Consider the following 56,150-nt stretch of genomic DNA (forward strand, 5'->3'; position numbering starts at 1 on the left):
GGCGGCGGCGGGCGCGGCGGGCGCGGCCACGGCGGCCGGCGCGGCGGCCATGCCACCCTGCTCCGCACCGCGCGAACCACTTCCCGCCTCGGTCCCGGTGCCCGGGTCACGCGGCACCGGCGGCACCGCAGCGGCCGGGCGGAACGCCAACATGCGCAGCACGGCCATTTCAAAGCCGGCGCGCGGGCTGGGCGCCAGGTGCAGGTCGCGGCGGCCACTGAGTGCCATCTGGTACCAGAGCTGCACCACTTCCGGGCGCAGGCGCTGGGCGAAGGCGGCGGCATCGATGCCTTCGCCATCGGCCTGGGCGCCGGGCACCAGCTGCTGCACCTGGATGCGGTGCAGGGCTTCGGCCAGCGCTTCCAGCACACCGCTCCAGTCGGGCGAGAATTCGGCCAGCGCGGCCACTACCTGCAGCAGGCGCACGCCATCGCCGTCGGCCAGGGCCTCGAGCATGGCCGCCACCTGGGTGCGGTCAACGGTGCCCAGCATGGTGCGCACCACGTCTTCGCGGAGCGCGCCACCGGCATAGGCGATGGCCTGGTCGAGCAGCGACAGGCCATCACGCAGGCTGCCGTCGGCGGCCTTGGCCAGCTGCACGATCGCAGTCGGGTCCGATTCGATTTCTTCGGCGGCCAGGATGCGGGTCATCTGGCCCTGGATCTGGTCCTCGTCAAGCCGCTTGAGGTTGAACTGCAGGCAGCGCGACAGCACCGTGACCGGCAGCTTCTGCGGGTCGGTGGTGGCCAGCAGGAACTTCACGTGTTCCGGCGGTTCTTCCAGCGTCTTCAGCAGCGCATTGAACGCCGCCTTGGACAGCATGTGCACTTCGTCGATCAGGTAGACCTTGTACTTGCCGCGCGAGGGCATGTACTGGGCGTTCTCGATCACCTCGCGGACATCATCCACGCCGGTGTTGGACGCGGCATCGATCTCCAGCAGGTCGATATAGCGCCCGGAATCGATATCCAGGCAGGCCGGGCACTGGCCACAGGGATCGGCGCTGGTGCCCTGCTCGCAATTCAGCGATTTGGCGAAAATGCGCGCGATGGTGGTCTTGCCAACCCCTCGGGTGCCGGTAAACAGGAATGCATGGTGCACCCGGCCGCTGTCCAGCGCATTGCTGAGCGCACGGACCACGTGTTCCTGGCCTACCAGCTCGGCAAAACGCTTCGGACGCCACTTGCGGGCAAGGACGAGATAGGACATCAGGCCACCGTCTTCATCGGGACGTCCATTGTGCCACGCCTGTCCAGCCCCCCAGCCGGGTGATCGTGGCGCTTGTGCCAATCGCATTCCCCGGCTAGAATCTGCGCCCCTGCAGCGTCAATGCAGCAGGTCCGGAGAGGTGTCCGAGTGGTTGAAGGAGCACGCCTGGAAAGTGTGTAAGCGTCTAAACCGCGCTTCGGGGGTTCGAATCCCCCTCTCTCCGCCAGACAAACGCAAAAGGCCGCCCAATGGGCGGCCTTTTGCGTTTGCCCGGCGGAGAGTCGGTGGACGAGAAGCCATCCGCCCAGCACCGCGAAGCCACGCATGGCGTGGCTCTACAATGGGGTACCCCTTCAGATCCCCTACCCCCATGTCCGACTGCTGCGGCTGCGGAAAAATCGTCGATGTCGCCGCCCTTCAGGCGAAGCAGCGCCGCGTCCTGCGCATCGTCCTGGCGATCAATCTCGCTACCTTCGTGATGATGGCGGCCGCGGCCTGGTGGAGCCATTCCTCCTCCCTGCTCTCCGGCAGCCTGGACAACCTGGGTGACGCACTGACCTACGCGATCAGCCTGGCCGTGGTCGGCGCATCGATGCAGGCCAAGGCACGCGTGGCGTTGTTGAAAGGACTGCTGATTCTCGGCGCGGCCATTGCCGTAGCCGTGCAGATCGGTTGGCGGCTCACCCACCCGGCCGTGCCGCTGTTTGAAGGCATGGGCATTGCCGGTGCGCTGAACCTCGCCGCCAACGGCGTGTGCCTGTGGTTGCTGAATCCGTTCCGCAACGGCGACGTCAACATGGCCTCGGCGTGGGAGTGCTCGCGCAATGACATTTTCGAGGGTGTGGCGGTGCTGCTGGCCGCGCTCGCGGTGTGGGCGTTCGGCGCGGGTTGGCCGGACCTGCTGATTGCTGCCGCCTTGCTGGTGATGTTCCTCCGCTCGGCGTTGCGGGTGCTGCGTTCGGCCTGGCGGGAGATGCGGGTTCAGGGCTGAACCCGCCGCCCCCTTCCGCCGTTACGCGCTCGACACCTTCATCAGCACCAGCCCACTCACGATCAGCACCGCCGCGGCAATGCGCATCGCGCTCACCTGTTCGCCCAGGAACACGATGCCGACGATGAACGCACCGACCGCGCCAATGCCGGTCCAGATCGTGTAGGCGGTGCCCAGCGGCAGCGTGCGCATGGCCAGGGCGAGCAGCCAGAAGCTGGCAGCCATGGCGGCGAAGGTGATGAGCGACGGGGTGAGCCGGGTGAAGCCCTCGGATTGCTTCATCGAGAACGCCCAGACGATTTCCAGAACACCGGCTACGAGCAAATATATCCAGGCCATGTGGCCCTCCTTATGGGGCCAGGTCGTCCTGGTCATTGTTGCCCGATATGGGGGAGGCCGTTCCTCCTGGGGTGCGCGCAGCGGGGCAGAGCCCCGCTCTACGGTGAGGGCGATTCTAGGGGATGGCGCGCAGGATGGGGGCCGAAGGCGTGTTGGGGGTTACGAGGTGGTCAGGGTGGGTCGGGGACACGCGCAGCGTGTCGCTACTCGGGAGGTTCTGCGCCAAGTGCCGAATCCGACTAACAGTCGGATCTACCGCGCTTGCGGATCTACCGCGCTTGGCTGCGCCGCGCTATACTGGGTGACTGCACTTCGGTGCAACGTCTCTATGGCGGCCCCGTCGGCCCCTCGCGACGCTAGGTCGAAAATCCCGCCAGGGCCGGAAGGCAGCAACGGTATCGATCGACGCGGGCGCCGAGGTCAGCCGGCGGGGCCGTCACCCGTTTGGGCGGTCCATTCCACGTCTGGGTGATCAGGCCGTGGGCCTGGGAGCCGTTGGCTCGGCCAACGCCACGCACTCGCCCGGCATCGCGACCCGATGCCCCCGCTGCCGCAGCGCTTCGCCGTCGGCCTCGCTCGCATAGTGGTAGAGCATCATCCGCGCCTGCAGTTCGGCGCTGTACTCGCGTTCGAGATCGTCCACGCCGGTGTGCGACGGGTTGCCGTGCAGGCCGCAGTCGTGCGCGATCAGTTCGTTGTCGCCGGCGTAGCGCGCCAACATTTCCGGGATCGGGCGGGTGTCGCCGCTCCACACCAGCGCGCCCTGCAGGCGCAGGCCGTAGGCGGTTTCGGGCCAGTGGTGGCGGACCGGGAACACTTCCAGGCGCACGCCGTCATGCCAGAACGCCTCGCCCACCACGATCAGCTGGAAGGCATCCCAGAAGTTGGCGCCACCTTCGGCCAGCACGTTGGGGTAATCGGCCACGCGCCGGTGCAGCAGCGGCACCACGGTGGCGGGTACGTACAGCCGGATGCGGCCGCGCCGCTGCGACGAGAAGTAGGCATCCACGAACAGCCGCTCGAAGCCGGCCACGTGGTCCAGGTGCACATGGGTGACGAACAGCGCCTCCGGCATGCGCCCGTACTGGGCGAGGTAAGCGGTAAGCCCCTCGCCGCCGCAGTCGATGGTCAGCCATGGCTCGCCACCGCGCTCGATCACCGCCATCGGCGAACCCAGCTGCACGGCCGACGCGTTGCCGACCCCCATGAAGCGCAGTGCCCAGTCCATCAGTAGCCCCGGTTCCAGGCCAGGTCGTAGGCCCGGCGCAGGCGCGCGAAGTCCTTCTCGACCTCGTCGTGGCTGCGCTCGCCGCGCAGCTTCACCAGCGACCGGTGCAGACGCTTGAGGTTGCGTTCGCGCCAGGCGGTGGCCGGGATGCGCTGCACGCCACGGTCGAAATCGATCAACCAGCCGTGGCCGTTGGCATCAAACAGGATGTTGTGGGCATTGAGATCGGCATGGTCCAGCCCGGCGCGGTGGAAACGCGCGATCAGCCGGCCGGTCTCTTCCCAGGGCGCGCCCCGCCCGGCCACCAGTGCGCGGTCGGCCAGCGAACGCACGCCTTCCAGGCGTTCCATCAGGATCGCCGCGCGGTAGCGCATGCCTTCGCGCATGTAGAACGCGGCGATCGGGCGCGGCACCGGCAACTTCAACGCGCGCAGGGCGCGCATCAGCCGGAACTCGGCGAAGCTGCGGGTGCGGTTGGCGCCCCGCCACAGGTACTGGTCGTGGCTCAGCTTGGCCGCCATGCCGCCGCGCAGGTACTGGCGCAGCACGCAATGGCCGAACGGCGCATCGACGAACCAGGCCCCGCCCCGTCCACCATCGCCGACCGGGCGCGCCCGGTCGCCCCAGTGGCCCGGGGAGAACAGGCTCATCTCGGCTTGCCGCAGCCGTTCGCGGTCGAACAGAATGGCACCCATGCCGCGTCCATCGCGGCAGGGCGTCAGCGCTTCAGTGGCGTCGAATGCGACCATTCCTTCGAGTCTAACAACACCATGGCATCAGCGTCCTCTTCCTTGTGTCTTTTGCGTTTGTCCGCGCTGGGCGATGTCACCCACGTGGTGCCGCTGGTGCGCACCCTGCAGCAGGCACGGCCGGGGACCGAGCTGCACTGGATCATCGACAAGGCCGGGCACAAGCTGCTGGACGGCCTGCCGGGCGTGGTGTTCCATGCTTACGACAAGAAAACCGGCCTGGCCGGCATGCGTGCCCTGCGCGCGTCGCTGCCGCCGGGCCGCTTCGAGGCGCTGCTGCAGATGCAGGTGGCCTTCCGCGCCAATGTGCTGTCGGCGTTCGTTCCCGCGGTGCGCCGGATCGGCTACGACAAGGCGCGCTCCAAGGACCTGCACGGTCTTTTCATCAACGAACGCATCCCCGACCGCCCCGGCATCCACGTGCTGGATGCGATCGGCAGCTTCTGCGAACCGTTGGGGATCCGCCAGACCGAGGTCAGCTGGGACCTGGCGATCCCGCCGGCGGCGGTGGAATGGGCGCAGGCGCAATGGCAGGACGATGGCCGGCCGGTGCTGATGATTTCGCCCTGCTCCAGCCACGTACGCCGCAACTGGTATGCCGACCGCTACGCGGCAGTGGCCAACCATGCGGTTGCACGCGGCTGGCGGGTGGTGCTGTGCGGCGGCCGCAGCGAACTGGAGCGCGGCATGGCCGACGCCATCCAGGCCCAGCTCACCACCCCGGCGCTGGACCTGGTGGGCAAGGACACCCTCAAGCAGCTGCCGGCCCTGCTGGCCCGCGCGGCGCTGGTGATGACCCCGGATTCGGGCCCGATGCACATCGCCAACGCGATGGGCACCAAGGTGCTGGGCCTGCACGCGGCCAGCAACCCGCACCGCAGCGGCCCCTATTCGGACCGCCGCTACTGCGTGGACCGCTATGACGATGCGGCGCGGAAGTTCCTGGGCAAGCCGGCCAGCGAACTCAACTGGGGCACCAAGATCGAGTTCGATGACGTGATGCAGCTGATCACGGTCGACGACGGCATTGCCGCCTTCGAACGCTACGTGGCCGATCAGCCGCGTCCGCTGTAATCCTTGTAGGACTTCTCTTCGACGTAGACCGAGCCCAGCGCCAGGTTGATGTCCTTCTTGATCCGGGCGCGGGTGTCGTTCTTCTGGTAGACGCTGCGCGCCAGGGCGACGAACGCCTCATCGAACTCAGCGGCCTGGTCCTTCAGCCGGATGTTGTCCTCGATATCCCAGAGCTGCTCATTGATGTCTTTCAGCTCCATGCGCAGCTTGGCGATATCCGTGCCGCCGGCCGGGTGCGCCATCCAGGTCTTCTCCAGCGCACTCAGCTCGGCCCGGATGTTGGCCAGCTTGCCCGGATCACTGATCCGCTCGGACTTGATCTGCAGGATCGAGATCTTGTCCAGCAGCTCGCCAAACGAGACGGGAACCTGGATTTCTGCGCTCATGGGGTCTCACCACTATTCTGTTGACCCCAGTTTAGCCGCAGAGCCACCACCTGCGTGGCTGCCGTCGATCCGGACCGCGCCCAGCCACGCATGGCGTGGCTCTACACGGCGTCCGACGCCTTGGCAGATGTCTTCGTTCCCTCATCCAATCGAAGAGGCAAGCCCCTCTGTTGAGGGGCTGCCCCGACAGGGGCGGGGGAGAGGAAGCATCGCGGGGGCAACGGCGCGCAGCGCCGTTGCAATCCCCCCCTCTCCGCCAGACACGCAAAAAAGGCCACCCAAAGGGCGGCCTTTTTTGCGTGTCTGGCGGAGAGGGGGGGATTCGAACCCCCGAGGCGCTATAAACGCCTGCCTGATTTCGAGTCAGGTACATTCAACCGCTCTGCCACCTCTCCAGATGGTCCCCGGCGAACCGGGGAGCGAATAATACGGTCAGGAGCCGCCGACGGCAAGCCATTCCCGCGCTTCCGATGAATTTCTTCTGTATCGATGCCTTGCCGGATGTCCGCAGGGCCGCGATCATGCCGTTATCCCTCAGCAATGACACTCCTGGCCTGCGCACCTCCATGATCGAATTCGGACACCTGACCCACCCTGGCCTGCGCCGTGATCTCAATGAGGACACCTACTACGGGGACGGGGAGCTGGCACTGTGGCTGGTGGCCGATGGCATGGGCGGGCACGCCTGTGGCGAAGTGGCCAGCGCGCTGGCGCGCGAGACCATCGTGCGCGAGATCCGCCAGGGCGCCACGCTGGCGCACGCGATCCGGGTGGCCGATGAGGAAATCATCCGCACCTCGCGCCGCCGCAACGACAGCCTGCCGATGGGCACCACCGTGGTGGCCGCCCGGGTCCAGGGCAACCGCTATGAAGTGGCCTGGGTCGGCGACAGCCGCGCCTACCTGTGGCGCGACGGCAAGCTGGCACAGCTCAGCCAGGACCACAGCGTGGTGCAGGAAATGGTGGCGCAGGGCAACCTGACGGCCGAGGAGGCGCGCGCGCACCCGCACCGCAACGTGGTGACCCAGGCACTGGGGGTGACCGATCCGGCCCACCTGAACGTGGCCACCACCGCCGGCGAGCTGCGCCCGGGCATGCAGCTGCTGCTGTGCAGCGACGGGCTGACCGAGGAAGTGGAAGACACCGGCATCGCCCGCACCCTGGCCTACGACGACGCCAGCGCGCAGGAGTGCGTGGATACGCTGGTGGCCGCCGCGCTGGATGGGGGCGGGTCGGACAACATCACGGTGATTCTGGTGCGTTGCCACTGATGGCAGCCGTCACGACCAACGGTCGTGACCTACCGGGATGCCCGTCACGACCAACGGTCGTGACCTACCGGGATACGCGTATGACCAGCGGTCGTGACATACCCGCATTCGACGGTCCGTGCCCGGGGTAGATCACGACCGTTGGTCGTGATGCCTCTACGCGACGGCCTCTTCCACCTTCGGGCCATCCCAGATGGCATGCCCGGCTTTCTTGCGCAGCTTGGCCAGGCGCGCTTCGTGCGCCTCCCGTTCCGAGGCCGTTGCCACCACGCGCGGGCGCGGCAACAGGCGGCTGGTATCGAAGGCCTGCGCGTGCGCCGTGCCCGGGCGGACGTCATCGGCTGAACCAAAGCCGATTTCCTCCTGGCCGGAGGTCAGTGCGATGTACACATCGCCCAGGATCTGCGCATCGAGCAGGCCGCCGTGCAGCTGGCGGTGCGCGTTGTCCACGCCCAGCCGCTTGCACAGCGCATCCAGCGAGTTGCGCTGGCCCGGATAGCGCTCGCGCGCCATCTTCAGCGTATCGATCACCGTGCAGCGGTCGGTGATCTTGCCGTACTGGTCGCCCAGCAACGACAGCTCGTAATCCAGGAAGCCCAGGTCGAACGCGGCGTTGTGGATGATCAGCTCGGCGCCGTCGATGTAGGCCAGGAATTCTCCGGCCACCTGCGCGAACACCGGCTTGTCGGCCAGGAACTCCAGGGTCAGCCCGGTGACTTCCTGCGCGCCCTGTTCGAACTCGCAGTCCGGCTTGAGGTACTGGTGGAAATTGTTGCCGCTCGGGCGGCGTTCCAGCAGTTCCACGCAGCCGATTTCGACGATGCGGTTGCCCTTGCGCCATTCCAGGCCGGTGGTTTCGGTATCGAGGATGATCTGGCGCATGGGCTTAGTGTACCGGGCCGGCGGCACGGATCCGGATCGCGGCGTCGCGCGCCAGCGTATCCACCCGCTCGTTGTCCGGGTCACCGGAATGGCCCTTCACCCAGCGCCAGTCGATGCTGTGCTTCTGGGTAGCCGCATGCAGCCGCTCCCACAGGTCGCGGTTCTTGACCGGGTCGCCACCGGCGGTCTTCCAGTTCTTGCGGATCCAGCCCGGCAGCCACTGGGTCAGGCCCTGGCGCACGTACTGCGAATCGGTGAACAGCACGATCTCGCACGGTTCGGTCAGTGCTTCCAGCCCGGAGATGGCGGCCATCAGCTCCATCCGGTTGTTGGTGGTGTGCGCTTCGCCACCGCTCAGCTCGCGCTCGTGGCCCTTGTAGCGCATCAACGCGGCCCAGCCGCCGGGACCGGGATTGCCGAGGCAGGAACCGTCGGTGTGGATTTCAATGGTTTTCAATACAACTCCAGATCAGGTCGCCACGGTGCCGTGCCAACGGCGTACCGGCAGTGGCGTAGGTCCTGGCAGGGCCAGGGTGCGTTTTTCGGCGGTGAACAGGCAGGCCGCGCGCAGGGCGGCGATGCTGCCGCGCTCGGGCGCGCGGCTGTGCCACATCGGGCCCAGCCAGGCCAGGTCGTCGCAGGCCAGCCCGGCCCGCTCCAGGGTGTGGCGCAGCCGCTGCGGGGTGCGCACCAGCAACCCGTGCCGGCGCCACTGGCTGCGGAATGGGCTGAACGGATTGAGCGTGGACAGCCACAGCCGCCCGCCGGGCATCAGGACCCGCTCGCATTCGGCGATCAGCTGCTCGGCGTCGCGGGCGGTCACGTGCTGCAGCACGATGGCGTTGAGGCTCTCGGTCTGGAACGGCAGCGGCAGCGAGCAGGTAACGTCGCCGGTGTAGCCGCCCGCGCTGCGGTGCAGGCGCACGCCCTGCCCCGGCAGCGCGGCATCTTCCAGCCAGGCCGGGGTCGGCGCGATCCACAACCAGGGGTTCAGCGGGTGCGAGGCCAGCACCGGCTCCAGGGCCTTGCGCTCCAGCTCACGCAGCGCCTGCGCCGGTTCAGTATCAAACCAGGATGCGACGGAAGCTTGACGGGGGCTCGGCGCGGCGGGCATGGTCCAATTCTATGCGACTGACTGCCCTACCCGCATTCGCGGACAACTACATCTGGGCGCTGGTCGCCGACGACGGCCGCGCGATCGTGGTCGACCCCGGCCAGGCGGCCCCCGTGGTGGCCGCCGCAGCGCAGCAGAACTGGCGCCCGCACACGATCCTGCTCACTCACCACCACGACGACCACATCGGCGGCGTGGCGGAGCTGCAGGCCCGGTTTGCGGGGCTGGAGGTGATCGCCCCACACGATCCGCGCATTCCCGGCGCCACCCGCCGGGTAGGGGAAGGTGAACGCATTCAGGCACTGGGGCTCGAGATCGACGTAGTATCCGTGCCCGGACACACCCTGACGCACATCGCATTTCACAGCGCTGAACATCTTTTCAGCGGAGATGCGCTGTTCAGCTTGGGCTGTGGCCGGATGTTCGAAGGTACGCCACCCCAGCTTCTGGCTTCCCTGCACAAGCTGGCGTCCCTGCCGCCGCACCTGTTGTTGTGCTGCGGCCATGAATACACCGTGTCAAATGCCGTCTTCGCGCGGCATGTCGACCCCGCCAACGCCGCGCTCGCGCGACGCCATGAGGAGGCACTGGCCATGCGCCGCGATGAACGCCCTACGCTGCCCGTTACGTTGGCAAGCGAGCTGGAATGCAACCCGTTCCTGCGAACCGATACCCCCGCTGTCCGCGCTGCCGTCAGCCGGCACCTCGGTCGTCCCGTCACCGATGAAGTCGATGTCCTGGCAGGTCTGCGGGGCTGGAAAGACGGATTCCGAACATGAGTCGGCGATGGTTGCCGCTCGCGGCAGGCCTGGCGATCGCCATCGCCGGCACCGCGGGCGCCCAGTCGTTGAGTGCGGGGATGTCGCAGAACGTGGCCGGTTTGTCGCAGTTGCCGTTGGACGGCACTGCCCTGCCCCCCGCTTCGGTCCGCAATGGCCAGGACATCTTCGCCAGTTTCCGCGATGGCCTGGCCGAACCGACCTGCGACGTCGAGGCCACCAGCCCACGCTGGCAGAAGCAGTTCGCCCATGCGCCCTCGCGCCTGGCCAACCAGGATGACGATGCACTGGTGCTGTTCGGCTATGTGGTCGAAGAGCTGCGCGCTGCCAACCTGCCCACTGAGTTCGCGCTGATTCCGTTCGTGGAAAGTGGTTACCGGCCCAACGCGCGCAATGGTGCCGGCCCGGCCGGGCTGTGGCAGTTCATCGCCTCCACCGCCAGGAACCACCGCGTGCAGATGACCAGCGGCTACGACGGCCGGCTGTCGGCGGCCGATTCCACCCAGGCCGCGGTGCGCTACCTCAAGACCCTGCATGGGATGTTCGGCGGCGACTGGCGCCTGGCCACCATGGCCTACAACGCTGGCGAATACCGCGTGCTGCAGTCGCTGCGCAAGGCCGGCATGAACGCGCAGAACGCGCGCCCTGCCGAGCTGCCGGGGCTGTCGCCGGTGACCTACGCGTACGTGGAGAAGCTGCACGCGCTGGCCTGCGTGCTGGAAAACGCTGAAACCACGCCGGCGGTGATGGCATCGCTGGACCGCACCGTGCCGGTGCTGAAGGGCCACACCCTGCCAGCCGGCACCAGCGTGCAGCAGTGGGCCGTACAGCGCTCGCTGGACCCGGCGCGCATCGCCCGGCTCAATCCGGCCCTGGCCAGCGGCAAAGGCCGCCCCAGCGGCCAGGTGACCGTGCTGGCCCCGGCCACCCACGCGCCGGTGGACCCTTCGGTGATGCTGGCCCAGGCTGACGCGCCCGTGCCGGACACGGTCAGCCCGCGTACGCAGACCCAGGTCGCCAGCCGCGCCGTTGCCAGCGCGGACCGCCCCAAGGCGCGCCGCCACACCGTACGCAACGGCGAGTCTGCGTGGACGATTGCCAAGCGCTACGGGATGCCACTCAAGGCGCTGCTGTCGCTGAACAACCTCAGCGGCAGCAGCGTGCTCAAGCCCGGTGCGGTGTTGCGCGTCGAGGATTGAGGCGGACAAGGCGCAACAAAAAAAAGGCCCGGCATTGCCGGGCCTTTTTCGTAGGCGGACGCCAGCCAACCCTTAGAGGTTGGCTTCTTCGACCTGCACCTTGTAGTGCTTGCGCATGGCCTGGATGAAGGCCTTGGCCGAGGCCATGCCGTCTACCTGGTCCAGCTGGTCCTTGAACTGCTGCTTCTGCTCGGCCGGGACCTCAGCCAGGTTCGGCGGGGTCACCTTGTTGACCGCGAACACCACGTAGCGGTCCTGCACGGCGACCTTGCCATAGCTCGGCTTGCCTTCGGCCGGGGCCGGGGCGGCGAACACGGCGCGGTTGATCTCCGGGGTCGGCACCGGCTGGGTGCGCGGCAGGCCCGGCAGCGGGCTGAGCTGCAGCTTCTCTTCGGCGGCCAGCGCCTGCAGGGTCTGCCCGGCGTTGAGCTTGGCCAGCAGCGCATCAGCGGCCTTGGCCGAGACCTGGCGGTTGCGGTCGGCGCGGATCGCGGCGATCACGCCGTCGCGGGCCTTGTCCAGCGGCAATGCCTGTTCCGGGCTGTGGTCGGTCACGCGGATCATCACGCTGTGGTCGGGCGTGATCGCGATCGGGTCGCTCACGGTGCCGTCCTGCACCAGCACATCGGAGAACGCCGCGCGCAGCACTGCCGGGTTGGCGGCAATGCCACTGGCGGTGTCGCGGGTGAACGGGCCGAGGGTCTGCACCTTCAGCTTCAGCGCATCGGCCGCGCCCTGCAGCGAGGTCGGGTTCTTGTAGACCTGGTCGACCAGGCGGCCGCTCAGTTCGGAGAACGCGCCTTCGTTGTCGGCCTTGAGCTGTTCGGCGGCGAGCTGGTCGCGGACCTCCTCGAACGGACGCTGCTGGCCACCACGGACCTCGCGCAGCTGCAGCACGTGGTAACCGAACTCGGTCTTGACCGGTGCGCTCACCTCGCCTGCCTTCATGCCAAACAGCGCGTCTTCGAACGGCTTGACCATGGAATCGCGTTCCACCCAGCCCAGGTCACCACCGGTGGCCTTGGAGCCAGTGTCGTCCGAGTTGGCCTTGGCCAGCGCGGCGAAATCCGCACCCGGCGCCTTGGCCTGCGCGGCCAGTGCGGCGGCCTTTTGTTCAGCGGCCTTGAGCTTGGCCGGGTCGCTGCCATCGGCGGCGATCAGGATGTGCGATGCAAGACGGGCTTCAGGCGTGGAGAAGCGCGCCTTCTCGTCGGCGTAGCGCTTGCGCAGGGTGGCTTCATCGGCGGCGGCCGCCGGCGGCAGTGCGGCCGCGTTGATTTCCACGAACTCCAGCGACACGGTTTCCGGCTGGCGGAAATCCTTCGGGTGGCTGTCGTACCACTGCTTGATCTGTGCGTCGGTCACTTCTGCCGCATCGGCCGGCAGCTCCGGCAGCGCGGCGATTTCCACGTCACGCGTTTCGCCCAGCAGCTTCATCAGCCGCTCGGCCTCCACGCTGGTGACAAAACCTGATTCCTGCAGCGCCTGCGGAATGATCGACTGCTGCAGGCTCTCGCGCACCAGCGTTTCGAACTGCGCCGGGGTGCGCGGCGGGTTGCCGGTGGTCAGCGCCAGGCGGTACTGGTCCTGGTTGAACTTGCCATCGGGGCCGATGAAGCCCGGGATGGAGGCGATGGTTTCGCGCACGGCGGCGTCGCCGATGACGATGCCGGACTGTTCGCCGGCCAGGCGCACGACCTTCTCATCGATCATCTGGTCGAGCACGGCGCGCTTGTTCTCGGCGCTTTCGAATTGGCGCGGGTCGAAGTTCTCGCCCTGCTGCTGGCGGGCCTGCTGGCGCGCCTGCTCGAAACGGGTACGGAATTCTTCCGCACTGATTTCATGGTGCTGCCAGAGGAAGGACATCGGCCACCACGACGGCGCCGAGCGCCACCAGGTCGGCGGCGCTGCCACCTTGGCCACGTTCTGCGCGCCGACACCACCCAGGTAGCTGGAGTCGATCACGAACAGGAACGGAATCATCAGCAGCCCCAGGATCACGGTAACGATCCAGCCCGAGGTCTTGTCGCGAAGTTTCTGCAGCATGGGAGAAATCAAGGCCCGATTGGCGAATCCGGCAGTGTACCCCGCTTCGCGCCACTCCCCAACAGGGGCGCCCGGCACCCGGGCATCGCAGCAAAAAGAAAAGCCCCTGGTTTGCACCAGGGGCCTTCAAGAATTGGCGGAGCGGACGGGACTCGAACCCGCGACCTCCGGCGTGACAGGCCAGCATTCTAACCAGCTGAACTACCGCTCCGCGCTTGAAACTTTGCAGGCGCTCATTATATCCGAAGATATTCAGAAAACCCACCCCGAAGTACTGCTTTTCGAGGATTTTTTGTAACTGGCGGAGCGGACGGGACTCGAACCCGCGACCTCCGGCGTGACAGGCCAGCATTCTAACCAGCTGAACTACCGCTCCGCACTTAACCTTTCAGTCGACTAACAGTCGACTCTACAACTTCATTACAGAAAACAAGGCCCCCGATTGCTCAGGGGCCTCGTTGAAACTGGCGGAGCGGACGGGACTCGAACCCGCGACCTCCGGCGTGACAGGCCAGCATTCTAACCAGCTGAACTACCGCTCCACATTTCAAACTTTTACTGGCGGTGCATGGTGGGTGCTGAGGGTTTCGAACCCCCGACCCTCTCCGTGTAAAGGAGACGCTCTACCGCTGAGCTAAGCACCCCAGCAAGCCGCTTAGTTTACGGCATCCTTCAGGGCTTTGCCAGCCTTGAACGACGGATTCTTCGACGCAGCGATCTTGATGGTGTCGCCGGTCTTCGGGTTGCGGCCGGTACGGGCGGCGCGGTCGCGCACCTGGAACGTACCGAAGCCCACCAGGGTCACCGCATCACCGCCCTTCAGGGCCTTGGTGACAGCAGCGATGACGGCATCGACAGCGCGTTGCGACTCGGCCTTGGTCAGGTCAGCGGATTCGGCAACGGCGTCGATCAATTCGGTCTTGTTCATTCTGTACAGCTCCTTTGGCGGGGATTCCGCATGTTCGACAGTGAAGCATCCGGCCCGCTACGTGGCCGGACGCCAGTGAAGTTCTCGATTCGCACCCGTCAGCGTCTGCTGACTTGCGAGTGGTGCTTTTATACCAGCGCACCCCTACCCGCGCAAGCTGAAAAGCCAATAACGACGCGGGTTTCGGGCATTTCCCATGCGCGCGTCAGTGCTTGACGCGCGTTGTGGATGGTGTCTTGCTCTTGCCCCGCACTGTGACGCGTTGCCCATCCTTCTTCGGCTTGGGCGCGGTCAGCGGCGTTTCCAGGGCCAGGTCCAGCACCTCTTCAATCCACTTCACCGGAATGATCTTCAGGTCGCGGGTGACGTTGGCCGGAATGTCGGCCAGGTCCTTGCGGTTCTCTTCAGGGATGATCACGGTGGTGATGCCACCGCGCAGCGCCGCCAGCAGTTTTTCCTTCAAGCCACCGATGGCGGTGACGCGACCACGCAGGGTGATCTCGCCGGTCATCGCCACTTCGGCGCGGATCGGCACCTTGGTCAGCATCGACACCAACGAGGTCACCATCGCGATGCCGGCGCTGGGGCCGTCCTTCGGGGTGGCGCCATCGGGCACGTGCACGTGCACGTCATGCTTCTGCAGGAACTCGGCGTCGATGCCCAGCCGCTCGGCGCGCGAACGCACCACCGACAACGCGGCCGAGGCCGATTCCTTCATGACATTGCCCAGCTGGCCGGTCAGGATCAGCGCGCCCTTACCGGGGACCAGGGTGGATTCGATCTGAAGCAGGTCGCCGCCCACTTCGGTCCAGGCCAGGCCGGTGACCAGGCCGATCTCGTTCTGCTCTTCGGCGCGGCCGAAGTCGAAGCGGCGCACGCCCAGGTACTTCTCCAGGTTCCGGCCGTTGACCACCACCAGTGCCTTCTTTTTCGCCGCGGCCTTCTTGCCGGCCTTGGCCGGCTTGGCCAGCACCGCCGGACCGCCCAGCGCGATTTCCTTCACCACCTTGCGGCAGATCTTGGCTACTTCGCGCTCGAGGTTGCGCACGCCCGATTCGCGGGTGTAGTAACGCACCACGTCCTGGATGGCGTCGGCCTCGATTTCCAGCTCCTCCGGCTTCAGGCCGTTTGCCTTGAGCTGCTTGGGCACCAGGTAGCGCATGGCGATGTTGAGCTTCTCATCCTCGGTGTAGCCGGGGATGCGGATCACTTCCATGCGGTCCAGCAGCGGGCCGGGGATGTTGAGCGAGTTCGAGGTCGCCACGAACATCACTTCGGACAGGTCCAGGTCCACTTCCAGGTAGTGGTCGTTGAAGGCGTTGTTCTGTTCCGGGTCGAGCACTTCCAGCAGCGCCGAAGACGGGTCGCCACGGAAGTCCATCGACATCTTGTCGATCTCGTCCAGCACGAACAGCGCGTTCTTGCTGCCCACCTTGTTGAGGTTCTGCACGATGCGGCCCGGCATGGAGCCGACGTAGGTGCGACGGTGGCCACGGATCTCGGCCTCGTCGCGCACGCCGCCCAGGCTCATGCGCACGAACTTGCGGTTGGTGGCCTTGGCGATGGACTGCCCCAGCGAGGTCTTGCCCACGCCCGGCGGCCCGACCAGGCACAGGATCGGGCCCTTCATCTGCTTCACGCGCGACTGCACCGCCAGGTATTCCAGGATGCGGTCCTTGACCTTGTCCAGGCCGAAGTGGTCGGCATCCAGGGTGTCCTGGGCAACCTTGAGGTCCTTGCGCACCTTGGTGCGCTTCTTCCACGGCACGCCCAGCAGCCAATCCAGGTAATTGCGCACCACGGCCGCTTCGGCCGACATCGGCGACATCTGCTTGAGCTTGTTGAGCTCGGCCTTGGCCTTGGTTTCCACCGGCTTGGGCATGCCCGCTTCGGCGATCTTGCGCGCCAGCTCTTCCAGCTCGCCCGGCGCATCATCGAGGTCGCCCAGTTCCTTCTGGATGGCCTTCATCTGCTCGTTGAGGTAGTACTCGCGCTGGCTCTTTTCCATCTGCGACTTGACCCGGCCGCGGATGCGCTTTTCCATCTGCTGCACGTCGATCTCGCCGTCGACCAGGCCCACCAGCATTTCCAGGCGGTCGCCGACCTGCAGGGTTTCCAGCAGGCGCTGCTTGTCGGCCAGGCGCACGCTGATGTGCGCGGCGATGGTATCGGCCAGGCGCGCCGGTTCATCGATGCCGGCCAGGGTCTGCAGCAGCTCCGGCGGCAGCTTGCGGTTGGTCTTGACGTACTGTTCGAACAGCGACATCAGCGAACGGGCGATCGCCTCGACCTCACGCGGCTCGCGCGCGTCGTCCGATTCGATTTCCTCGGCCACGCCGTGCAGCGAACCGTCGCGCTCGGTGACCTGGGTGACGTTGACGCGCGACAGGCCTTCCACCAGCACCTTGATGGTGCCGTCGGGCAGCTTCAGCAGCTGCAGCACCTGGGCCAGGGTGCCGACCTGATAGAGATCGGCGGCGGTGGGGTCGTCGGTCTCGGCCGACTTCTGCGCCAGCAGCAGGATGCGCTTGTCCGCCTCCATCGCCTGCTCCAGCGCATGCATGGATTTGTCGCGGCCGACGAACAGCGGAATGACCATGTGCGGGAACACCACCACGTCGCGCAGCGGTAGTACCGGCAGGTCGAGAGTCTCAGTTGGGGAACGGGCCATGTGGGCTCCAGTTGAGCAGTGGGGATGGCCTCCGGGCAGCGTCACCCGGATACAAAAAAGCCGATGGCCCCGTTATGGGGCCATCGGCGTCCAGATGCAAGATGCCCTGAAAAAATCCCATCAATTCAAATGCTTGATGGATTATTCAGCGCCAGCGGCCTTCTGTTCAGGAGCCGGCGGAGTCTGGTAGATCAGGTAGGGCTCGGACTTGTGTTCGATCACAGATTCGTCCACCACCACCTTGCTGACGTTTTCTGCCGAAGGCAGGTCGTACATGGTGTCCAGCAGGACCGATTCGACGATGGTACGCAGGCCGCGGGCACCGGTCTTGCGCTTGAGCGCCTTGCGGGCAATGGCCGACAGGGCGTCCGGCCGGAACTCCAGCTCCACGTGCTCCATCTCGAACAGCTTCTTGAACTGCTTGGTGATGGCGTTCTTCGGCTCGGTCAGGATCCTGACCAGGGCCGCTTCGTCCAGCTCTTCCAGGGTCGCCACGACCGGCAGGCGGCCGACGAATTCCGGGATCAGGCCGAACTTGATCAGGTCTTCCGGCTCGACTTCGGCCAGCACCTTGCCCACTTCCTGCTTGCGCTCGGAGCTCTTGACCTTGGCACCGAACCCGATGCCGCCCGAATCGTTGGAGCGGGCCTGGATCACCTTGTCCAGCCCGGCGAACGCGCCGCCGCAGATGAACAGGATGTTCTTGGTGTCCACCTGCAGGAATTCCTGCTGCGGGTGCTTGCGGCCGCCCTGCGGCGGAACGCTGGCCACGGTGCCTTCGATCAGCTTCAGCAGCGCCTGCTGCACGCCTTCGCCGGACACGTCACGGGTGATCGACGGGTTCTCGCTCTTGCGCGAGATCTTGTCGATTTCATCGATGTAGACGATGCCCTGCTGCGCCTTTTCGACGTCGTAATCGCACTTCTGCAACAGCTTCTGGATGATGTTTTCCACGTCCTCGCCCACGTAACCGGCTTCGGTCAGCGTGGTGGCGTCGGCCATGGTGAACGGCACGTTGAGCAGGCGGGCCAGGGTTTCGGCCAGCAGGGTCTTGCCCGAACCGGTCGGACCGACCAGCAGGATGTTGGACTTGGCCAGTTCGACTTCGTCGTTCTTCTGGCGGCTCTCGATGCGCTTGTAATGGTTGTACACGGCCACGGCCAGCGTGCGCTTGGCCCGGTTCTGGCCAATCACGTACTGATCCAGGACTTCGAGGATCTCGCGCGGCTTGGGCAGCGAACTGCGCGCCGACTGCGCCTTTTCCTCGAGCTCTTCACGGATGATGTCGTTGCACAGCTCCACGCATTCATCGCAGATGAACACGCTCGGCCCAGCAATCAGCTTGCGCACCTCGTGCTGGCTCTTTCCGCAGAAGGAGCAGTAGAGGATCTTGCCGGTTTCCGTGGAACGACCTTGGCGGTCTTCGCTCATGCTTCGCTTACCCAGTTACCCCACCCGCTGAACGGGGGTTCGATTCGAGAATAGCACAGGGTCGGGAGGACGCCAGTCCAGCCCGACCCTGCGGAAACAGGCCGGTTTCCCGGCCTGGCGGCACATCAGGCCGGGGTGATCGACTCTTCCGGACGGCGCTCAAGCACCTGGTCGACCAGGCCGTAAGCCACCGCATCGGCCGCGCTCTTGAAGTTGTCGCGCTCGGTATCGCGCGCGATGGTCTCCAGCGACTGGCCGGTGTGCTTGGCCAGCACTTCGTTCAGGCGCGAACGCAGGGTCAGGATCTCACGGGCGTGGATGTCGATATCCGTGGCCTGGCCCTGGAAGCCGCCCAGCGGCTGGTGGATCATCACGCGCGAATTCGGCAGCGCGTAACGCTTGCCGGCCGCGCCGGAAGCCAGCAGCAGCGCGCCCATCGAGGCGGCCTGGCCGACACAGATGGTGCTCACGTCCGGCTTGATGTACTGCATGGTGTCGTAGATCGCCATGCCGGCGGTGACCACGCCACCGGGCGAGTTGATGTAGATGCTGATGTCCTTTTCCGGATTGTCCGCTTCCAGGAACAGCAGCTGCGCCACCACCACGTTGGCCATGTGATCGTCGATCGGGCCCACGAGGAAGATCAGGCGCTCCTTCAACAGGCGCGAATAGATGTCATAGGCGCGCTCGCCGCGGCTGGTCTGTTCGACCACCATCGGAACCATGTTCAGGGCTGTGGTTCGGTTGTCCATTGTGAGGCACCTATTTTGGGGGGAACGACCCCGCGCCGGGGCGCGGGGCGTAAAACGCGGGCCGCTTACTGGCGGATCGCGTCCTGGAACGACAACTGCTCTTCCGTGTGCTGGGCGCGCTCGGCGATCCAGTCGATCACCTGCTCTTCCATCACGCGGTTCTGCAGCCCACTCATCAGCTGGGGGTCGTTGCGGTACATCTCAATGACCTGCTCCGGCTCTTCATAGGTCGAGGCGATCAGGCGCATGGTTTCGTTCAGGCGCTTGGGGTCCAGGCGCAGGTCGTTGCGGCGGGCCACTTCACCGACCAGCAGGCCGACCAGCACGCGCTTGGCGGCCGCGTCCTTGAAGCCTTCATGGGCGTCGGCCGGGATTTCGCCCGGGTTGCGGCCGCTGCGGCGGATCTGCTCGACCTGCTGGGCCAGCATGGCGCGGGCTTCGTTGTCGACCAGGCGCGGCGGCATTTCGACCGAGGCGTAGGCGGCGATCAGCTGCTCGCCCACTTCACGGCGCAGGCGGTTCATCAGGGCACCCTTGAGCTCGCGCTCCAGGTTGGCGCGGATGTCCTTGCGGAACTGCTCCACGTCACCGCCCTTCACGCCGAAGCTCTTGATGAACTCGGCATCCACCTCCGGCAGCACCGGTGCGGACACGTCCACCGCCTTGACGGTGACCTTGACCTGCTTGCCAGCCAGCGCCGGCACGCGCCAGTCGGCCGGGAACTCGACGTCCAGGGTCTTTTCTTCACCCTTGGCCAGGCCGACCAGGCCCTGTTCGATCTGCTCGAACATCATGCCCTGGCCCACCACCACGCTGCCCTTTTCGGTGCCTTCGGCCGGCAGGCGCTCATCGCCGGCCTGCGACCAGGTTTCCAGCGCCACCAGATCGCCCTCCTGGGCGCCACGGTCCACCGGGCTCCAGCTGCGGCGCTGTTCGCGCAGGTTGGTGATCATCTGGTCGATGTCGGCGTCGTTGATCTCGGCGGTGTGGCGCACGACGGTCAGCTTGCTGACGTCGACGTCGCCGAAGTCCGGTACCAGCTCGACGGTGGCCACGAAGGAGAACTCACCTGCGTCGCCCTTGTCGATGCGCGGCGCGCCGGCAATGCGCAGTTCGTGCTCGCGGATGGCGGCATCGAAGGTCTCACGCAGCAGGCCGTCAACGGCTTCGCTGCGAACCTGCTGGCCGAAGCGCTGCTCGATCACCTTGGCCGGCACCTTGCCCGGGCGGAAGCCCTTGATGCGCGCGGTGCGGGCGATTTCGCCCAGGCGGCCGCTGATGTGGGTCTGCAGGCGGTCTTCCGGCAGCGAGAAGGTCAGGCGGCGTTCCAGATTGCCGGTGGATTCGATCGAAGCTTGCATGTTGACTCCTGCCAACCGGTGGCGACGCCCCCGGCACGATGTGATTGGATGAAACGGGTTGAGAACGCGGGGTCGTGGACGCGCCTGCCCGCCGCAGCCCTGTAGTTTGGCCGATAACGGCCAGCGCCGCCAGCAGGGTGCCGGGAACGTCATTCCGGGGCGTGTTCAGGGGAGTCCCCTGCCCTGTCAGCTGGTGCGAAAGGGGGGACTCGAACCCCCACGTCTTTTCAGACACTGGAACCTAAATCCAGGGCGTCTACCAATTCCGCCACTTTCGCGCTGGTGCGCATTGTACGTGAAGACCGGAAGCAGGTCGCCGGTAGGGACACGCCATGCGTGTTCGCGCGATACCGGATCGCGCGCAAGAAAAAAGCCACCCGGCGGACCGGATGGCTTTCGTCTTGGTGGGCTGTCAAGGATTCGAACCTTGGACCTATTGATTAAGAGTCAACTGCTCTACCAACTGAGCTAACAGCCCGAAAATCGGGAGGCGAATTATGACGCAATGCCGCACGGGGTTGCAAGGGGTTTCTGCGGAAATCGTTCAGACGCGGACGACCGGGGCGGGCACCGCGTAGGGACACGCCATGCGTGTCCGCGCGATACCGGATCGCAGGCAAGAAAAAAGCCACCCGGCGGACCGGATGGCTTCTGTCTTGGTGGGCTGTCAAGGATTCGAACCTTGGACCTATTGATTAAGAGTCAACTGCTCTACCAACTGAGCTAACAGCCCTGAAATCCCAGGCGCATAGTGTAGCGTTTGCGCCTTTTTTTGCAACCCCGATCCACTTCTGGTGAAACGGGTCTTTCAAATCAGTGGGGTGGCTGAGGGGATTCGAACCCCCGACCACCGGAATCACAATCCGGTACTCTAACCAACTGAGCTACAGCCACCACTGAAACCTGTTTATTCGTTTGAAACATCCTGACGCTTGCACCGATGGTGCGCCCGACAGGAATCGAACCTGTAACCGCCGGCTTAGAAGGCCGGTGCTCTATCCAGTTGAGCTACGGGCGCCCGGACCGGATTGTCGCATTCCCATCCCGTTTTGAGCAGCGGGATGTGGTCGGGGTAGAGGGATTCGAACCCCCGACATCCTGCTCCCAAAGCAGGCGCGCTACCAGACTGCGCTATACCCCGGTGGTTTGATCCCTCGAGGTTCCCCCCGAAAGAGTCGGCTATTGTGGGAATCTGCGAGGCATCTGTCAACGGTTTTCACAAGGTTTTTCACATTCGTGATCGGGCGCTATGCTTTCTGCAGCGGCCGGACGGCCCTACCCCTACCCTTCAAGGAGATTGGCAATGCGCAGCGGCAACCCCGCACTTTCGGAGTCGACGTTCCTCGACCTGGCCAGCGGCTCGGTGGTGACCTCGCCCGACCAGGTGATGACCATCAACGGCACGGTCAACAAGACCGGCATCCTGCTGTTGCTGACCGTGCTCACTGCTGCCTTCGCCTGGAGCCAGACCATCGGCGCCGACGGCCAGATCGCCCCGGGCGCGATGATCTATGCCATCGGCGGCGCCATCGGTGGGCTGATCCTGGCCCTGGTGACGGTGTTCAAGAAGGAATGGTCACCGGTCACCGCGCCCATGTACGCGCTGGTGGAAGGCTTCTTCCTGGGCGCGATCTCGGCGGTGTTCGAAGCGCGCTTCCCGGGCATCGTGTTCCAGGCCGTGCTGCTCACCTTCGGCACCCTGTTTGCCCTGCTGGCGGCCTACCGCAGCGGCCTGATCAAGGTCACCGAGAACTTCAAGCTGGGCGTGGTCGCAGCCACTGGCGGCATCGCGCTGCTGTACCTGGCCTCGTTCGTGCTCAGCTTCTTCAACATCAACGTGCCGGTGATCCATGAAGCCAGCTGGCTGGGCATCGCCTTCAGCCTGTTCGTGGTGGTGGTGGCTGCGCTGAACCTGGTGCTGGACTTCGACTTCATCGAAACCGGCGCCGCCGCGCGCGCGCCGAAGTACATGGAGTGGTACGGCGCGTTCGGGCTGATGGTCACCCTGGTGTGGCTGTATGTGGAATTCCTGCGGTTGCTGTCGAAGTTGCAGCAGCGTTGAGGCGTAGCATCAACGCGGGTAGAGCCGACTGTTAGTCGGCTGCTGTTCGACCGCACGTAAACGCAACGAAAAAGGGCACCCGATGGGGTGCCCTTTTTTTTGGAGCAGCCGACTGACAGTGCAGCCGACTAACAGTCGGCTCTACCGTCGGCTCTACCGTCGGCTCTACCGTCGGCTCTACCGCTGCCCGGTTACAGGCGGCTGGCGATGGCCTGGGCGAAGCCCATGGTGTTGCCGGTGCCGCCGAGGTCGCCGGTCAGCGAGTCCTTGGCTTCCAGCGTGGCCACGATGGCCTTGCGCAGGCGCTCGGCGTTTTCAGTCTGGCCGACATGGTCCAGCATCTGCGCGGCCGCCAGCAGCAGCGCGCACGGATTGGCCTTGCCCTGGCCGGCGATGTCCGGGGCGGTGCCGTGCACGGCTTCGAAGATCGCCGCGTTCTCACCGATGTTGGCACCCGGGGCCAGGCCCAGGCCGCCGACGAGGCCGGCGCACAGGTCGGAGATGATGTCGCCGAACAGGTTGGTGGTGACGATCACGTCGAACTGCTCCGGACGCATCACCAGCTGCATGCAGCAGTTGTCGACGATCATTTCCTGGAACTCGATGTCCGGGTACTTGGCCGCCACTTCGCGCGCCACGGCCAGGAACAGGCCCGAGGTCGACTTGATGATGTTGGCCTTGTGCACGGCGGTGACCTTCTTGCGGCCGGTGCTGCGGGCCAGCTCGAAGGCGTAGCGCACGATGCGCTCGGAGCCCTTGCGGGTGATGCGGGTGCCGGAGAACGCGGTTTCACCGTCGGCCGAGACTTCCTGGCCTTCGGCCAGGTAGGCGCCTTCGGTGTTCTCACGCACGGTGACCAGGTCCACGCCGTCGCCGAAGCGTGACTTGGTGTTCGGGAACGACACCGCCGGACGCACGTTGGCGTACAGGTCGAAGTGGCGACGCAGGCTGACGTTGATCGAGGTGAAGCCACCACCGACCGGCGTGGTCAGCGGGCTCTTCAGGGCGATCTTGTTGCGTGCGATCGATTCCAGGGTGGAGGCCGGCATCAGGTCGCCGTGCTTTTCCAGTGCGACCAGGCCAGCGTCGGCATCTTCGTACTCAAAGCCGGTGTCCAGCTTGCCGAGCACGAACAGGGTGGCGTCCATGATCTCCGGGCCGATGCCGTCACCGCGGATGACCGTGATTTTCTGCGTCATTTGATCTGTTTCCGAACCGAGGGGGAGCGCCGTGGGTCCGGGGTCCGGAGCGTCGGCGCAAGGGAAGTTTCACCCGCAATTATGCCCCAGCCAGCCCCCGGACCCCAAATAGACCAAGGTAGCGCCGGCGTTGGCCAGCCCACCGATCGCCTGGGCCCGTACCGACCAACGGTCGGTAGCTACCGGGCCTGCGGCCCCATGGCCACGCGGGCGATCCGTACCGACCAACGGTCGGTACCTACCGCGCCGTGACGCGCCGGGGTAGCGCCCGACCGTTGGTCGGGCGGCGCCATGCATCAATGTTCGTGGACGGCCGGGGCTGCAGCGCCGCCTTCCAGCTGGTCCAAAAAGTCCACGGCCCGGCGCAGATGCGGGATCACGATCGAACCGCCCACCACCAAACCGACCGAGAAGGTTTCGAAGAACTCTTCGCGGGTCACCCCGGCGTCCTTGCACTGGGCCACGTGGTAGCTGATGCAGTCGTCGCAGCGCAGCACCATCGAGGCGACCAGGCCCAGCAGCTCCTTGGTCTTCACATCCAGCGCGCCGGCCTGGTAGGTCTGGGTGTCGAGCGCGAAGAAGCGCCGCACCACCTGGTTGGGTTCGCCCAGGATGCGCTGGTTCATGCGCTGGCGGAACTCGGTGAACTCGGCGATCCGGTCCTTGCTGCCGTCGTCCGCAGCGCTCATGCGCCTTCCCCGTTCAGCAGCGGCTCAAGCTTTCCTTCGCGGTGCAGGGCCATCATGTCGTCGTACCCGCCCACATGGACTTCACCGACGAAGATCTGCGGCACGCTGGTGCGGCGGGTCTTGGCCATCATCTTCTCGCGCTCGACCGGGTCCAGGTCAATGCGGACCTCGGTCCAGCTCTGGCCCTTGCTCTTCAGGAAGTTTTTGGCCGCCACGCAGTACGGACAGACGGCAGTCGAATAGATGGTGATGGGCGGCGTCCCACCCGGGTTGGAAGCGACATCTTGGCTCACGGGAAACTCCACGGCAGAACGAGTGTCTGTATATGGTAGCCCTGCGCTGGATTTTCCATGTCATCACCGCAACACTGCGGATCACCCGCAGCCCCAGGAGTTCCTGTTTGCGCCCTTTGCTGCTCTCTGCCGCGTTGACCCTGGCCTTGGCCGCCCCCTTGGCGTCGGCCCAGGACAGCAAGCTGCCGGACATCGGCTCGTCGGCCGGTGAACTGCTGACCCCGGCGCGCCAGGCCGAGTACGGCGGGATGATGCTGCGCGAGCTGCGCAACTACGGCTTCCTGCTGGATGACCCGCTGGTGGACGACTGGCTGCAGACCATGGGCGCGCGGCTGGGCTCCAACAGCGCCCAGCCGCGCCAGTCCTACACGTTCTTCATGCTCCGGGACCGGCAGATCAACGCCTTCGCCACCCTGGGCGGCTACGTGGGGGTCAACGCCGGAATGGTGCTGACCGCAGAACGCGAGGACGAGGTGGCTGCGGTGCTGTCCCACGAAATCGCCCACGTCACCCAGCAGCACGTGCTGCGCGGGGTGGAACGGGCCCAGCGCGACCAGATCCCGATCCTGCTGGGCATGCTGGCGGCGGTGGTGGCTGCGCAGCAGGCTGGCGGCAACTCCTCCGGCGATGCCACCATGGCCGCGATCACCTCCGGCATGGGGCTGATGCAGCAACGCCAGATCAACTACACCCGCAGCAACGAATCGGAGGCCGACCGCCTGGGCATCCGCACCCTGGCCCGCAGCGGCTACGACGTGGATGCGATGGCCGGCTTCTTCGAACGCATGTCCGCCTCGATGCGCGGCAATGCCGGCGGCTATTCGGTACCGGATTTCCTGCAGACCCACCCGGTCAACACCACCCGCATCAGCGAAGCCAAGGCCCGCGCCGAGCAGATGAAGAAGGACACCGTGCTGCTCACTACCGAAGTGCCCGGCGGCGTGCGCCAGGAACGGGTGGACCCGGCCGACCCGGCGCTGTCCGACCCGCTGGTCCGGCGCACCAACCCGCTGCTGCCTTCCTCGATGCAGATCTCGGTGAATTCGCTGAGCCGCGGCGGCACCGGCCAGTTCGAGTGGGCGCGCGAGCGCCTGCGCGTGCTCAGCGCCGATACCCCTGGCGAGCTGGCCACCGAGTACCAGAACCTGCAGCGCGCGCAGAAGAGCGGCCTCAACGACGCCCAGCGCTATGGGCTGGCCCTGGCACGCCTGCGCAACAGCGGTGCGGCCGAGGCCCGGCGCGACCTCACCGAACTGCTCAAGGACCACCCGGACAACCTGTGGGTGGCACTGGCGCTGGCCGAGTCCGAGTCGCGCTCGGGCCAGCCGGCCCAGGCCAACGCCCGCTTCGACGCGCTGCTGCGCCAGCACCCCGGCAGCCGCCCGGTGGCGCTGACCTACGCCGAGATCCTGAACGAACAGGGCGGGCGCGAAGCCGGCCAGCGCGCGCAGGCGATGCTGCGCCCGCTGTTGTCGCAAAGCGGCAACGATCCGGTGTTCCAGCAGCGCTATGCCCGCGCCAGCGAGCTGGCCGGCGACACCCTGCGCGCCAGCGAGGCCTACGCCGAGGCCGCGTTCCTGAACGGCCGGCCGGAGCAGGCGTTGATGCAGCTGCAGGCGCTCAAGAAGCAGCCCGCACTGGATTACGTGGGCCGGGCCCGGGTGGATGCGCGGATCGAAAGCATCACCCCCACCGTGCTGGAGATGCGCCGACAGGGCATCAACGACCCGGAGCTGGAACGGCGCTGAACCGCGCCCGGATGACCGTGGGATGGCAATGCCCTCATGGCCGTCACAAACATGTCATGAAACCGTAGTCTACTGGGCTCAATCCCGGTCTGATGAGCAATACGGTGGGCACGTGCAGAAACGCATCCTGATCGTCGATGACGAACCCGCGATCCGCGAAATGGTCGCCTTTGCCCTGCGCAAGGGTGATTACGACCCGATCCACGCCGGTGACGCCCGCGAAGCGCAGACGGCCATCGCCGACCGCGTACCGGACCTGATCCTGCTGGATTGGATGTTGCCGGGCACCAGCGGGCTGGACCTGGCCCGGCGCTGGCGCAAGGAGGCCCTCACCCGCGAGGTGCCGATCATCATGCTCACCGCGCGCGGCGAAGAGAACGACCGCGTCGGCGGGCTCGAAGCCGGGGTGGATGACTACGTGGTCAAACCGTTCTCGGCCCGCGAACTGCTGGCCCGAATCCGCGCCGTGATGCGGCGGGCGCGCGACGACGACGAGGACGGCAGCGTGGCGGTGGGCAGCATCCGCATCGACGGTGCCGCGCACCGGGTGTTCGCCGGCGACCAGCCGGTGCCGATCGGCCCGACCGAGTACCGCCTGCTGCACTTCTTCATGACCCACCCCGAGCGCGTATACACCCGTGCCCAGTTGCTGGACCATGTGTGGGGCGGCAGCGTATATGTGGAGGAGCGCACCATCGATGTGCACATCCGCCGGCTGCGCAAGACGCTGGAACCGTTCGGCGCTGAAAACATGGTGCAGACCGTGCGCGGTGCAGGCTACCGGTTCTCGACCTCGACCTGATTTTTTCCTGGGACCGCAATGCCGCGCCACATCCGCTCCGCCTGGTTGAAAACCCTTGCCACCCTCGCCGTGCTGCTGCTTGCCGCCGGCCTGGTGGGCCTCGCCACCGGGCATGTGTGGATGTGCATCGCACTGGCCTCCATTGGTGCGCTGGCCTGGCACTACTGGCGGCTGCGCAAGGTGCTGCGCCGGCTCACCGCGCGCCAGCGCTGGGACATGAGCGGCGGCAACGGGGTCTGGAACGAACTGGACCGGCTGCTGTACCGCAACCAGCTGGAAATGCGCACGCGCAAGCGGCGCCTGCTGGACATGCTGCGCAGCTACCGCGCGGCTGCCGCCGCGTTGCCGGATGCGGTGGTGGTGGTGGACCGCAACAGCCAGCGCGTGCAGTGGTTCAACGAATCGGCCACCACGCTGCTCGGCCTGCACCATCCCGGTGACCTGGGCGAGGCCCTGGTCGCGCGCCTGCAGCCGATGCCGCTGGCGCACTGGCTGGCCGGCGGCCGCAATGCCGAACCGATCCTGGACGTACCCTCCCCGGTCGATCCGGCGATCCGGCTCAACCTGCGCCTGATTCCCTATTCGCCGGACTACTGGCTGCTGATCGCGCGCGATGTGAGCAAGCTGCTGCGGCTGGAGCAGGTGCGCCGCGATTTCGTGGCCAACGTCTCGCATGAGCTGCGCACGCCGCTGACGGTGGTGCACGGCTACCTGGACATGATGGAGCCGGAGGATTTCCCCGGCACCGGGCCGATGCTGGAGGAAATGCGCAGGCAGTCGCAGCGCATGGCCCAGCTGGTCGAGGACCTGCTGACCCTGTCGCGGCTGGAATCGCAGGAACACACCGAAGAAGAAACCGTGGCGATGGCGCCGATGCTGGCCACGCTGCGCCGCGAAGCCGAGGCGCACAGCCAGGGCCGCCACCAGATCAGCGTGATCGACAGCGCCGGGGTGGACCTGCAGGGCTCCAACAAGGAACTGCACAGCGCCTTCTCCAACCTGGTCACCAACGCGGTGCGCTACACCCCGGCCGGCGGCCGGGTCGAGGTGGAGCTGGCCCGCGAAGGCCACGGCGTGGTGCTGGCGGTACGCGATACCGGCTATGGTATTCCCGCCACCCACCTGCCGCGCCTGACCGAGCGCTTCTACCGCGTTTCCAGCAGCCGCTCGCGCGAAAGCGGTGGCACCGGGCTGGGCCTGTCGATCGTCAAGCACATCCTGGGCCTGCACCACGCGCGCCTGGAGATCCAGAGCGAGGTCGGCAAGGGCAGCGTGTTCTCGTGCCACTTCGATGCCGACCACGTGCGCGAGCGCACCGACGTGGCCACCCTTTCCTCTGCAGAAGACTCCTCCGCATGAGCACCCTCGTTCCCATCGCCATGCCGGCGGAAACCGATCCACTGCGCGACCCGGCCCTGTACATCAACCGCGAGCTGTCGCAGCTGGATTTCAACTTCCGCGTGCTGGCCCAGGCGATGGACCCGCAGGTGCCGGTGCTGGAGCGGCTGCGCTTCATGTGCATCTCCTGCACCAACCTGGACGAGTTCTTCGAGATCCGCGCCGCCGCGGTGCGCCACGCGCAGGAATTCGGCCTGCCGCCGGCGCCGGATGGCATGGCGCCGCAGACCATCCTCAACGCCATCCATGACCGCGCCGCGGAGCTGGTGGACCAGCAGTACCGCTGCTGGAACGACACGCTGCGCCCGGCGCTGCACGAGGCCGGCATCGACGTGCTGGGCCGGCACTCCTGGAACCACCGCCAGAAGCGCTGGCTGCGCGCCTACTTCCGCAACGAGATCATGCCGGTGCTGTCGCCGCTGGGCCTGGATCCGTCGCACCCGTTCCCGAAGATCCTCAACAAATCGCTGAACATCGTGGTGGTGCTCAAGGGCACCGATGCGTTCGGCCGCGCCGGCCACCTGGCCATCGTGCGCGCGCCGCGCTCGCTGCCGCGCATCATCCAGCTGCCGCAGACCCTGGGCGGGCCGCAGACCTTCGTGTTCCTGTCCTCGGTGCTGTCCACCTTCGTCGGCGAGCTGTTCCCGGGCATGGAAGTCCAGGGTGCCTACCAGTTCCGGGTGACCCGTAATTCCGAGCTGGTGGTGGACGAGGAAGAGGTGGAGAACCTGGCGCTGGCGCTGCGCGATGAGCTGGTCGATCGCGGCTACCGGCCGGCGGTGCGGCTGGAAATCGCCCAGGACTGTCCGCGCGACATCGTGCGCACGCTGCTGCAGAACTTCGGCCTGACCGAGAACGCGGTGTACCGCATCGACGGCCCGGTCAACCTCAACCGTGTCATCCAGCTGTACGACCTGCTGGCCCGACCGGAACTCAAATACCCGCCGATGAGCCCGCGCACGCTGCGCGACAGCGACGGCATCTTCGAGGTGGTGGCACGCAAGGACGTGCTGCTGCACCACCCCTTCGACGCCTTCACCGCCGTGCTCGACCTGATCAAGCAGGCCGCGGTGGACCCGAACGTGCTGGCGATCAAGCAGACGCTGTACCGCACCGGCAAGGATTCGCTGATCGTCGATGCGCTGATCCAGGCCGCACGCAACGGCAAGGACGTCACCGTGGTGGTGGAGCTGCGCGCGCGCTTCGACGAGGAAGCCAACCTGGGCCTGGCCGACCGCCTGCAGGAAGCCGGCGTGCAGGTGGTGTACGGCGTGGTGGGCTACAAGACCCACGCCAAGATGCTGCTGATCGTGCGCCGCGAGGGCCGCAAGCTGCGCCGTTACGTGCACCTGGGCACCGGCAACTACCACAGCGGCACCGCGCGGGCATACACCGACCTGAGCCTGATCACCGCCGATGCCGATATCGGCAACGACGTGCACCTGCTGTTCCAGCAGCTGTCCGGGCTGGCCCCGCGCACGCGCCTGAAGCGCCTGCTGCAGTCGCCGTTCACCCTGCACGACGGGCTGCTGCAGCGGATCGAGCGCGAGATGCACCTGGCGCAGAACGGCCGCCCGGGGCGGATCATCGCCAAGATGAATGCCCTCAACGAACCGCAGGTGGTGCGTGCGCTGTATGCCGCATCGCAGGCCGGGGTGCAGATCGACCTGATCGTGCGCGGGGCGTGCACGCTGCGCCCGGGCGTACCGGGGGTCTCGGACAACATCCGGGTCCGTTCCATCGTCGGCCGTTTCCTGGAACACAGCCGCGTCTACTGGTTCGGCAACGACGGCGCGTCCGAGCTGTACTGCGCCAGCGCCGACTGGCTGGAGCGCAACCTGCTGCGCCGTGTGGAGACCTGCTTCCCGATCCTGGACCCGGAGCTGGCCCGCAAGGTGTACCGCGATGTGCTGCAGAACTACCTGGACGACAACCTCAACGCCTGGGAACTGCACGCCGACGGCGAGTACCGCAAATGCAGCCCCGGCCCCGACCAGCCCCCGCACTCGGCGCAGATGGCGTTGATGCAAGGGTTGTAGATCGAAGATCTACAACCCGGGTAGATCCCGACCGTTGGTCGGGATTCGTACGGTGCGACCTCCGGTCGCATAATGTGAAGGCCGTGCGGTGACGCCGCGACCCACCCTTCGGCTACCATTCGCAAATGCCGCATACCTCCACGACTCCGCCCGCCCTGCAGGATGGCGACCTGCTCGCCGCCGTCGACCTCGGTTCGAACAGTTTCCACATGGTCATCGCGCGCTACACGCTCGGGCAGCTGCGCGTGGTCGACCGCTTGCGCGAGACCGTGCGCATGGCCGATGGCCTGGATGGCAAGGGCGGCCTGTCGGCCGACGCGCGCCAGCGCGCGCTGGAGTGCCTGGCCCGGTTCGGCCAGCGCATCCGTGGCATTCCTTCGGTACGCGTGCGCGCGTTGGCTACCAACACCGTGCGCCAGCTGCGCTCGCCGCAGGCGTTCCTGATGCCGGCCGAAACCGCGCTGGGGCATGCCATCGAAGTGGTCAGCGGGCGCGAAGAGGCCCGCCTGATCTACCTGGGCGTGGCCCATGCGCAGCCGCCCAAGCCGGACCAGCGCCGGCTGGTGATCGACATCGGCGGCGGCTCCACCGAATTCATCATCGGCCAGGGCATGCAGACCCTGGAGCGCGAAAGCCTGCAGGCCGGCTGCATCGCCAGCACCCGGCGCTTCTTCCCGGGCGGCAAGCTGAGCAAACGGCGCTGGAAGGATGCGCTGACCGAGATCGGCGCCGAGTTCCAGCAGTTCGCCACCAAGTACCGCGCGCTGGGCTGGCACGAAGCGCTGGGCTCGTCGGGCACGCACAAGGCGATCAGCGAAATCTGCGCCACCATGAAGCTGAGCAAGGGCGCGATCACCGCCGAAGCGCTGCCGCAGCTGCGCGATGAGCTGCTCAAGGCCAAGCGCATCGAGGACATCAACCTGCCCGGGCTGTCGCCGGACCGCAGGCCGATCATCGCCGGCGGCATCCTGGTACTGGAGGCGGCGTTCCAGGCGCTGGGCCTGCAGAAGCTGCTGGTCAGCAAGGCGGCGATGCGCGAAGGCATCCTGTACGACATCCTCGGCCGCGCCAGCGAGAACGACCTGCGCGACGAATCGGTGGACGCGCTGACCCTGCGCTACGGCATCGATACCGTGCAGGCCGATCGCGTGCAGCGCACCGCGCTGGACCTGTTCGCCCAGGTCGAAGGCAGCTGGAACCTGGACCCGGACGACGCGCGCATGCTCGGCTGGGCAGCGCGCCTGCACGAGCTGGGCCTGATGATCGCCCACAGCGGCTACCACGTGCATGGCAGCTACGTGCTGGAGAACTCGGACATCGCCGGCTTCTCGCGCCAGGAACAGCAGCTGTTGGCCGCGCTGGTGCGCAGCCACCGCCGCAACGTCTCCAAATCCGCGTTCGATGCCCTGCCCGAACGCCTGCTGCTGCCGGCCCGGCGCATGACCGCCCTGCTCCGGCTGGCGGTGCTGCTCAACCGTGCCCATGAAGACACCCCCGTGCCGGCGCTGGAGCTCAGCGCGGACGACAGCCGGATGTCGCTGATCCTGCCGCAGGCCTACATCGATGCCCGCCCACTGCTGCGCGCCGACCTGATCGGCGAAACCGATGGCATGGCCGGGCTCGGCGTCCAGTTCCGCCCGTTCGTGGCCTGAGCCGCGTCCGCGGCACCCGCCTCGCTGCCGCTACAGACACTGCGCCACCATACGTGACGGTGTGCGCAGATCCACGTGCTGCGTTGCAGCATCCGGATACATTGCGACATATTCAGATACATCGGACAGATTCAGCAAAACTTCACAATCCATTGATGCATAAGGAAATTTGTCTCTTTGGTTACGAAGAGGTGAATTTTTCTTGGCAAAAAGCTTTACACCGGCTTAACGACTGGGACTAAGATCGAATCACCGGCCCATTTGGGCTGGTTTTCGAGGGACGCGGGACACTTGGGACCCCGCCGACCTCTTTTGATTCAGTTCTGAACCAGAGAGAGAGCCAAATGACTTCACGCATCAACGTACTCGGGCAGGCGATCCGCTATGCCCTGGTCGCCGGTACCGCTGGCCTGGTGGCCGCCCCGGCCATGGCACAGGACGCGCCGAACCCCACCAACCTGGATCGCATCGAGATCACCGGTTCGCGCATCCGTACGGTGGACGTGGAAACCGCGCAGCCGGTGTTTGCGATCAGCCGCACCGACATCGAGCGCCAGGGCTTCAGCTCGGTCGCCGACATCCTGCAGAACGTGACCGCCATGGGCAGCCCGACGATCAGCCGCGCCAACGCGCTGACCGCCGGTGAGAACGCCGGCGGCACCTACATCGACATGCGCAACCTGGGCACCCAGCGCACGCTGGTGCTGGTCAATGGCAAGCGCCTCGGCATCAGCACCTCCGGCTACCAGGACGTGTCGACCCTGCCCGTCTCCGCCGTCGAGCGCATCGAAGTGCTGAAGGACGGCGCCTCGGCCATCTATGGTTCCGACGCGATGGCCGGCGTGGTCAACATCATCACCCGCGGCAACGTCACCGGCGTCACCGCCAACGTCTACCACGGGCAGTACAGCGAAGGCGACGGCGCCCGCGACCGCTTCGACGTGGTGGCCGGCTGGAGCAATGACCGCATCTCGCTGACCCTGTCGGCCGAACATGCTGAAGAGAAGGGCGTGTGGGCGCGCGACCGTGGCTTCAGCCAGTACGGCATGACCGATCGCCACCCGCTGGATTCCAGCAACTGGACCACCATCAGCCAGTACGGCCAGATCACCGGTCTGCGCGGCCCGGGCTGCACGGCCACTGCCGGCTGCGGCTACTCGCTCAACCGCGGTTCGGACCCGACCCTGCCGGGCAACTACCACCGCACCGACACCACCCCGTTCACCGGTGATGTGAGCAACGCCAACGACCAGATGCACGTGATGTATCCGCTCAAGCGCGATTCGGTGTACTTCGATGGGCGCTTTGCGATCACCGACAGCATCAACTTCCGCACCGAGCTGGGTTACAACGAGCGTGAGTCGAGCCGCCAGATCGCCGGTTACCCGCTGCAGTCCAGCACCGCCGGGGTCGGCTCGATGTCGGTCAACAGCTACTTCAATCCGTTCGGCAACCAGCACGGCTATGCCACGCCGACCGCGGTGGCCTGGAACCGTCGTACCTGGGAAATTCCGCGCGTTACCACCAGCAGCCTGAAGACCTACCGCGCGGTCGCCTCGTTCGACGGTTCGTTCGACATCGGCGAGCGCTACTTCGACTGGGAAGCGGGCTACCAGTACAACCGCAATGAACTGGAATCGGTGGCCACCGGCAACCTGCACAAGGCGCGTGTCGCCGGCGGCGTGGGTCCGTCGTTCCTCAACGCGCAGGGCCAGGTGCAGTGCGGTACCGCCGCCGCCCCGATCTCGTTCGACGTGTGCAAGCCGTGGAACCCGCTGGTGGCGTACGGCGTGACCGCGCCGAACGGCCTGTATGGCAATGACGAGCTGCAGGCCTGGCTGTTCCCGGAAGAAACCACCAAGGGCCGCACCACCTCGAAGAACTTCTTCGCCAACATCGCCGGTTCCATCTTCACCCTGCCGGCCGGCGACCTGGGCTTCGCCTTCGGCGTTGAAAGCCGCAAGGAAGAAGGCAAGTACACCCCCGATGCGCTGGCCCAGACCGGTGCCACCACCAACCTGGCCGCCGGCCCGACCGGTGGCGACTACACCGTCAACGAAGCCTACCTGGAGCTCAACATCCCGGTGCTGGCCGACCTGCCCGGTGCGAAGGAACTGACCTTCAACGGCGCCACCCGCTTCTCGGACTACGACACCTTCGGCAACACGCTCAACAGCAAGTTCGGCTTCAAGTGGAAGCCGATCGACTCGCTGATGGTGCGCGGTACCTGGGCCGAAGGCTTCCGTTCGCCCACGATCAACGACCTGTTCGGTGGCGGTTCGGAAACCTTTGCGCAGTTCAGCGATCCGTGCGACACCGTGTTCGGCTCCTCGCGCACCAGCGCCGAAGTGCGCGCCCGCTGCTCGCGTGACATCGCAAGCGCCGCCACGTTCCGCCAGCTGCGCCAGGGCGGCACGCCGGTGACCGTGGCTACCGATGCCACCCCGGTGCCGTTCACCTCCGGCTCCAACCCGACGCTGACCCCGGAAACCTCCAAGAGCAAGACGCTGGGCCTGGTGTGGAGCCCCGGCTTCATCCAGAACTTCAACGCCTCGCTGGACTGGTGGAAGATCCGCATCGACAACACCATCATTGCCGACACCCCCACCCAGATCCTGATCGACTGCTATGAGCAGGGCATCGACGCGCGCTGCTCGCGCTTCGAACGCGATCCGGTCACCGGCATCGTGACCAACCTGAAGTTCGGCAACCGCAACGCCGGTTTCCTCGAAACCGAAGGCTACGACCTGGACCTGAACTACCGGATGGACACCGACTTCGGCAAGTTCTCGCTGAACTCGGCCACCACCTACGTGTCGAGCAACATCTACCGTTCGACCAATGACGCCAGCGTCGTGCCGACCCCCACCAACGGCATCGGCAGCGGCTTCCGCGTCCGCTCCAACCTGGTGCTGGGCTGGGACCTGGAAAACTTCGGCATGAGCTGGACCGCCCGCTACTACTCCGGGGTGAAGGAACAGTGCGCCAACATCGCGCTGTACCCGGAAGAGTGCTCGGATCCGAACCAGTACGCACCGTGGTACAAGGGCTCGCGCAACTACAACGAGCGTGGTTCGGTCACCTTCCACGACCTGCAGTTCCGCTACAACCTGCCGTGGGAAGCCACCGTGTCGGTCGGCGCCAACAACGTCTTCGACAAGCTGGGCCCGATCATGTACAGCAAGCCGAACTCGGCCTTCTCGTACTACGGCGGTTACGACATCGGTCGCTTCATCTACATGAAGTACCAGCAGCGTTTCTGATCGCCCCGCGCGGTTGATGCACGATGACCACGGCCCTTCGGGGCCGTGGTTTTTCAGTGCCCGGCGCGGCGTCATGTGCCGGTCATGTCGATGTCATGTCGGCTACATCGCCAGCCCCGAGCATGCCTTCAAACCGGAGGCCCGCCATGCGCTATGCCATCGTCACTGAAACGTATCCCCCCGAAGTCAACGGCGTTGCCCTGACCGTGCAGGGACTGGAACAGGGACTGCGCGCGGCCGGGCATGAGGTGGACCTGGTGCGCCCGCGCCAGGCCGACGACACCGATGCCGGCGGCGCGCTGCTGGTGCAGGGCGCCGGGCTGCCCCGCTACCCCGGCCTGCGCTTCGGCCTGCCGGCCCCCAAGCGGCTCGCCCGGCAGTGGCAGCAGCAGCGCCCCGACGCCATCTACATCGCCACCGAGGGCCCGCTGGGCTGGTCGGCACTGCGCACCGCGCGGCGCCTGGGCATTCCGGTCGCCACCGGCTTCCACACCCGCTTCGACGAATACCTGCCCGACTACGGCGTGGCCTGGTTGCAGGCCGCCGCCCTGCGCTGGATGCGGCGCTTCCACAACCAGGCCGATGCCACCCTGGTGCCCACCCAGGAGCTGCAGCAGTTCCTCGGCGACCAGGGCTTCGACCGGGTGCGCCTGCTGGCACGCGCGGTGGACAGCAGCCAGTTCGAGCCGACGCGGCGCGACCCGGCACTGCGCGAGGAATGGGGCATCGACGGCAGCGGCTTCGCGGCGATCTACGTAGGACGCATCGCGGCGGAAAAGAACCTGGCGCTGGCGGTGAAAGCGTTCCGCCGGCTGCAGCAGGTGCGGCCGAAGGCCCGCTTCGTGTGGGTGGGCGATGGCCCGGCCCGCGAGAAACTGGCCCATGAAAACCCGGACTTCATCTTCTGTGGGGTGCAGCGCGGCGATGCGCTGGCGCGCCATTTCGCCAGCGGCGACCTGTTCCTGTTCCCCAGCCGCAGCGAGACGTTCGGCAACGTCACGCTGGAAGCGATGGCCAGTGGCGTGACCACGGTGGCGTTCGATTACGGCGCGGCCCGCGAGCACCTGCGCACCCATGAGAACGGGGTAGCGGTGGACGATGACAACGCCTTCGTCGATGCGGCCGTGCGCCTGGCCGGCGACGACGCCGAGCGCGACCGGTTGGGCCGCAATGCGGCCGTGGCGATGACGCGGCTGCATCCGCAGCAGGTCGTGGCCGAGTTCGAGGCCCTGCTTGCCGAACTGGCCAGTGCCCGGAGGTCGCATGCGGACCACGCCGCTTGATGCACTGCGCGGGCGCGAAACCCGCTGGTGCCGGCGCGCCAACCACTATTGCCGGCACCGCCGCGTGCGCCGCGCGTTCTCGGTGGTCAGCCGCCTCGGCGACGGGGTGTTCTGGTACGCGCTGATGGGCGCACTGGTGCTGCTGGACGGCTTCGATGGCCTGCGCGCGTCGCTGCACATGGCCGCTACCGGCCTGATGGCGTTGCTGCTGTACAAGAGCCTGAAGCGCTGGACCCGGCGCCCCCGCCCCTATGCGGCCGACCTGCGCATCCGTGCCTGGGTGGCGCCGCTGGACGAATTCAGTTTCCCGTCCGGGCACACCCTGCATGCGGTGTCGTTCACCATCGTGGCGCTGGCCTACTACCCGTGGCTGGCGCCGGTGCTGGTGCCGTTCACGGCGGCGGTGGGGGTGTCGCGGGTGGTGCTGGGGCTGCATTACCCCAGCGACGTGCTGGCCGCCACGGCGATTGCCACGGCGTTGGCAGGCGCCAGTCTGCAATGGTTGCCGTTGCCGGTTTGATTGCGGGTGTACGTGCGCAGGGTCGCCCGATCCGTGGTCGCCCCGGGCGGGGGATCGGGCGCCTTGTAGGGACACGCCATGCGTGTCTGCGCGGTGCCGGGACAACCTAATACAATGGCGGCATGACTACGCTGTTCATCTCCGATCTGCATCTGGACCCGAGCCGTCCAGCCATCACCGACCTGTTCCTGGACTTCCTGCGCCGCGAGGCGATGCAGGCCGATGCCCTGTACATCCTGGGCGACCTGTTCGAGGCCTGGATCGGCGATGACACCCCCTCCCCCGCCGCCGATGCGGTGGCCGACGCGCTCAAGGCGGTCGCAGACGCCGGGGTGCCGGTGTACTTCATCCGCGGCAACCGCGATTTCCTGGTGGGCGAAGACTACGCCCGTCGCGCCGGCTTCCGCATCCTGCCCGACCCGAGCGTGATCGACCTGTACGGCACCCCGGTGCTGCTGCAGCACGGCGACCTGCTGTGCACCGATGATGTGGCCTACCAGCAGTTCCGCGCACAGACCCGCGACCCGGTGTTCCAGGCCCAGTTCCTGGCCCAGCCGCTGGCAGCCCGCATTACCTTCGCGCAGAAAGCGCGCGATGCCAGCCAGGCGCGCCAATCGGAAATGAAACAGGGTGACCGCGCCACCTTCGAGACCGTCACCGACGTCGCGCCCGATGAGGTCACCGCCACCTTCGTGCGCCATGGCGTGGACACGATGATCCATGGCCACACGCACCGCCCTGCCATCCACAGCCTGCAGGCCGGCGGCCGCGCGTGCACGCGCATCGTGCTGGGCGACTGGTACGAACAGGGCTCGGTGCTGCGCGTCACCCCGCAGGGGTGGACGCTGGATTCATTGGCGTAGGAGCGTATCGACCAACGGTCGATACCTACCCGGTAGCAGACGCAAGGAAGGGCACAGCCCTTCCCGTCGTGTGCTCCGGAAACCATCAGCGGAACGCAGCCACCGCTGCCTTGGTGTTGACCAGCACGCGCTGGTTGTCGGCACTGGAGGCGATGCCCATCGGAATCCCGTTGTAGCTGATGTTGGGATTGGACCAGAAGTTCAGGCGCGGGCAGCCTGAAGTGCAGTCGTAGGCCATGATCGTGCGCCAGCGCGCGCCGGTGGCCGGCTGGTAGCGATACCCATGGCCGTACGCATAGGGCGAGGTACTGGAGTCGGTGGCGATATCGTGCCGCGCGCTCTGCAGGTGGCCGATCTCATGCGCGAACGAGTAGTAGCCGGTAGCGCAGTCCCAATACACGGCCGCGAAGGCGGTCGATGCCGTCGAGCCGATCCCGGATGCCAGCCCGCAGTAGCTGCTGTTGTTGATGATCAGCACTGCCACGTCGGCTGCGGTGCTGTTGCGGGTGGCGTGGATGGCATCCATGTAGCCATCGTTGGTCGAGCGGAAGCGTGCCAGGTCGGTGCTGAAGTTCCCCGTCTCGGTGTACGCCACGGCCTGGTACCCGGCCAGCTGCATGGTGATGCCGACGTTGCTGTTGGTGTAACCCTGGTTCGACTCGGCCACCGCCAGCTGCACCAATGACTGCATGTTGCCGCCATAGGCGTTCACCGCCGCGTTGGTGGCCACCACCAGCACCCGGATGGTGGCCGGCGTGCCCGACGAGGCCGCCGCAATGCCGGCGCGATCACTGGCCGGCATCTCGATCTTCGGCAGCGTGTTGTAGTCGGCCGGGTGTTCGGCCGGCATGCGCGACTCATCCACCTGCACCAGCACATGGCGGCCATCGCTGAGCGGACGCAGCCGGTACAGCGTGCCGTCCTTGCGGATTGAACCGGTGACGGTATCGCCATTGCGCACCAGGATCACCGAGTTGCCCGGATCCTGCGTACCGGCCTGGCGGGTCAGTTTCGACCCCGCGTTCTGCAGGCTGCCGTACCAGATGCTGCCGCCATCGGGCAGGTTCTCCACCCGCTGCTGCAGCGCCTGCACGGGCGTGCCGAGCAGCTCGAACTCCAGCTGCCGTTGCGCCGCCACCACCGCGCCGGCCTCAACGCGGACTTCCTGCACGGCGGCGCTGGAGGGCGCCGACAACACCGCCTGCGCGGCCGGCTGGCTGGCCGCAGCGGCCCGGCTCAACACCGTCACCGGCTGGAACAGGGGAGCCGCCGCCGCCGTACCCACGGCGGCCAGGAACAACGTGATCGCACCTGCGGTCTTTCTCATCGAACTGGACATCATGTCGCCTCTCTCGTTGAGTGAACTTCGGAAGTGAACGTGTTCGCGCCACCGCCCCTGTCGGCAGGCCACACCATCTGGCGCCAATCGATCGCGTGAATTCAATAGAGCGCACCAATGAGATTTCCGAACTGTGACCGGCGGCCACAGCGGTTCAGTTACGTCGCGCCCGTGTCGCTTTCGCGCTACCTTAAACGCGCATCGACAGGGGAACCGAGGCCATGGCAGGGCAGCCCACTCCGACCACCACCGTGCCGGTCACGCTGCAGATCGGCCTGTTCTTCGACGGCACCCGCAACAACGCCGACAACCTGCTGCACGCCTCGCGCCCCCCCGGGAGCACCACCCCCGCACCGCGCCTACCCGCCCCCGCCGTCCTGGCCGACGACGCCTCGCCCTACCAGAGCCGCCTGACCAGCAGTTTCAGCAACGGACTGACCAACATCGCGCGACTGCACGCGCTCTACCCCGACCACCGGCGGACTACGCCCACGTTGCCGGGCACGCTGTCCCTGGCGATCTACATCGAAGGCGCCGGCACCCGCACCGGCAAGGACGACGACCTGATGGGGCTGGCGTTCGGCATCGGCCCCAGCGGCGTCATAGCCAAGGTCCACCGCGCCCTCGACGTACGCCTGCCCGAAGCACTGCGCGCCTTGGCCAGCACCCTGCCGCCCCACGCATTGACCGCGGTCCGCCTGGACCTGTTCGGCTTCTCGCGCGGCGCCGCCTCCGCGCGCGACGCGATCAACCGGCTCAACGCCCCCGACGGCCGCCTCTGGCTGCAGGAACAGCTGCGCCGCACCGGCTGGACACTGCCATCCGCCCCTGCGATCCGCCCCGTACGCTTCGTCGGCCTGTTCGACACCGTGGTCGCGATCGACGCACGCCAGCGCGACCAACTGCCCCACGTCACCCTGCCCGCCGGCTGCGCCGACAAGGTGGTCCAGCTCACAGCGCGCGACGAGCACCGCCACTACTTCGCACTGACCTCCGTCGCGCCCGACCATGAAGAGATCGCGTTGCCCGGCGTGCACGCCAACATCGGCGGCGGCTACGACCAGCGCGTCGAAGGGCCCAAACTACTCACCCGCCCGCAGGGCCAGCGCATCCGCACCCACGACGTACCCGACACCACCACCCCGCCGCTGGCCCTGCTGCGCAGCACCCAGGTCTACGCACGCGCGCAGGCCGCCTGCCGGCGATGGCAGGCCGCACTGGGCCTGGGCGAAGACAACGTCTGGGTCGACGTATGGCATCGCTGGCAGCAGATGCGCGTGGCCGGCAGCGACAGCGTGCTGCCGCAGTGGGTGCTGTTCGCGCATGCCGCAGTAGTGCTCAAACGCGAGATCGACTGGCGCTACCAGCTGGTCGCCCTAAGGCTGATCCACCAGCGCGCGGCAGCCGCCGGCGTGATGTGGGCACGCACCCCGGATGCGGATCCGGCGATGGCGCTGCCGGATGAGCTGAAGCCCATTGCCGCACGCCTGCTGGCAGGCCAAGCACTCGATGCAGCGCAGGAACGGCTGTTGCGAAAGCGTTACCTGATGCAATCAGCACACTGGAATTTCGACGCGCTCGGCGACACCGCGTTGTTGTATGCCGCCGACGATGCAACGCGCGAATTGCCGTACCGGCCCGGGCCAGGGTTGTTTTACATCAACCGGCCAACAGAAGACGGAACACGCGTAGTGTTACGGAACGTTTAGCGCGGCGGGATTCCCAGCATGAAGCCGCCGCAAGCACGTAGCAATTCGTAGTGCCACGCCATGCGTGGCAACCGCGCAACGCGCGGCACAAGCATCCGAAGGCGAATCGTTTCCGCGTCGATCATTTTGTCCGGCGTCAGGAGTGTCCGGAGCCGTGTCTCAGGCGTTCATGACGCCGGAACGGAGAGCAGCCACGCATGGCGTGGCACTACGCGTTCATGACGCCGGAACGGAGAGCAGCCATGCATGGCGTGGCACTACGATCTTGAAGGCGTACGACCCGCCTGCTCGATCAGGTCCGCCAGCTCGTCCTGCTCGAACCCAGCCAACAGCCGCGCCTCAAGATTGAACGGGCCATATAGAAACCCGTTGGCATATTCCTTCAACAGCGCGATGAAACGCGCCCGGGGCTCCACACCGGCACGCTCGCAATACCAGCGATACCAGCGCGTCCCCGCCGCCACATGCGCCACTTCCTCGCGCAGGATGATCTCCAGCACATCGGCAGTAGCATGGTCATTGGCAGAACGCAGCTTGGTGATCATCCCCGGCGTGACATCCAGCCCGCGCGCCTCCAGCACCCGCGGCACCAGCGCCATCCGCGACAGGCCATCGTGCGCCGTCTTCTCGCACATCTCCCACAGCCCGTTGTGCGCGGCGAAATCGCCGTAATCGTGGCCGTGCGCCTGCAACCGCCCATGCAACAGCAGGAAGTGCCGCGACTCATCATCGGCCACCCCCACCCAGTCCGCATGGAACGACCCCGGCAGCCCGCGGAAGCGATACACCGCATCCCACGCCAGATCGATGGCATTGAGCTCGATATGCGCGATCGCATGGATGAACGCCGCCCGCCCCTCCGCATTGCCCAAGCCCCGCCGCGGTACATCGCGCGGATGCACCAGCTGCAACTGCGACGGCCGCCCCGGCATCCGGATCGGCTCCGGCGGCGGCGCATCCGCGCGCACCTTCAACTGCCCCGCGCGGAACTGCGCCGCGTACTGCTGGGTCAGCGCCACCTTGCGCAGCGGGTCCGCCTCGGCCATGCACTGCTGCGCCGCGCGCAGCAGATCACCGGCCGCCTCGTCCCGCGGCAACGTTGCGCTCACCGCCAGGCCTCAGGCGCGGCGCTTGTGCTTGGCATCGTCCGAACGCAACTGCTGGATGCGCTCGAAATAGCCCGGCTCGATACCGGTCGGGTACACGCCGTTGAAGCACGACGAATCGAACGACTTCAGCTCCGGGTTGCCTTCGCGCACCGCCGCTTCCATGTCCTCGATGTCCTGGTAGATCAACCAGTCGCAGCCCAGGTGCGCCTCGATTTCCTCCACGCTGCGGTTGTGCGCCACCAGCTCTTCGGCCGCCGGCATGTCGATGCCGTAGATGTTCGGATAGCGCACCGGCGGTGCCGCGCTGGCCAGGTAGACCTTGCGCGCACCGGCGTCGCGCGCCATCTGCACGATCTGCTGACTGGTGGTGCCGCGCACGATCGAATCGTCCACCAGCAGCACCACCCGGTTGCGGAACTCCAGGTGGATCGGGTTGAGCTTGCGGCGCACCGACTTCACCCGCTCACCCTGCCCTGGCATGATGAACGTGCGGCCGATGTAACGGTTCTTGATGAAGCCCTCGCGGTACTTCACCCCGAGCACATTGGAGATTTCCAGCGCGGCATCGCGCGAGGTATCCGGGATCGGAATGATGGTGTCGATATCGTGGTCCGGGCGCAGACGCAGGATCTTCTCGCCCAGCTTGATGCCCATGCGCATGCGCGCCTTGTGCACCGACACGTTGTCGATCATCGAATCGGGGCGCGCGAAATACACGTACTCGAAGATGCACGGGCTGTGCTCGGCCGGCTCGGCACACACTTCGGAGAACAGCTCGCCACGCGCGGTGATCACCAGCGCCTCGCCCGGGCGCACATCGCGCACGCGCTGGAAGCCCAGCACGTCCAGCGCCGACGATTCGGAGGCCACGATGTACTCATCACCTTCGGCGTGGGCGCGCTTGCCCAGCACCAGCGGGCGGATCCCGTGCGGGTCGCGGAACGCAACCAGGCCCAGGCCCAGCACCACGCTGATCACCGCATAGCCACCCTTGCAGCGGCGGTGCACGCCAGCCACCGCACGGATCGCCGCTTCCGGGGTCAGCTGGCGCTGCGCGTCCAGCTCGAATGCGAACACGTTCAACAGCACTTCGCTGTCCGAATCGGTGTTCACGTTGCGGCGGTCCTGTTCGAACACCTGCTGGCGCAGCGCCTCGGTGTTGATCAGGTTGCCGTTGTGGGCCAGCGCGATGCCGTACGGCGAATTGACGTAGAACGGCTGCGCCTCGTCCATGCCCTCCGAACCGGCGGTCGGGTAGCGCACATGGGCGATACCGACGCGGCCTTCCAGGGTGGACATGGTCTTGGCGTCGAACACATCGCGCACCAGGCCGTTGGCCTTCTGCACGCGAAGCCGGGTGCCATCGGCGGTGGCGATGCCTGCCGCGTCCTGGCCACGATGCTGGAGGACGGTCAGGCCGTCATACAACTGCCCGGCGACGTTCTGGTTGCCGACAATACCGACGATGCCACACATGGTGCGAATCTCCGCTGGGCTGGGCCCATCTACTGTGAAGGTGGCCGTGCCTGGCCGGGGGAACCGTTCCGTGCCGGAGCGGTGTCGTCCGGGCGCACGAGCGCCGGGTCGATGTTCTGGGGGGAGCCTGGCCGTGCCTGGTTGGCCCACACATCGGCGGGGTCCACCGCCTGCTGCGGGGTCTCATCCAGCGGTCGCGGCCATCCGCGCCCACCCAGCAACTGGCCAAGGACGCCATTATCGCCTGTCGCGCCCGGCTTGCCCAACTCCCCGATGGGCAGTTGCGCCATGTTCACCTCCGGCAGCGCCGTCGGCAGGCCCTGCATGTCCTTCAGGTTGGGCATCTGCGGCAGCTCCGGCATGCGCGGCATCTTGGCCTGCATCCAGCCCACTCCGGGGTCGAGCATCGCGCGCAGGTGCGAGTCGCGCCAGGTCGCTTCCCGGGTCAGCGGGGTGTACGAACCCAGCAGCAGCAGCGCGCAGGCGATCAGGCCGCCCCGGGCCAGGCCCAGGCCGGCGCCCATCATGCGATCGGCGCCGTTCAGGCTGGTCGAGCGCACCGCCTGGCGGATCACCAGGCCGATCGCCCAGACCGAGACCATGACCAGCAGGAATACGGTGAGGTAGCCGGCGAAATAGTGGCCGGTGCCCGGCGCGGCCGGGGCGGACCACCACGCGGCGGCGCTGCGCCCGAACATCAGCGCGGCCCAACCGCCCAGCAGCCACGAGAACGTGCTGATGACGATGCTGACGAAACCGCGCATGACCCCGAGCAGGGTCGAGATGCCGATCACCGCCAGCAGCACGAAATCAATCATGTGCGGGGGGCCGCATCAGGGATGCGGCCGGACCATGCCGGCCACGCCGACCTTCGACGCAACCTGGGCCTTGAGGTTCTCCGCCTCGGCACGGTTGGCGACGGGACCGACGCGCACGCGGTTGAGCGTGCCCTTGTCGGTACGTACCTGCTCCACGAAGGCGCTGAAGCCGGCCGCGCGCACTTTGTCGCGCAGCGCGTTGGCTTCGGTCGCCTGGCCGAACGCGCCCAGCTGTACGGCGAAGCCGACGCTGCTGGCCGCCGGTGCGGTCGGCACGGCCACGGGCTTGGCGGCCGCGGTGGCGGGTTCGGGCTTGGCCGCCGCCGGCTTCGGCTCCGGCTTGGGGGCCTCCGGCTTCGGCGCCGGCTTGGCGGCCGCCACCGGTTCCGGTGGCAGCGTTTCGGTCTTCACCGTGGCGGCAGCAGGCGCGGCAGCGGCGCTGGATGCAGCCGGTGCCGTTGCGGTGGCCGGCGCCGGCGCCGCAGCCACGGCGGTATCGGCGCGCGCGTCCAGCGTCACCACTTCGGCCTTGACGTCATTGCGCACCTTGACCGCTTCCAGGCGTGCCGCTTCGGCCTGCGCGCGATCGGCATACGGCCCCACGCGCACCCGCCAGGCCTGGCGGCCGTTGATCGTGGCCGGTTCGCTGAAGCCCGGCAGCTGGGCCTTCTTGAGGAACGCGATCACCGCGTTGGCGTCGGCCTGGCTGCCGTAGGCGCCAAAGCTGACCGCATAGTTGCCTGCGGCCACCGCCGGCGAGGTATCGGCGGCCGCCGGCTCGGCCGGTGCGGTTGCGTCGGGCTGCAGCGGCTGGGCGGTGGAAACCCCGCTCTGCAGGCCGGTGGCGCCACCGGTGGGGGCCACCAACGGCAGTTCGCGGGTCTGGAACTGGCCATCGGCCGGCGCGTCCGGCGCGGTGATCGGCACGTTGGCCACGCCGCTGTCAGGGGCAGGCCCCTTGACCAGCATGGGCAGGAAAATCACGGCCAACGCCACCAGGACGATGGCACCAATCAGTCGCTGTTTCAGAGGAGTATCCACGGAAGGCTGGCAGGGCGGCGCGGCGGAATGCCACGGCGATTATACGGGCGCGCGCGTGTGCGGCGTCGAAGACGGCTGAACGTTGTCGCTTGTTGCCCGCCTCAGCGGGCGTTCTCGAGCCACAGCAAGGCCTGCGCGGCAGTGTGGAAGGAACCGAAGACAAGCACGCGGTCACCAGCCTGGGCCGCCGACAGCGCCTGCTGCAACGCAGTGTCCACGTCGTCATGGGTGGCAGCCGCAGCCGCGGCGGTGCCCGCCAGGCGGGCAAGCAATGCCGTCGCACTCTGGGCGCGCGCACCTTCCAGCCCGGCCAGGTGCCAGCCATCGACGCGGTCGGCCAGTGCCTCGACCACACCGACGGCATCCTTGTCCTGCAATGCGGCGAACACGGCCACGGTACGCCCGGTGATCGTTGCGGCCTTCAGGGCCGCCGCCAGCTCGCGCGCGGCCTGCGGGTTGTGGCCGACGTCGACCAGCACCTCCACGCCATCACGCTCGAACGCCTGCAGGCGGCCGCGGATGCGGGCCTGGGCCACGCCCTCGACGATGGCCGCACGCGGCAAGGGTTTGTCCAGCGCGCGCAGCGCGGCAATCGCCGAGGCGGCATTCCTCAGCTGGATCGGGCCGCGCAGCGCCGGCATCGGCAGTTCGATGCGGAAGCCCACGTCACGCCAGGACCAGTGCTGGCCGTCGATGGTATCGGCGAAGAAATCGCTGCCACCACGGATCGCGTTGGCGCCCAGCAGGTAGGCGCGCGCCAGCACGCTGGACGGTGGATCGGTCTCGCCCAGGATCACCGGCTTCCAGCCGCGGATGATGCCGGCCTTTTCCACACCGATCGCTTCGCGGTCCTCGCCCAGCCAGTCTGCATGGTCGATGTCCACGGTGGTGATCACCGCAACGTCGGCATCGACGATGTTGACCGCATCCAGGCGCCCGCCCAGCCCCACTTCCAGCACGGCCAGGTCGAGCCCGGCCTGCGCGAACAGGTGCAATGCGGCCAGCGTGCCGTACTCGAAGTAGGTCAGCGTGGTGCTGCCGCGCGCATCTTCAATGGCATTGAAGGCGGCAATGAGCGCCGCATCGGAGGCGTCTTCGCCATCGATGCGCACGCGCTCGTTGTAGCGCAGCAGGTGTGGCGAGGTGTAGGCGCCCACCTTCCAGCCCGCCGCCCGCGCGATCGCCTCGATGAAGGCCACGGTGGAGCCCTTGCCGTTGGTGCCGCCCACTACGATGGTGTGCGGCGCCGGCTGGCCCAGGCCCATGGCCGTGGCCACTGCACGCACGCGCTCCAGCCCCATGTCGATGGTGGCCGGGTGCTGCTGCTCGATGTAGCTGAGCCATTCGGCGAGGGAATGCGGGCGGGTACTGGTCATGGCAATAAATCGTGGTATCGGCAAATGTAGTGCCGACTGTCAGTCGGCAAATGTAGCGCCGACTGTTAGTCGGCCACTCAAAAAACTCACAACGCCCGATGCTTCGCCTCACCAAAGAATGGCGTGTGGTGCGCGCAGTCGTTCAGGCGCACGACTTCCAGGCTGTCCAGGTCGGCGCCTTCGAGCAGGTTGAGCGTGGTCGGTGCCTGGCGGAAGGTCCACAGCCGCGACAGCGGCAGGCCCAGGATCCGGCACAGGATCACCCGGTTGACCGCGTCGTGGGCCACTACCAACAGCGTGTCGTGCTCGCCCAGCCCTTCGGCGGCGCGGGCCAGGCCGCGCCAGCTGCGGTCCAGCACCAGCCGCAGCGATTCGCCGCCTGGCATGAGCACCGTATCGGGCTCGTCGCGCCAGGCCTGCAGGCGCGACGGGTCTTTTTCATTGATTTCGCTGGCCAGCAGGCCTTCCCACTCACCGTGGGCGATTTCCTGCAATTCCGGCTCGGTCAGCAGCATGCCGGCGCGCTCGGCACCGAGGGCCAGCTGCGCGGTGCGCTGCGCCCGCGACAGCGGCGAGGCGACGGCACGGGTGATGTCCACCGACTTCAGGCGTTCACCCAGGGCCTGGGCCTGGGCTTCGCCGATCGGCGACAACGGGATATCGATCTGGCCCTGGTAACGGCCTTCGGCATTCCAGGGGGTTTCGCCGTGGCGGGCAAGCAGGATGCGCATGCGAACTAGAGGTCCTTGGGGGAGAGGAGAACAGTCGCAATCGTTCACGTGATGTGAATGATCGGGGGGAGCGGCCATCATACCTTGCCGAGCAAACGGTTCTTCTCCCTTCTTCGATCAGGTTCATCGCGAGCGTGTGGGGCCCCGCCGCGACCGGTAGGCCCCTGTGCAAATGTCCCCCGGCGGTCGCCCTGCGGCGACGGCCTCCTCCTTTAATTTGCCAGGGACCTACCGGTCGCGACGGGGCTCGGCTTGCGGTTGGCAGGGAAAAGCGGACGTCACGGTGCAACGCCGGTGGATCGGGTGCCGGGGCGGCATACCCTTGGAGGCGAATTAAAGGAGGAGGTGTCGGCCTCTGGCCGACGCCGGGGGACATTCGCCGGAAAGGGTATGCCGCCCCGGCGCTCGATTCACCGGCAGCCGCGTTTGATCCAGCGCGCAAAAAACCCCGCGGCATTGCCGCGGGGTTCGTTGACTGTAGCGCCGGACGTTGGCCGACAATCAGGAAACGCGCCTCACGGAGTGAGGTTCAGTTCCTTCAGGAGCTGCGGCGCGGGCGCCACTTCCTGCATGATCCACTGCATGTAGCGGCTGTCCACCGCGATCATGCGGGTCATCACCGGGTCGAACACCCAGTTGGAGCTGACCGATTCCCAGTTGCCGTCGAAGGCCAGGCCGACCAGCTTGCCGTGCGCATCCAGCACCGGCGAACCGGAGTTGCCGCCGGTGATGTCCAGGTTGGAGAGGAAATTGACCGGCACCGAGCCGATCCGCTTGTCTTCCAGCCCGCCGTAGCGCTTGGCCTTGACCGCATCCAGCAGGGCCTTGGGCGAATCGAACGGATCTTCGCCGGTTTCCTTGGCCGCCACGCCTTCCAGGGTGGTGAACGGCGTGTAGTTCACCCCGTCCTTGCCGTAGCCCATGACGTTGCCGAAGGTGATGCGCAGCGACAGGTTGGCGTCCGGGTAGACGAATCCGCCCTTGCTCTTCTTGTAGTCGGCCACGGCCTGCAGGTAGGCCGGGCGGGCCAGCAGCGATTCGCCTTCGCGGGTCTTCTTCTGCTCTTCCTGCTGCAGCAGGGCCGGCATGGTCGCCACGGCGTACTGGATGACCGGGTCGGTGCTGGCTTCGAAGGCGGCGCGGTCGGCCTTGAACCAGGTCAGGCGCTCGTCGAGGCTGCCCAGCTTCGTGCCGGACAGTTTCCTGACCAGGCCGTCCACGGCGGCGGCATCACTGCCGGCCAGCCACTGGTTCAGCACCTCATTGGTGCGCTGCGCCGGCGGCAGGGCCACGTACTGGTTCAGCCAGTACTGCTGCAGCTGCTGGTCCATGCCCGCCACGTAACGGCGGTCCATCTGGCGCAGGCTGCCTTCGATGGTCGGCAGGTCGCGTTCCTGGTAACCGGCTTCGCGCTGCGCGTCGGGCTTGGCGCGCTCGATCGACAGGCGGTACAGGGCCAGCGCGGCGCCGACAGCGGAGGTGTTGTTGAACTGGCCCACGAACAGATCGCGCTCGCGGGTGCTCTTGCTGGTATCGAGGTGCTTGACCAGCTGCGCGTGCGCGGCCAGCGCCGGCTTGCCGGCAGCGCCCTGCTTCTTCAACCAGGCCAGCACCGCAGCCTCTTCGGCCTGCTTCTGGCCCGCCGCGTCGATGCGCTTGAAGCCTTCCAGCTGGCCCACGTAGTTCTTGGCCACGTTGTTCATGCTGGCGGCGGTGGCGGCGTATTTCACCTTCACGTCCGGATCGGCCTTGCCGGCCTTGGCGATCAGGTCCAGCACCGCGTTGTAGTGGCGGGCGATGGTCGGGTAGGTGAAGCTGGCGGTTTCGTTGAATTCCGCAGCCAGTGCGTAGCGGTTGGTGCGGCCCGGGTAGCCGGCCACCATCACGAAGTCGTCGGCGCCCAGCGGCTGGTCGGCGAATTTCAGGAAGTGCTTCGGCTGGTACGGCACGTTGTCGGCCGAGAACGCGGCCGGCTTGCCGTCCTTGCCCACGTAGGCGCGATAGAAGGAGAAGTCACCGGTGTGGCGCGGCCACATCCAGTTGTCGACGTCGCCGCCGAACTTGCCGACGCTGCCCGGGGGTGCGTAGACCAGGCGCACGTCCTTGATTTCCATGTTGCGGAACAGGCGGTAGGTGTTGCCGCCGGAGAAGCTGTACAGGCGGCAGCGGAAGCCGGCATCGGCTTCGCACGCGGCGGTCTGCGCCTTGTCGAAGGCTTCCAGCGCGCGGGTGCGGGCCAGCGGGTCCTTGCCGGCGGCGGCGATGGCGGCCTTGGCCTGGTCGGTGACATCGGTGATCTGGTCGAGCACGAACACGCGCGCGTTCGGGCCGGCGCTCAGCTCATCCTTCAGGGTCGGCGCGTTGAAGCCGTCCTTGATCAGGTTCTTCTCGGCGGTGGAATTGAGCTGGATCGCACCGTAGGCGCAATGGTGGTTGGTCACCACCAGGCCCTGCGGGGACACGAAGCTGGCGGTGCAGCCGCCCAGCGCGACCACCGCGCCCATCGGGTCGCCGGTCAGGTCGGAAATCTGTTCCGGGGACAGCTTAAGGCCCGCCTGCTTGAGCGGCCCGGCGATTTCCGGCAGCTGTTGCGGCACCCACATGCCCTCAGCGGCATGGGCGGCCTGGACCAGCGCAAGGCTGGCGACGACGGAGAAGGCAAGCAGGTTCGAGCGCATGGGCGGCCCCTGGTGAAAGAACCGCCGATTGTAGCCGGGCCAATGGTTGATTTATCTGGATCCCGGTGTGCCCGTAACATTTCGTAGGTCCGGCCGTTGGCCGGACACCGCGCGCAGCGCGGCGCAAGCGTCCGGACCCGGTTGCCCACCTGATCAATGCCATCCGTCCGACGTTTAGACCCACCGAAGCCACCCGTCAGGCGTTCATGGCGCCTGAATGAAGAGCAGCCGGCCAACGGCCGGCGCTACCGGCAGGTACGGCAGCGCAACATGTGAATCCCCCGCCCCGCCCTATAATTCCTCCTTTCCCCCCAGACGAGTTCCACCCCGATGGCGCAGCAAACAATGAAGGCCCTGGTCAAGCGTGAAGCCGCCAAGGGCATCTGGCTCGAAGAAGTGCCGGTGCCGGTGCCGGGCCCGAACGAGGTCCTGATCAAGCTGGAGAAGACCGCCATCTGCGGTACCGACCTGCACATCTACCTGTGGGACGAGTGGAGCCAGCGCACGATCAAGCCGGGCCTGACCATCGGCCATGAGTTCGTCGGGCGGATCGCCGAGATCGGCCCGGGCGTGACCGGCTACGAGATCGGCCAGCGCGTGTCGGCCGAAGGCCACATCGTGTGCGGCCACTGCCGCAACTGCCGCGGCGGCCGCCCGCACCTGTGCCCGAATACCGTGGGCATCGGCGTGAACGTCAACGGCGCCTTTGCCGAATACATGGTGATGCCGGCCAGCAACCTGTGGCCGATCCCCGACCAGATCCCGTCCGAGCTGGCCGCCTTCTTCGACCCGTACGGCAATGCCGCGCACTGCGCGCTGGAGTTCGACGTGATCGGCGAAGACGTGCTGATCACCGGTGCGGGCCCGATCGGGATCATCGCCGCCGGCATCTGCAAGCACATCGGTGCCCGCAACGTGGTGGTGACCGACGTCAACGACTTCCGCCTGAAGCTGGCCGCCGACATGGGCGCCACCCGCGTGGTCAACGTGGCCAACACCTCGCTGAAGGACGTGATGAAGGAACTGCACATGGAGGGCTTCGACGTGGGCCTGGAAATGAGCGGCAACCCGCGTGCGTTCAACGACATGCTCGACTGCATGTACCACGGCGGCAAGATCGCCATGCTCGGCATCATGCCCAAGGGCGCCGGCTGCGACTGGGACAAGATCATCTTCAAGGGCCTGACCGTGCAGGGCATCTACGGCCGCAAGATGTACGAGACCTGGTACAAGATGACCCAGCTGGTGCTGTCCGGCTTCCCGCTCGGCAAGGTGATGACCCACCAGCTGCCGATCGACGAATTCCAGAAGGGTTTTGACCTGATGGAACAGGGCAAGGCCGGCAAGGTGGTCCTGAGCTGGAACTGATGCCGGGAGGTCACGACCAACGGTCGTGACCTACCAGATCGCGGTAGGTGCCGACCGTTGGTCGGTACGAAAATTGCGGTAGGTGCCGACCGTTGGTCGGTACGAAAATTGCGGTAGGTGCCGACCGTTGGTCGGTACGAAAAAGGCACCCATCGGGTGCCTTTTTCTTTGCCGGCCAAACGCGCGTTATTGCCCGATGGCGACCGTGAACACCACGCGGTTGTCGGCGAGCTTGCCGCTGTTGTCGCGCCCGTTGCCGTCCGTGCCGTAGTAGCCCAGGCCCAGGGTGAACAGGCCCCAGGTGCGGTTCACGCCGATGTTCCAGTCGGTGTAGTCCTTGGCAACACCGTCTTCGAACGTGCTGCGGCCGACGTTGGCGGTCAGGTTGAACTCATTGGGCAGCGCCCATTCGGTGCCTGCGGCGAAGTACCAGCCATCGGTGTCGGTGTTCCAGACATCGTTGGTGTAGGCCACGGTCACGTTGTAGTGCTCGGCGAAGCTGGTCTTGGTGATCAGCTCGGTGTACGCCAGTTCGCTGGAGCCGGGGTAGCTGTAGTGGTTGAGCATCACGTCGAAGTTGACGCTGTCGGTGACGTCCACGCCGTAGCCAATGAAGTAATCGACTTCGGCATCCGGGCCGCCGTCGCCGAAGTCCACGCCCGAACCCCACACACCGGCGTACAGGCCGACCGGCGAGGTGTAGGTGAAGCCGGCCTGCACGGTCGGGTCTTCGTCGGTCTGGGAGACACCGCGGAACACGTAATCGGACACGCCGGTCACGTTCCAGCTGAACGGCGATTCGGCCTCGTCCTGGGCACTGGCGGCTAACGGGGCAAGCAAGGCGGCGCAGAGCACAGCGGCGGCAGTACAGCGCGTGGCGTGGTTCATGCGGGGTCTCTCCGGGACGTGGGGGTGGATGCAGCGCGTGTTTACGGATTCTTAACCTGATTGATATTGCGATGCAACAATCCCATCTGCAACCGTTTCCTGCGGTGGGCTGTAAAATCCCGGTTTTCCCCGTGCCGATGACCGCCTGCCATGACCGACGCCCCGACCGCCCCGCTCACCCAGCACTATGTTGAAGAACTGGAGGCGATCCGCGCCCAGGGCCTGTTCAAGTCCGAGCGCGTCATCACCAGCCCCCAGTCGGCCGAGATCACCTTGGACGACGGCCGCACGGTGCTGAACTTCTGCGCCAACAACTATCTGGGCCTGGCCGACCACCCGGACCTGATCCAGGCGGCCAAGGACGCGCTGGACAGCCACGGCTTCGGCATGGCCTCGGTGCGCTTCATCTGCGGCACCCAGGACCTGCACAAGCAGCTGGAGCAGCAGATCGCCGGCTTCTTCGGCAAGCAGGACACCATCCTGTACGCGGCCTGCTTCGACGCCAACGGCGGCCTGTTCGAGCCGCTGCTGGGCGAGAACGACGCGATCATCTCCGACGCGCTCAACCACGCCTCGATCATCGACGGCGTGCGCCTGTGCAAGGCCAAGCGCTTCCGCTATGCCAACTGCGACATGGCCGACCTGGAAGCCCAGCTGCAGGCGGCCGATGCGGCTGGCTGCCGCACCAAGCTGATCACCACCGACGGCGTGTTCTCGATGGACGGCTTCATTGCCCCGCTCGATGAGATCACCGCGCTGGCGAAGAAGTACAACGCGCTGGTGCACATCGACGAGTGCCACGCCACCGGCTTCCTGGGCGCTACCGGCCGCGGCTCGGCCGAGGTCAAGGGCGTGCTGGAGAAGATCGACATCATCACCGGCACCCTGGGCAAGGCCATGGGCGGCGCGCTGGGCGGCTTCACCACCGCCAGCGCCGAAGTGATCGAGCTCCTGCGCCAGCGTTCGCGCCCGTACCTGTTCTCCAACTCGCTGCCGCCGCACGTGGTCGCCGCCGGGATCAAGGCGTTCGACATGCTGGCCGCTGCCGACGACCTGCGCACCACGCTGGCCGACAACACCGCCTACTTCCGCCAGAAGATGACCGCCGCCGGCTTCGACGTGAAGCCCGGCGTGCACCCGATCAGCCCGGTGATGCTGTATGACGCGCCGCTGGCGCAGAAGTTCGCCGAACGCCTGCTCGAGGAAGGCATCTATGCGATCGGTTTCTTCTTCCCGGTCGTGCCCAAGGGCCAGGCCCGCATCCGCACCCAGATCAGCGCCGCGCACACCCGCGCACACCTGGACCGGGCGATTGATGCGTTCACCCGGATCGGCCTGGAGCTGGGCGTGATCAAGGGCTGACGCGCATCGCGCGTCATTTCTTTTTCTTCTTGCCCTTCGCGTCTTCCTTGCTGGCCACCACCACCGGCTTGGCCGCCGGCGTTGCATTCGGGTTGCCCTTGGCGACCCGGATGCCGTTGGCCTTCATCCACGCATCGAACTCGTCGGCGCTCATGCGCTTTTCGCCGTTGCTCATGTGGAAGCGATAGGCGCCCCGCCCATCGCGTTCGGTGGGCTGGATCTCCACGATCTTGTCGGTCACCGGCGGCGGCGTGGCCTTGGCCACCTCCTTATGGCCGCCGCAGGCGCTGAGCAGCGCGGCAGGCAGCAGCAGCCAGGCGCTGCGCAGCAGGGAACGGGTCAGGGGGTGGGCGTACATGGCATTCTCCCGGTAGGTGACGAAATCTCGGTCGCAGGCCATCCCTTGCCCAATCTCAGGTATCGGCCACGGCAACATCGGCCGTGGCGGTCAGCAGGTCCAGCTCGTGCGGCTCCAGTTCGCGCCAGGCACCCTTGGCCAGCGTGCCCAGCGGCAGCCGGCCGATGCCTACGCGCACCAGCCGCAGCACGTTGATGTCGAAGGCCGCCAGCAGGCGGCGGATATGGCGGTTGCGGCCTTCTTCCAGTACCACTTCCAGCCAGGCGGTCTTGTCGCCACTGCGCAGCAGGCGTGCCTGGCGGGCGCGCAGGAATTCGCCGTCGTCGTCCACGCCGCTGCACAGCGCAGCCAGCTGCGCGGCATCGGGAATGGCATCGATCTGGACGTGGTAGGTCTTGTCCGGCCCGGTGCTGGGGTCGGTCAGCCGCGCAGCCCACTGCGGGTCGTTGCTGAACAGCAGCAGGCCTTCACTGGCCTTGTCCAGCCGCCCGACCGGCGCCAGCCACGGCAGCCCCGCCCCGTCGAAGCAGCGGTACACGGTGTCGCGGCCCTGCTCGTCCTGCGCGGTGGTGACCAGGCCGCGCGGCTTGTTGAGCACGATGTGCAGGCGGCGCGGTGCATCCAACGGCTGGCCATCGACACGCACCACGTGACGGCCGTCGATGATCGGGAATTCGGGGTTGTTGATGGTGCGCCCATCGACCGTCACCCGGCCCTCGCCGATCCAGCGCGCCGCTTCGGTGCGCGAGCACAGCCCGGCCTTGGACAGCACGCGCGCCAGCCCGTGGCGTGGCGCATCGCTGGGCTGGGCTGCAGGTCTGGCGGGAGCGGACGCACGCCGCGGATCGCGGCGTGGTCGATCGGTGGGCGCGGCGGGGGGGCGACGGTTACGCATCGGGCGCCGCGCGCGTTGCTTACTTCTTGCCGCCCGGCTTGGTCTCAGCCGGTGCTTCGGCGGCCGGCGCGGGCGCGGGTGCAGCGGCGGCGGCCGCACGCGGCTTGACCACGCGCACGCCGCGCGACTTCATCCAGGCGTCGAACTCATCGGCGGTCATGCGCTTGCCGTTCTGGCTCATGTCGAAGCGCCACGGCGTGTTGTCGAACTCGGTCTGCGGCTTGTAGGCGGCCGGATCGTTCGGCTTGATGGCAGGCGCGCCCGGCATCGCCTTGGCGATGTTCTGGCAGCCATCGATGCGAAGGCGCTGCAGCACGCGGTCGAGCGACTGCTGCTGGTCGAAGTTGGAGGTCAGCACGCCGGCGGGCATGCCCAGCTGCACGTTGCGGATGTACAGCTCGGACGCCACCGGGGCGATCGCGGTGGCCGGCAACGGCAGCGGCTTGACGCTGGTGGCCGAAGCGGAGCAATCCACGGCTGCGTAAGCGGTGGGAACCAGGGCCAGGCCGAGTGCGGCGGCCAGTGCGATACGCAGCATGGGATGCATCCAGGAAAGAGGGTGACGCACCGAGTTTAACAGCGCCACAACGCCTTTCAAGATCCCACATTCAATGAATACGGCAACTTGTTGGATTTATTGTTGATTCCTGGCAAACAAGGCAAAAAAAAGGGCCCGGCAATGCCGGGCCCTTTCCTGAAGCTGATGTTCCCGAACAATTAGTTCTGGACGTTCAGCTCGGTACGACGGTTCTTCTCGCTCTTGCAGGCCGGGAAGGTCTGC

At 66.6% G+C, this 56,150-nt stretch carries 48 protein-coding genes, 12 tRNA genes and 1 other RNA gene (1 of these 61 running past the window's edge); 20 read left to right on the forward strand and 41 right to left on the reverse strand.

Features of this window, described 5'->3' with window-relative positions; genetic code table 11:
* A partial coding sequence (dnaX, locus tag SOM39_RS18605) for a DNA polymerase III subunit gamma/tau (protein ID WP_320459209.1) occupies positions 1-1,209 on the reverse strand: 1,209 nt, incomplete at its 3' end.
* Between the two features lie 133 nt (positions 1,210-1,342).
* Here dnaX and SOM39_RS18610 point away from each other — a divergent pair.
* Positions 1,343-1,435 (forward strand) — tRNA-Ser (locus SOM39_RS18610).
* A gap of 144 nt (positions 1,436-1,579) precedes the next feature.
* Positions 1,580-2,200, forward strand: coding sequence for a cation transporter (locus tag SOM39_RS18615; protein ID WP_217537666.1), 621 nt, complete (start codon positions 1,580-1,582; stop codon positions 2,198-2,200).
* Between the two features lie 21 nt (positions 2,201-2,221).
* Here SOM39_RS18615 and sugE read toward each other — a convergent pair whose 3' ends face one another.
* Positions 2,222-2,539 (reverse strand): quaternary ammonium compound efflux SMR transporter SugE, encoded by a 318-nt coding sequence (gene sugE / locus SOM39_RS18620; protein WP_093533257.1) that lies wholly within the window; start codon positions 2,537-2,539, stop codon positions 2,222-2,224.
* A gap of 337 nt (positions 2,540-2,876) precedes the next feature.
* Between sugE and ffs the strand changes: the two genes are divergently transcribed.
* Positions 2,877-2,973: signal recognition particle sRNA small type (ffs, locus tag SOM39_RS18625), an RNA gene on the forward strand.
* A gap of 38 nt (positions 2,974-3,011) precedes the next feature.
* Here ffs and SOM39_RS18630 read toward each other — a convergent pair.
* A complete protein-coding gene (locus SOM39_RS18630; RefSeq protein ID WP_320459210.1) occupies positions 3,012-3,767 on the reverse strand; it encodes an MBL fold metallo-hydrolase in 756 nt (251 codons plus the stop codon).
* Positions 3,767-4,516, reverse strand: coding sequence for a 3-deoxy-D-manno-octulosonic acid kinase (locus SOM39_RS18635; protein WP_068849604.1), 750 nt, complete (start codon positions 4,514-4,516; stop codon positions 3,767-3,769). The genes SOM39_RS18630 and SOM39_RS18635 overlap by 1 nt, the downstream gene beginning before the upstream one ends.
* A 21-nt stretch (positions 4,517-4,537) precedes the next feature.
* Between SOM39_RS18635 and SOM39_RS18640 the strand changes: the two genes are divergently transcribed.
* Positions 4,538-5,590: a glycosyltransferase family 9 protein gene (locus tag SOM39_RS18640; protein ID WP_068849602.1), complete on the forward strand. Its 1,053-nt coding sequence runs from the start codon at positions 4,538-4,540 to the stop codon at positions 5,588-5,590.
* Here the strand turns inward: SOM39_RS18640 and SOM39_RS18645 are convergent.
* Both SOM39_RS18645 and SOM39_RS18650 read right to left on the reverse strand, forming a co-directional pair.
* Positions 5,572-5,976: a DUF6165 family protein gene (locus SOM39_RS18645; RefSeq protein WP_068849600.1), complete on the reverse strand. Its 405-nt coding sequence runs from the start codon at positions 5,974-5,976 to the stop codon at positions 5,572-5,574. The genes SOM39_RS18640 and SOM39_RS18645 overlap by 19 nt on opposite strands.
* Before the next feature lie 304 nt (positions 5,977-6,280).
* Positions 6,281-6,371: transfer RNA gene (locus SOM39_RS18650), tRNA-Ser, on the reverse strand.
* Between the two features lie 171 nt (positions 6,372-6,542).
* Between SOM39_RS18650 and SOM39_RS18655 the strand changes: the two genes are divergently transcribed.
* A complete protein-coding gene (locus SOM39_RS18655; protein WP_068854556.1) occupies positions 6,543-7,247 on the forward strand; it encodes a PP2C family protein-serine/threonine phosphatase in 705 nt (234 codons plus the stop codon).
* Positions 7,248-7,403: 156 nt separating this feature from the next.
* Here the strand turns inward: SOM39_RS18655 and dnaQ are convergent, their stop codons facing one another.
* Genes dnaQ through SOM39_RS18670 form a run of 3 tightly spaced genes read right to left on the reverse strand, consistent with a single transcriptional unit; the run spans position 7,404 to position 9,243 of the window.
* Positions 7,404-8,129 carry a DNA polymerase III subunit epsilon gene (gene dnaQ, locus SOM39_RS18660; RefSeq protein ID WP_320459211.1) on the reverse strand — a complete coding sequence of 242 codons (726 nt, stop codon included), beginning with the start codon at positions 8,127-8,129 and terminating at the stop codon, positions 7,404-7,406.
* A 4-nt stretch (positions 8,130-8,133) separates the two neighbouring features.
* Positions 8,134-8,586 carry a ribonuclease HI gene (rnhA, locus tag SOM39_RS18665; protein ID WP_068849587.1) on the reverse strand — a complete coding sequence of 151 codons (453 nt, stop codon included), beginning with the start codon at positions 8,584-8,586 and terminating at the stop codon, positions 8,134-8,136.
* Positions 8,587-8,598: 12 nt separating this feature from the next.
* Positions 8,599-9,243, reverse strand: a complete 645-nt coding sequence (locus tag SOM39_RS18670; RefSeq protein ID WP_320459212.1) for a hypothetical protein — start codon at positions 9,241-9,243, stop codon at positions 8,599-8,601.
* An 11-nt stretch (positions 9,244-9,254) separates the two neighbouring features.
* Here SOM39_RS18670 and gloB point away from each other — a divergent pair, with 11 nt between their 5' ends.
* Both gloB and SOM39_RS18680 read left to right on the forward strand, forming a co-directional pair.
* The gene (gloB, locus tag SOM39_RS18675; RefSeq protein WP_320459213.1) at positions 9,255-10,022 is read left to right on the forward strand and encodes a hydroxyacylglutathione hydrolase; all 768 of its coding nucleotides are present in this window, start codon (positions 9,255-9,257) and stop codon (positions 10,020-10,022) included.
* Complete coding sequence (locus tag SOM39_RS18680) at positions 10,019-11,221, forward strand: lytic transglycosylase domain-containing protein (RefSeq protein ID WP_320459214.1); 1,203 nt, start codon at positions 10,019-10,021, stop codon at positions 11,219-11,221. Before gloB ends, SOM39_RS18680 begins: the two co-directional genes overlap by 4 nt.
* 72 nt (positions 11,222-11,293) lie before the next feature.
* Here SOM39_RS18680 and SOM39_RS18685 read toward each other — a convergent pair whose 3' ends face one another.
* The 16 genes from SOM39_RS18685 to SOM39_RS18760 all read right to left on the reverse strand — a co-directional run bounded on the left by SOM39_RS18685 (position 11,294) and on the right by SOM39_RS18760 (position 21,551).
* Positions 11,294-13,267, reverse strand: a complete 1,974-nt coding sequence (locus tag SOM39_RS18685) for a peptidyl-prolyl cis-trans isomerase (protein WP_320459215.1) — start codon at positions 13,265-13,267, stop codon at positions 11,294-11,296.
* 134 nt (positions 13,268-13,401) lie between these two features.
* Positions 13,402-13,478, reverse strand: a tRNA-Asp gene (locus SOM39_RS18690).
* A gap of 88 nt (positions 13,479-13,566) precedes the next feature.
* Positions 13,567-13,643, reverse strand: a tRNA-Asp gene (locus SOM39_RS18695).
* A gap of 89 nt (positions 13,644-13,732) precedes the next feature.
* Positions 13,733-13,809 (reverse strand) — tRNA-Asp (locus SOM39_RS18700).
* Between the two features lie 27 nt (positions 13,810-13,836).
* Positions 13,837-13,911, reverse strand: a tRNA-Val gene (locus SOM39_RS18705).
* An 11-nt stretch (positions 13,912-13,922) separates the two neighbouring features.
* Entirely contained in the window at positions 13,923-14,195 is a 273-nt protein-coding gene (locus SOM39_RS18710; RefSeq protein WP_068849578.1) for an HU family DNA-binding protein, read from the reverse strand.
* 205 nt (positions 14,196-14,400) lie between these two features.
* Complete coding sequence (lon, locus tag SOM39_RS18715; RefSeq protein ID WP_210131936.1) at positions 14,401-16,866, reverse strand: endopeptidase La; 2,466 nt, start codon at positions 16,864-16,866, stop codon at positions 14,401-14,403.
* A gap of 141 nt (positions 16,867-17,007) precedes the next feature.
* A complete protein-coding gene (gene clpX, locus SOM39_RS18720) occupies positions 17,008-18,297 on the reverse strand; it encodes an ATP-dependent Clp protease ATP-binding subunit ClpX (protein ID WP_068849575.1) in 1,290 nt (429 codons plus the stop codon).
* A gap of 125 nt (positions 18,298-18,422) precedes the next feature.
* Positions 18,423-19,049 (reverse strand): ATP-dependent Clp endopeptidase proteolytic subunit ClpP, encoded by a 627-nt coding sequence (clpP, locus tag SOM39_RS18725; protein WP_038690153.1) that lies wholly within the window; start codon positions 19,047-19,049, stop codon positions 18,423-18,425.
* Between the two features lie 65 nt (positions 19,050-19,114).
* Positions 19,115-20,410 (reverse strand): trigger factor, encoded by a 1,296-nt coding sequence (tig, locus tag SOM39_RS18730; protein ID WP_068849573.1) that lies wholly within the window; start codon positions 20,408-20,410, stop codon positions 19,115-19,117.
* Between the two features lie 191 nt (positions 20,411-20,601).
* Positions 20,602-20,688 (reverse strand) — tRNA-Leu (locus SOM39_RS18735).
* Positions 20,689-20,812: 124 nt separating this feature from the next.
* Positions 20,813-20,888, reverse strand: a tRNA-Lys gene (locus tag SOM39_RS18740).
* Positions 20,889-21,067: 179 nt separating this feature from the next.
* Positions 21,068-21,143 (reverse strand) — tRNA-Lys (locus tag SOM39_RS18745).
* Positions 21,144-21,227: 84 nt separating this feature from the next.
* Positions 21,228-21,304: transfer RNA gene (locus SOM39_RS18750), tRNA-His, on the reverse strand.
* 47 nt (positions 21,305-21,351) lie between these two features.
* A tRNA-Arg gene (locus tag SOM39_RS18755) sits at positions 21,352-21,428 on the reverse strand.
* Between the two features lie 46 nt (positions 21,429-21,474).
* A tRNA-Pro gene (locus SOM39_RS18760) sits at positions 21,475-21,551 on the reverse strand.
* A gap of 162 nt (positions 21,552-21,713) precedes the next feature.
* On the opposite strand from SOM39_RS18760, the gene SOM39_RS18765 reads away from it, so the two are divergent.
* Positions 21,714-22,472 carry a Bax inhibitor-1/YccA family protein gene (locus SOM39_RS18765; RefSeq protein ID WP_320459216.1) on the forward strand — a complete coding sequence of 253 codons (759 nt, stop codon included), beginning with the start codon at positions 21,714-21,716 and terminating at the stop codon, positions 22,470-22,472.
* A 191-nt stretch (positions 22,473-22,663) separates the two neighbouring features.
* Here SOM39_RS18765 and SOM39_RS18770 read toward each other — a convergent pair whose 3' ends face one another.
* The 3 genes from SOM39_RS18770 to grxC all read right to left on the reverse strand — a co-directional run bounded on the left by SOM39_RS18770 (position 22,664) and on the right by grxC (position 24,653).
* Positions 22,664-23,671 (reverse strand): isocitrate dehydrogenase, encoded by a 1,008-nt coding sequence (locus SOM39_RS18770; protein ID WP_068849569.1) that lies wholly within the window; start codon positions 23,669-23,671, stop codon positions 22,664-22,666.
* Positions 23,672-23,967: 296 nt separating this feature from the next.
* Entirely contained in the window at positions 23,968-24,360 is a 393-nt protein-coding gene (locus SOM39_RS18775; protein ID WP_038690172.1) for a carboxymuconolactone decarboxylase family protein, read from the reverse strand.
* A complete protein-coding gene (grxC, locus tag SOM39_RS18780; RefSeq protein WP_068849564.1) occupies positions 24,357-24,653 on the reverse strand; it encodes a glutaredoxin 3 in 297 nt (98 codons plus the stop codon). The genes SOM39_RS18775 and grxC overlap by 4 nt, the downstream gene beginning before the upstream one ends.
* Positions 24,654-24,760: 107 nt before the next feature.
* On the opposite strand from grxC, the gene SOM39_RS18785 reads away from it, so the two are divergent.
* The 9 genes from SOM39_RS18785 (at position 24,761) to lpxH (ending at position 38,221) form a co-directional block, all read left to right on the forward strand.
* The gene (locus SOM39_RS18785) at positions 24,761-26,401 is read left to right on the forward strand and encodes a M48 family metalloprotease (protein ID WP_320459217.1); all 1,641 of its coding nucleotides are present in this window, start codon (positions 24,761-24,763) and stop codon (positions 26,399-26,401) included.
* 112 nt (positions 26,402-26,513) lie between these two features.
* Positions 26,514-27,203, forward strand: a complete 690-nt coding sequence (phoB, locus tag SOM39_RS18790) for a phosphate regulon transcriptional regulator PhoB (RefSeq protein ID WP_068849561.1) — start codon at positions 26,514-26,516, stop codon at positions 27,201-27,203.
* A gap of 18 nt (positions 27,204-27,221) precedes the next feature.
* Entirely contained in the window at positions 27,222-28,562 is a 1,341-nt protein-coding gene (gene phoR, locus SOM39_RS18795) for a phosphate regulon sensor histidine kinase PhoR (protein WP_068849559.1), read from the forward strand.
* 20 nt (positions 28,563-28,582) lie between these two features.
* Positions 28,583-30,640, forward strand: coding sequence for a polyphosphate kinase 1 (gene ppk1, locus SOM39_RS18800; protein WP_414715903.1), 2,058 nt, complete (start codon positions 28,583-28,585; stop codon positions 30,638-30,640).
* A gap of 125 nt (positions 30,641-30,765) precedes the next feature.
* Positions 30,766-32,292: an exopolyphosphatase gene (ppx, locus tag SOM39_RS18805; RefSeq protein WP_068849555.1), complete on the forward strand. Its 1,527-nt coding sequence runs from the start codon at positions 30,766-30,768 to the stop codon at positions 32,290-32,292.
* Positions 32,293-32,636: 344 nt separating this feature from the next.
* Positions 32,637-35,555: a TonB-dependent receptor domain-containing protein gene (locus SOM39_RS18810; RefSeq protein ID WP_320459218.1), complete on the forward strand. Its 2,919-nt coding sequence runs from the start codon at positions 32,637-32,639 to the stop codon at positions 35,553-35,555.
* 146 nt (positions 35,556-35,701) lie between these two features.
* Positions 35,702-36,838, forward strand: coding sequence for a glycosyltransferase family 1 protein (locus SOM39_RS18815; protein WP_320459219.1), 1,137 nt, complete (start codon positions 35,702-35,704; stop codon positions 36,836-36,838).
* Entirely contained in the window at positions 36,819-37,358 is a 540-nt protein-coding gene (locus SOM39_RS18820) for a phosphatase PAP2 family protein (protein ID WP_068849550.1), read from the forward strand. The genes SOM39_RS18815 and SOM39_RS18820 overlap by 20 nt, the downstream gene beginning before the upstream one ends.
* A 122-nt stretch (positions 37,359-37,480) precedes the next feature.
* Positions 37,481-38,221, forward strand: a complete 741-nt coding sequence (gene lpxH / locus SOM39_RS18825; protein ID WP_320459220.1) for a UDP-2,3-diacylglucosamine diphosphatase — start codon at positions 37,481-37,483, stop codon at positions 38,219-38,221.
* Between the two features lie 85 nt (positions 38,222-38,306).
* Here lpxH and SOM39_RS18830 read toward each other — a convergent pair whose 3' ends face one another.
* Positions 38,307-39,563 carry a zinc-dependent metalloprotease gene (locus tag SOM39_RS18830; protein ID WP_210131942.1) on the reverse strand — a complete coding sequence of 419 codons (1,257 nt, stop codon included), beginning with the start codon at positions 39,561-39,563 and terminating at the stop codon, positions 38,307-38,309.
* A gap of 218 nt (positions 39,564-39,781) precedes the next feature.
* Between SOM39_RS18830 and SOM39_RS18835 the strand changes: the two genes are divergently transcribed.
* Positions 39,782-41,269, forward strand: a complete 1,488-nt coding sequence (locus SOM39_RS18835; protein ID WP_320459221.1) for a phospholipase effector Tle1 domain-containing protein — start codon at positions 39,782-39,784, stop codon at positions 41,267-41,269.
* A gap of 257 nt (positions 41,270-41,526) precedes the next feature.
* Here the strand turns inward: SOM39_RS18835 and SOM39_RS18840 are convergent, their stop codons facing one another.
* The 7 genes from SOM39_RS18840 to SOM39_RS18870 all read right to left on the reverse strand — a co-directional run bounded on the left by SOM39_RS18840 (position 41,527) and on the right by SOM39_RS18870 (position 50,498).
* Positions 41,527-42,315 carry a ferritin-like domain-containing protein gene (locus SOM39_RS18840; protein WP_217537667.1) on the reverse strand — a complete coding sequence of 263 codons (789 nt, stop codon included), beginning with the start codon at positions 42,313-42,315 and terminating at the stop codon, positions 41,527-41,529.
* Positions 42,316-42,387: 72 nt separating this feature from the next.
* The gene (purF, locus tag SOM39_RS18845) at positions 42,388-43,854 is read right to left on the reverse strand and encodes an amidophosphoribosyltransferase (protein ID WP_068849542.1); all 1,467 of its coding nucleotides are present in this window, start codon (positions 43,852-43,854) and stop codon (positions 42,388-42,390) included.
* Positions 43,855-43,883: 29 nt separating this feature from the next.
* Positions 43,884-44,672, reverse strand: coding sequence for a CvpA family protein (locus SOM39_RS18850; RefSeq protein WP_320459222.1), 789 nt, complete (start codon positions 44,670-44,672; stop codon positions 43,884-43,886).
* Between the two features lie 15 nt (positions 44,673-44,687).
* Complete coding sequence (locus SOM39_RS18855) at positions 44,688-45,713, reverse strand: SPOR domain-containing protein (RefSeq protein ID WP_320459223.1); 1,026 nt, start codon at positions 45,711-45,713, stop codon at positions 44,688-44,690.
* A gap of 101 nt (positions 45,714-45,814) precedes the next feature.
* On the reverse strand, positions 45,815-47,089 hold the full coding sequence (gene folC / locus SOM39_RS18860; protein WP_320459224.1) for a bifunctional tetrahydrofolate synthase/dihydrofolate synthase: 1,275 nt from the start codon (positions 47,087-47,089) through the stop codon (positions 45,815-45,817).
* A gap of 86 nt (positions 47,090-47,175) precedes the next feature.
* On the reverse strand, positions 47,176-47,820 hold the full coding sequence (locus SOM39_RS18865; protein WP_068849534.1) for a histidine phosphatase family protein: 645 nt from the start codon (positions 47,818-47,820) through the stop codon (positions 47,176-47,178).
* Positions 47,821-48,335: 515 nt separating this feature from the next.
* Positions 48,336-50,498 carry a S46 family peptidase gene (locus tag SOM39_RS18870; RefSeq protein WP_320459225.1) on the reverse strand — a complete coding sequence of 721 codons (2,163 nt, stop codon included), beginning with the start codon at positions 50,496-50,498 and terminating at the stop codon, positions 48,336-48,338.
* Between the two features lie 345 nt (positions 50,499-50,843).
* On the opposite strand from SOM39_RS18870, the gene tdh reads away from it, so the two are divergent.
* Complete coding sequence (gene tdh, locus SOM39_RS18875) at positions 50,844-51,866, forward strand: L-threonine 3-dehydrogenase (RefSeq protein ID WP_210131951.1); 1,023 nt, start codon at positions 50,844-50,846, stop codon at positions 51,864-51,866.
* A 186-nt stretch (positions 51,867-52,052) separates the two neighbouring features.
* Here the strand turns inward: tdh and SOM39_RS18880 are convergent, their stop codons facing one another.
* On the reverse strand, positions 52,053-52,754 hold the full coding sequence (locus tag SOM39_RS18880) for a TorF family putative porin (protein WP_320459226.1): 702 nt from the start codon (positions 52,752-52,754) through the stop codon (positions 52,053-52,055).
* A 150-nt stretch (positions 52,755-52,904) separates the two neighbouring features.
* On the opposite strand from SOM39_RS18880, the gene kbl reads away from it, so the two are divergent.
* On the forward strand, positions 52,905-54,116 hold the full coding sequence (gene kbl, locus SOM39_RS18885) for a glycine C-acetyltransferase (RefSeq protein WP_068849526.1): 1,212 nt from the start codon (positions 52,905-52,907) through the stop codon (positions 54,114-54,116).
* A gap of 13 nt (positions 54,117-54,129) precedes the next feature.
* On the opposite strand, the gene SOM39_RS18890 is transcribed toward kbl, so the two are convergent.
* The 4 genes from SOM39_RS18890 to SOM39_RS18905 form a co-directional block, all read right to left on the reverse strand.
* Positions 54,130-54,474 carry a hypothetical protein gene (locus SOM39_RS18890; protein ID WP_095364542.1) on the reverse strand — a complete coding sequence of 115 codons (345 nt, stop codon included), beginning with the start codon at positions 54,472-54,474 and terminating at the stop codon, positions 54,130-54,132.
* Positions 54,475-54,529: 55 nt separating this feature from the next.
* The gene (locus SOM39_RS18895) at positions 54,530-55,369 is read right to left on the reverse strand and encodes a pseudouridine synthase (RefSeq protein ID WP_320459227.1); all 840 of its coding nucleotides are present in this window, start codon (positions 55,367-55,369) and stop codon (positions 54,530-54,532) included.
* A 19-nt stretch (positions 55,370-55,388) separates the two neighbouring features.
* Entirely contained in the window at positions 55,389-55,907 is a 519-nt protein-coding gene (locus tag SOM39_RS18900; RefSeq protein ID WP_068849519.1) for a hypothetical protein, read from the reverse strand.
* Between the two features lie 179 nt (positions 55,908-56,086).
* Positions 56,087-56,150, reverse strand: partial view of an OmpA family protein gene (locus tag SOM39_RS18905; protein ID WP_093534607.1) — the 3' portion only. The gene runs 1,022 nt beyond the window's last position; only the last 64 of its 1,086 coding nucleotides appear in the window; the start codon falls outside the window, past its right edge — the gene reads right to left on this strand; its stop codon occupies positions 56,087-56,089.

The sequence above is a fragment of the Stenotrophomonas sp. CFBP8994 genome, from assembly GCF_034044835.1.
Classification (GTDB): domain Bacteria; phylum Pseudomonadota; class Gammaproteobacteria; order Xanthomonadales; family Xanthomonadaceae; genus Stenotrophomonas; species Stenotrophomonas rhizophila_A.

What these genes read in the sequence shown, in the direction of transcription:
- SOM39_RS18840 (WP_217537667.1), bottom strand. Translation starts at nt 42,315, where the DNA reads ATGGCCGAGGCGGACCCGCTGCGCAAGGTGGCGCTGACCCAGCAGTAC.
- SOM39_RS18900 (WP_068849519.1), bottom strand. Translation starts at nt 55,907, where the DNA reads ATGCTGCGTATCGCACTGGCCGCCGCACTCGGCCTGGCCCTGGTTCCC.
- SOM39_RS18685 (WP_320459215.1), bottom strand. Translation starts at nt 13,267, where the DNA reads ATGCTGCAGAAACTTCGCGACAAGACCTCGGGCTGGATCGTTACCGTG.
- tdh (WP_210131951.1), top strand. Translation starts at nt 50,844, where the DNA reads ATGAAGGCCCTGGTCAAGCGTGAAGCCGCCAAGGGCATCTGGCTCGAA.
- SOM39_RS18815 (WP_320459219.1), top strand. Translation starts at nt 35,702, where the DNA reads ATGCGCTATGCCATCGTCACTGAAACGTATCCCCCCGAAGTCAACGGC.
- tig (WP_068849573.1), bottom strand. Translation starts at nt 20,410, where the DNA reads ATGCAAGCTTCGATCGAATCCACCGGCAATCTGGAACGCCGCCTGACC.
- SOM39_RS18820 (WP_068849550.1), top strand. Translation starts at nt 36,819, where the DNA reads ATGCGGACCACGCCGCTTGATGCACTGCGCGGGCGCGAAACCCGCTGG.
- phoR (WP_068849559.1), top strand. Translation starts at nt 27,222, where the DNA reads ATGCCGCGCCACATCCGCTCCGCCTGGTTGAAAACCCTTGCCACCCTC.
- gloB (WP_320459213.1), top strand. Translation starts at nt 9,255, where the DNA reads ATGCGACTGACTGCCCTACCCGCATTCGCGGACAACTACATCTGGGCG.
- SOM39_RS18680 (WP_320459214.1), top strand. Translation starts at nt 10,019, where the DNA reads ATGAGTCGGCGATGGTTGCCGCTCGCGGCAGGCCTGGCGATCGCCATC.
- lon (WP_210131936.1), bottom strand. Translation starts at nt 16,866, where the DNA reads ATGGCCCGTTCCCCAACTGAGACTCTCGACCTGCCGGTACTACCGCTG.
- SOM39_RS18830 (WP_210131942.1), bottom strand. Translation starts at nt 39,563, where the DNA reads ATGATGTCCAGTTCGATGAGAAAGACCGCAGGTGCGATCACGTTGTTC.
- SOM39_RS18895 (WP_320459227.1), bottom strand. Translation starts at nt 55,369, where the DNA reads ATGCGTAACCGTCGCCCCCCCGCCGCGCCCACCGATCGACCACGCCGC.
- clpP (WP_038690153.1), bottom strand. Translation starts at nt 19,049, where the DNA reads ATGGACAACCGAACCACAGCCCTGAACATGGTTCCGATGGTGGTCGAA.
- SOM39_RS18640 (WP_068849602.1), top strand. Translation starts at nt 4,538, where the DNA reads ATGGCATCAGCGTCCTCTTCCTTGTGTCTTTTGCGTTTGTCCGCGCTG.
- SOM39_RS18775 (WP_038690172.1), bottom strand. Translation starts at nt 24,360, where the DNA reads ATGAGCGCTGCGGACGACGGCAGCAAGGACCGGATCGCCGAGTTCACC.
- SOM39_RS18890 (WP_095364542.1), bottom strand. Translation starts at nt 54,474, where the DNA reads ATGTACGCCCACCCCCTGACCCGTTCCCTGCTGCGCAGCGCCTGGCTG.
- SOM39_RS18850 (WP_320459222.1), bottom strand. Translation starts at nt 44,672, where the DNA reads ATGATTGATTTCGTGCTGCTGGCGGTGATCGGCATCTCGACCCTGCTC.
- SOM39_RS18710 (WP_068849578.1), bottom strand. Translation starts at nt 14,195, where the DNA reads ATGAACAAGACCGAATTGATCGACGCCGTTGCCGAATCCGCTGACCTG.
- SOM39_RS18770 (WP_068849569.1), bottom strand. Translation starts at nt 23,671, where the DNA reads ATGACGCAGAAAATCACGGTCATCCGCGGTGACGGCATCGGCCCGGAG.
- ppx (WP_068849555.1), top strand. Translation starts at nt 30,766, where the DNA reads ATGCCGCATACCTCCACGACTCCGCCCGCCCTGCAGGATGGCGACCTG.
- SOM39_RS18865 (WP_068849534.1), bottom strand. Translation starts at nt 47,820, where the DNA reads ATGCGCATCCTGCTTGCCCGCCACGGCGAAACCCCCTGGAATGCCGAA.
- dnaQ (WP_320459211.1), bottom strand. Translation starts at nt 8,129, where the DNA reads ATGCGCCAGATCATCCTCGATACCGAAACCACCGGCCTGGAATGGCGC.
- SOM39_RS18645 (WP_068849600.1), bottom strand. Translation starts at nt 5,976, where the DNA reads ATGAGCGCAGAAATCCAGGTTCCCGTCTCGTTTGGCGAGCTGCTGGAC.
- SOM39_RS18635 (WP_068849604.1), bottom strand. Translation starts at nt 4,516, where the DNA reads ATGGTCGCATTCGACGCCACTGAAGCGCTGACGCCCTGCCGCGATGGA.
- clpX (WP_068849575.1), bottom strand. Translation starts at nt 18,297, where the DNA reads ATGAGCGAAGACCGCCAAGGTCGTTCCACGGAAACCGGCAAGATCCTC.
- SOM39_RS18615 (WP_217537666.1), top strand. Translation starts at nt 1,580, where the DNA reads ATGTCCGACTGCTGCGGCTGCGGAAAAATCGTCGATGTCGCCGCCCTT.
- folC (WP_320459224.1), bottom strand. Translation starts at nt 47,089, where the DNA reads ATGACCAGTACCCGCCCGCATTCCCTCGCCGAATGGCTCAGCTACATC.
- SOM39_RS18835 (WP_320459221.1), top strand. Translation starts at nt 39,782, where the DNA reads ATGGCAGGGCAGCCCACTCCGACCACCACCGTGCCGGTCACGCTGCAG.
- SOM39_RS18630 (WP_320459210.1), bottom strand. Translation starts at nt 3,767, where the DNA reads ATGGACTGGGCACTGCGCTTCATGGGGGTCGGCAACGCGTCGGCCGTG.
- ppk1 (WP_414715903.1), top strand. Translation starts at nt 28,583, where the DNA reads ATGCCGGCGGAAACCGATCCACTGCGCGACCCGGCCCTGTACATCAAC.
- kbl (WP_068849526.1), top strand. Translation starts at nt 52,905, where the DNA reads ATGACCGACGCCCCGACCGCCCCGCTCACCCAGCACTATGTTGAAGAA.
- SOM39_RS18765 (WP_320459216.1), top strand. Translation starts at nt 21,714, where the DNA reads ATGCGCAGCGGCAACCCCGCACTTTCGGAGTCGACGTTCCTCGACCTG.
- SOM39_RS18655 (WP_068854556.1), top strand. Translation starts at nt 6,543, where the DNA reads ATGATCGAATTCGGACACCTGACCCACCCTGGCCTGCGCCGTGATCTC.
- SOM39_RS18810 (WP_320459218.1), top strand. Translation starts at nt 32,637, where the DNA reads ATGACTTCACGCATCAACGTACTCGGGCAGGCGATCCGCTATGCCCTG.
- sugE (WP_093533257.1), bottom strand. Translation starts at nt 2,539, where the DNA reads ATGGCCTGGATATATTTGCTCGTAGCCGGTGTTCTGGAAATCGTCTGG.
- SOM39_RS18880 (WP_320459226.1), bottom strand. Translation starts at nt 52,754, where the DNA reads ATGAACCACGCCACGCGCTGTACTGCCGCCGCTGTGCTCTGCGCCGCC.
- purF (WP_068849542.1), bottom strand. Translation starts at nt 43,854, where the DNA reads ATGTGTGGCATCGTCGGTATTGTCGGCAACCAGAACGTCGCCGGGCAG.
- lpxH (WP_320459220.1), top strand. Translation starts at nt 37,481, where the DNA reads ATGACTACGCTGTTCATCTCCGATCTGCATCTGGACCCGAGCCGTCCA.
- SOM39_RS18870 (WP_320459225.1), bottom strand. Translation starts at nt 50,498, where the DNA reads ATGCGCTCGAACCTGCTTGCCTTCTCCGTCGTCGCCAGCCTTGCGCTG.
- SOM39_RS18670 (WP_320459212.1), bottom strand. Translation starts at nt 9,243, where the DNA reads ATGCCCGCCGCGCCGAGCCCCCGTCAAGCTTCCGTCGCATCCTGGTTT.